General features: G+C 71.0%; 53 protein-coding genes (1 of these 53 cut by a window edge). 32 read left to right on the top strand and 21 right to left on the bottom strand.

Features of this window, described 5'->3' with window-relative positions; translation table 11 throughout:
• A protein-coding gene (gene mdoH / locus B9O00_RS08635) for a glucans biosynthesis glucosyltransferase MdoH (protein ID WP_085122073.1) crosses the window boundary here: on the top strand, positions 1-1,585 show its 3' portion. It extends 473 nt beyond the left edge of the window; the window shows 1,585 of its 2,058 coding nt (coding positions 474-2,058); its start codon lies off the left edge, out of view; its stop codon occupies positions 1,583-1,585.
• Here mdoH and B9O00_RS08630 read toward each other — a convergent pair.
• Positions 1,530-2,354: a creatininase family protein gene (locus B9O00_RS08630; protein WP_218822830.1), complete on the bottom strand. Its 825-nt coding sequence runs from the start codon at positions 2,352-2,354 to the stop codon at positions 1,530-1,532. The genes mdoH and B9O00_RS08630 overlap by 56 nt on opposite strands.
• A gap of 21 nt (positions 2,355-2,375) precedes the next feature.
• On the opposite strand from B9O00_RS08630, the gene B9O00_RS08625 reads away from it, so the two are divergent.
• The 3 genes from B9O00_RS08625 to B9O00_RS08615 are packed head-to-tail and all read left to right on the top strand — an operon-like array spanning position 2,376 to position 4,491.
• Entirely contained in the window at positions 2,376-3,170 is a 795-nt protein-coding gene (locus B9O00_RS08625; RefSeq protein ID WP_085122072.1) for a CDP-alcohol phosphatidyltransferase family protein, read from the top strand.
• Positions 3,167-3,775, top strand: a complete 609-nt coding sequence (locus B9O00_RS08620) for a YceI family protein (protein ID WP_085122071.1) — start codon at positions 3,167-3,169, stop codon at positions 3,773-3,775. The genes B9O00_RS08625 and B9O00_RS08620 overlap by 4 nt, the downstream gene beginning before the upstream one ends.
• A 32-nt stretch (positions 3,776-3,807) precedes the next feature.
• The gene (locus B9O00_RS08615) at positions 3,808-4,491 is read left to right on the top strand and encodes a RibD family protein (protein WP_085122070.1); all 684 of its coding nucleotides are present in this window, start codon (positions 3,808-3,810) and stop codon (positions 4,489-4,491) included.
• A gap of 34 nt (positions 4,492-4,525) precedes the next feature.
• On the opposite strand, the gene B9O00_RS08610 is transcribed toward B9O00_RS08615, so the two are convergent.
• The 4 genes from B9O00_RS08610 to B9O00_RS08595 are packed head-to-tail and all read right to left on the bottom strand — an operon-like array spanning position 4,526 to position 7,816.
• Complete coding sequence (locus B9O00_RS08610; protein WP_085122069.1) at positions 4,526-5,314, bottom strand: class I SAM-dependent methyltransferase; 789 nt, start codon at positions 5,312-5,314, stop codon at positions 4,526-4,528.
• Complete coding sequence (locus B9O00_RS08605) at positions 5,307-6,413, bottom strand: glycosyltransferase family 4 protein (protein ID WP_085122068.1); 1,107 nt, start codon at positions 6,411-6,413, stop codon at positions 5,307-5,309. The genes B9O00_RS08610 and B9O00_RS08605 overlap by 8 nt, the downstream gene beginning before the upstream one ends.
• The gene (locus B9O00_RS08600) at positions 6,410-6,814 is read right to left on the bottom strand and encodes a 6-pyruvoyl trahydropterin synthase family protein (protein WP_085122067.1); all 405 of its coding nucleotides are present in this window, start codon (positions 6,812-6,814) and stop codon (positions 6,410-6,412) included. The genes B9O00_RS08605 and B9O00_RS08600 overlap by 4 nt, the downstream gene beginning before the upstream one ends.
• A gap of 15 nt (positions 6,815-6,829) precedes the next feature.
• Entirely contained in the window at positions 6,830-7,816 is a 987-nt protein-coding gene (locus B9O00_RS08595) for a zinc-dependent alcohol dehydrogenase (RefSeq protein WP_085122066.1), read from the bottom strand.
• 185 nt (positions 7,817-8,001) lie between these two features.
• Here B9O00_RS08595 and B9O00_RS08590 point away from each other — a divergent pair, with 185 nt between their 5' ends.
• From B9O00_RS08590 to B9O00_RS08515, 16 genes are all read left to right on the top strand, one after another.
• Entirely contained in the window at positions 8,002-9,276 is a 1,275-nt protein-coding gene (locus B9O00_RS08590; RefSeq protein WP_085122065.1) for an MFS transporter, read from the top strand.
• A gap of 18 nt (positions 9,277-9,294) precedes the next feature.
• Positions 9,295-10,224: a DMT family transporter gene (locus B9O00_RS08585; protein WP_218822831.1), complete on the top strand. Its 930-nt coding sequence runs from the start codon at positions 9,295-9,297 to the stop codon at positions 10,222-10,224.
• A 348-nt stretch (positions 10,225-10,572) separates the two neighbouring features.
• Entirely contained in the window at positions 10,573-11,271 is a 699-nt protein-coding gene (ccmA, locus tag B9O00_RS08580) for a heme ABC exporter ATP-binding protein CcmA (RefSeq protein ID WP_085122064.1), read from the top strand.
• 22 nt (positions 11,272-11,293) lie between these two features.
• Entirely contained in the window at positions 11,294-11,959 is a 666-nt protein-coding gene (ccmB, locus tag B9O00_RS08575; protein WP_085122063.1) for a heme exporter protein CcmB, read from the top strand.
• A gap of 133 nt (positions 11,960-12,092) precedes the next feature.
• Positions 12,093-12,815 carry a heme ABC transporter permease gene (locus B9O00_RS08570; protein ID WP_085122062.1) on the top strand — a complete coding sequence of 241 codons (723 nt, stop codon included), beginning with the start codon at positions 12,093-12,095 and terminating at the stop codon, positions 12,813-12,815.
• Positions 12,816-12,819: 4 nt separating this feature from the next.
• On the top strand, positions 12,820-13,023 hold the full coding sequence (ccmD, locus tag B9O00_RS08565; protein WP_085122061.1) for a heme exporter protein CcmD: 204 nt from the start codon (positions 12,820-12,822) through the stop codon (positions 13,021-13,023).
• Complete coding sequence (gene ccmE / locus B9O00_RS08560; protein WP_085122060.1) at positions 13,020-13,502, top strand: cytochrome c maturation protein CcmE; 483 nt, start codon at positions 13,020-13,022, stop codon at positions 13,500-13,502. Before ccmD ends, ccmE begins: the two co-directional genes overlap by 4 nt.
• Entirely contained in the window at positions 13,499-15,502 is a 2,004-nt protein-coding gene (locus B9O00_RS08555; RefSeq protein ID WP_085122059.1) for a heme lyase CcmF/NrfE family subunit, read from the top strand. The genes ccmE and B9O00_RS08555 overlap by 4 nt, the downstream gene beginning before the upstream one ends.
• A gap of 5 nt (positions 15,503-15,507) precedes the next feature.
• A complete protein-coding gene (locus B9O00_RS08550) occupies positions 15,508-16,053 on the top strand; it encodes a DsbE family thiol:disulfide interchange protein (RefSeq protein WP_085122058.1) in 546 nt (181 codons plus the stop codon).
• Entirely contained in the window at positions 16,050-16,598 is a 549-nt protein-coding gene (locus B9O00_RS08545; RefSeq protein WP_085122057.1) for a cytochrome c-type biogenesis protein, read from the top strand. Before B9O00_RS08550 ends, B9O00_RS08545 begins: the two co-directional genes overlap by 4 nt.
• Positions 16,595-17,779 carry a c-type cytochrome biogenesis protein CcmI gene (gene ccmI / locus B9O00_RS08540; RefSeq protein ID WP_085122056.1) on the top strand — a complete coding sequence of 395 codons (1,185 nt, stop codon included), beginning with the start codon at positions 16,595-16,597 and terminating at the stop codon, positions 17,777-17,779. Before B9O00_RS08545 ends, ccmI begins: the two co-directional genes overlap by 4 nt.
• 11 nt (positions 17,780-17,790) lie before the next feature.
• The gene (locus B9O00_RS08535; protein WP_085122055.1) at positions 17,791-18,585 is read left to right on the top strand and encodes a lysine/arginine/ornithine ABC transporter substrate-binding protein; all 795 of its coding nucleotides are present in this window, start codon (positions 17,791-17,793) and stop codon (positions 18,583-18,585) included.
• A gap of 225 nt (positions 18,586-18,810) precedes the next feature.
• On the top strand, positions 18,811-19,587 hold the full coding sequence (locus B9O00_RS08530; RefSeq protein ID WP_085122054.1) for an ABC transporter ATP-binding protein: 777 nt from the start codon (positions 18,811-18,813) through the stop codon (positions 19,585-19,587).
• Between the two features lie 17 nt (positions 19,588-19,604).
• A complete protein-coding gene (locus tag B9O00_RS08525) occupies positions 19,605-20,399 on the top strand; it encodes an ABC transporter substrate-binding protein (RefSeq protein ID WP_085122053.1) in 795 nt (264 codons plus the stop codon).
• Between the two features lie 64 nt (positions 20,400-20,463).
• Positions 20,464-21,147 carry an ABC transporter permease gene (locus tag B9O00_RS08520; protein WP_085122052.1) on the top strand — a complete coding sequence of 228 codons (684 nt, stop codon included), beginning with the start codon at positions 20,464-20,466 and terminating at the stop codon, positions 21,145-21,147.
• A gap of 3 nt (positions 21,148-21,150) precedes the next feature.
• Positions 21,151-21,942: an ABC transporter permease gene (locus B9O00_RS08515; RefSeq protein WP_235017075.1), complete on the top strand. Its 792-nt coding sequence runs from the start codon at positions 21,151-21,153 to the stop codon at positions 21,940-21,942.
• Positions 21,943-21,960: 18 nt separating this feature from the next.
• Here B9O00_RS08515 and B9O00_RS08510 read toward each other — a convergent pair whose 3' ends face one another.
• From B9O00_RS08510 to B9O00_RS08465, 10 genes are all read right to left on the bottom strand, one after another.
• On the bottom strand, positions 21,961-22,692 hold the full coding sequence (locus B9O00_RS08510) for a DUF1223 domain-containing protein (RefSeq protein WP_089229646.1): 732 nt from the start codon (positions 22,690-22,692) through the stop codon (positions 21,961-21,963).
• A gap of 77 nt (positions 22,693-22,769) precedes the next feature.
• Complete coding sequence (locus B9O00_RS08505; protein ID WP_085122051.1) at positions 22,770-23,714, bottom strand: transglutaminase family protein; 945 nt, start codon at positions 23,712-23,714, stop codon at positions 22,770-22,772.
• Between the two features lie 234 nt (positions 23,715-23,948).
• Positions 23,949-26,705 (bottom strand): aconitate hydratase AcnA, encoded by a 2,757-nt coding sequence (gene acnA, locus B9O00_RS08500; protein WP_085122050.1) that lies wholly within the window; start codon positions 26,703-26,705, stop codon positions 23,949-23,951.
• Between the two features lie 224 nt (positions 26,706-26,929).
• Positions 26,930-27,781, bottom strand: a complete 852-nt coding sequence (locus B9O00_RS08495) for a hypothetical protein (RefSeq protein WP_085122049.1) — start codon at positions 27,779-27,781, stop codon at positions 26,930-26,932.
• A gap of 98 nt (positions 27,782-27,879) precedes the next feature.
• Positions 27,880-28,722 (bottom strand): hypothetical protein, encoded by an 843-nt coding sequence (locus B9O00_RS08490; RefSeq protein WP_085122048.1) that lies wholly within the window; start codon positions 28,720-28,722, stop codon positions 27,880-27,882.
• 92 nt (positions 28,723-28,814) lie between these two features.
• The gene (locus B9O00_RS08485) at positions 28,815-29,660 is read right to left on the bottom strand and encodes a hypothetical protein (protein WP_085122047.1); all 846 of its coding nucleotides are present in this window, start codon (positions 29,658-29,660) and stop codon (positions 28,815-28,817) included.
• A 19-nt stretch (positions 29,661-29,679) separates the two neighbouring features.
• Positions 29,680-30,555 (bottom strand): hypothetical protein, encoded by an 876-nt coding sequence (locus B9O00_RS08480; protein ID WP_085122046.1) that lies wholly within the window; start codon positions 30,553-30,555, stop codon positions 29,680-29,682.
• Positions 30,556-30,633: 78 nt separating this feature from the next.
• Complete coding sequence (locus B9O00_RS08475) at positions 30,634-31,482, bottom strand: hypothetical protein (RefSeq protein ID WP_085122045.1); 849 nt, start codon at positions 31,480-31,482, stop codon at positions 30,634-30,636.
• Positions 31,483-31,503: 21 nt separating this feature from the next.
• Entirely contained in the window at positions 31,504-32,217 is a 714-nt protein-coding gene (locus B9O00_RS08470; RefSeq protein ID WP_085122044.1) for an NUDIX hydrolase, read from the bottom strand.
• Between the two features lie 107 nt (positions 32,218-32,324).
• Positions 32,325-33,089 (bottom strand): alpha/beta fold hydrolase, encoded by a 765-nt coding sequence (locus B9O00_RS08465; RefSeq protein WP_159460147.1) that lies wholly within the window; start codon positions 33,087-33,089, stop codon positions 32,325-32,327.
• A 244-nt stretch (positions 33,090-33,333) separates the two neighbouring features.
• Here B9O00_RS08465 and B9O00_RS08460 point away from each other — a divergent pair, with 244 nt between their 5' ends.
• From B9O00_RS08460 to B9O00_RS08425, 8 genes are all read left to right on the top strand, one after another.
• Positions 33,334-35,304 (top strand): AMP-binding protein, encoded by a 1,971-nt coding sequence (locus B9O00_RS08460; RefSeq protein WP_322111181.1) that lies wholly within the window; start codon positions 33,334-33,336, stop codon positions 35,302-35,304.
• A gap of 37 nt (positions 35,305-35,341) precedes the next feature.
• Complete coding sequence (locus B9O00_RS08455; RefSeq protein WP_085122396.1) at positions 35,342-36,133, top strand: ABC transporter ATP-binding protein; 792 nt, start codon at positions 35,342-35,344, stop codon at positions 36,131-36,133.
• 16 nt (positions 36,134-36,149) lie between these two features.
• Positions 36,150-37,166, top strand: a complete 1,017-nt coding sequence (locus B9O00_RS08450; protein WP_085122041.1) for a branched-chain amino acid ABC transporter permease — start codon at positions 36,150-36,152, stop codon at positions 37,164-37,166.
• Positions 37,167-37,170: 4 nt separating this feature from the next.
• A complete protein-coding gene (locus B9O00_RS08445; protein ID WP_085122040.1) occupies positions 37,171-38,247 on the top strand; it encodes a branched-chain amino acid ABC transporter permease in 1,077 nt (358 codons plus the stop codon).
• 116 nt (positions 38,248-38,363) lie between these two features.
• Complete coding sequence (locus B9O00_RS08440; protein ID WP_085122039.1) at positions 38,364-39,665, top strand: ABC transporter substrate-binding protein; 1,302 nt, start codon at positions 38,364-38,366, stop codon at positions 39,663-39,665.
• 136 nt (positions 39,666-39,801) lie between these two features.
• The gene (locus B9O00_RS08435; protein ID WP_235017074.1) at positions 39,802-40,650 is read left to right on the top strand and encodes an ABC transporter ATP-binding protein; all 849 of its coding nucleotides are present in this window, start codon (positions 39,802-39,804) and stop codon (positions 40,648-40,650) included.
• Between the two features lie 17 nt (positions 40,651-40,667).
• Positions 40,668-41,912, top strand: a complete 1,245-nt coding sequence (locus B9O00_RS08430) for a phenylacetate--CoA ligase family protein (RefSeq protein ID WP_085122038.1) — start codon at positions 40,668-40,670, stop codon at positions 41,910-41,912.
• 1 nt (position 41,913) lies between these two features.
• Entirely contained in the window at positions 41,914-42,681 is a 768-nt protein-coding gene (locus tag B9O00_RS08425) for an SAM-dependent methyltransferase (protein ID WP_159460146.1), read from the top strand.
• Between the two features lie 386 nt (positions 42,682-43,067).
• Here the strand turns inward: B9O00_RS08425 and B9O00_RS08420 are convergent, their stop codons facing one another.
• Complete coding sequence (locus B9O00_RS08420) at positions 43,068-46,022, bottom strand: FAD-binding and (Fe-S)-binding domain-containing protein (protein ID WP_089229653.1); 2,955 nt, start codon at positions 46,020-46,022, stop codon at positions 43,068-43,070.
• A gap of 419 nt (positions 46,023-46,441) precedes the next feature.
• On the opposite strand from B9O00_RS08420, the gene B9O00_RS08415 reads away from it, so the two are divergent.
• Positions 46,442-47,146 carry a hypothetical protein gene (locus tag B9O00_RS08415; protein WP_085122035.1) on the top strand — a complete coding sequence of 235 codons (705 nt, stop codon included), beginning with the start codon at positions 46,442-46,444 and terminating at the stop codon, positions 47,144-47,146.
• A 102-nt stretch (positions 47,147-47,248) separates the two neighbouring features.
• Here the strand turns inward: B9O00_RS08415 and B9O00_RS34135 are convergent, their stop codons facing one another.
• From B9O00_RS34135 to B9O00_RS08395, 4 genes are all read right to left on the bottom strand, one after another.
• Entirely contained in the window at positions 47,249-47,617 is a 369-nt protein-coding gene (locus B9O00_RS34135; protein ID WP_200808439.1) for an FAD-binding protein, read from the bottom strand.
• A gap of 158 nt (positions 47,618-47,775) precedes the next feature.
• Positions 47,776-49,494, bottom strand: a complete 1,719-nt coding sequence (locus tag B9O00_RS08405) for a Na/Pi cotransporter family protein (RefSeq protein ID WP_085122033.1) — start codon at positions 49,492-49,494, stop codon at positions 47,776-47,778.
• 16 nt (positions 49,495-49,510) lie between these two features.
• The gene (locus B9O00_RS08400; RefSeq protein ID WP_085122032.1) at positions 49,511-49,972 is read right to left on the bottom strand and encodes a universal stress protein; all 462 of its coding nucleotides are present in this window, start codon (positions 49,970-49,972) and stop codon (positions 49,511-49,513) included.
• Positions 49,969-51,543 carry an inorganic phosphate transporter gene (locus B9O00_RS08395; protein ID WP_085122031.1) on the bottom strand — a complete coding sequence of 525 codons (1,575 nt, stop codon included), beginning with the start codon at positions 51,541-51,543 and terminating at the stop codon, positions 49,969-49,971. Before B9O00_RS08395 ends, B9O00_RS08400 begins: the two co-directional genes overlap by 4 nt.
• A gap of 225 nt (positions 51,544-51,768) precedes the next feature.
• On the opposite strand from B9O00_RS08395, the gene B9O00_RS08390 reads away from it, so the two are divergent.
• Complete coding sequence (locus B9O00_RS08390) at positions 51,769-52,605, top strand: polyphosphate kinase 2 family protein (protein ID WP_085122030.1); 837 nt, start codon at positions 51,769-51,771, stop codon at positions 52,603-52,605.
• Between the two features lie 176 nt (positions 52,606-52,781).
• Here the strand turns inward: B9O00_RS08390 and B9O00_RS08385 are convergent, their stop codons facing one another.
• On the bottom strand, positions 52,782-53,978 hold the full coding sequence (locus tag B9O00_RS08385) for an aminotransferase class V-fold PLP-dependent enzyme (RefSeq protein ID WP_085122029.1): 1,197 nt from the start codon (positions 53,976-53,978) through the stop codon (positions 52,782-52,784).
• Between the two features lie 203 nt (positions 53,979-54,181).
• Here B9O00_RS08385 and B9O00_RS08380 point away from each other — a divergent pair, with 203 nt between their 5' ends.
• Together B9O00_RS08380 and B9O00_RS08375 are read left to right on the top strand one after the other, a co-directional pair.
• Entirely contained in the window at positions 54,182-55,615 is a 1,434-nt protein-coding gene (locus B9O00_RS08380) for a helix-turn-helix domain-containing protein (RefSeq protein ID WP_085122028.1), read from the top strand.
• A gap of 82 nt (positions 55,616-55,697) precedes the next feature.
• Positions 55,698-55,996: transposase (locus B9O00_RS08375; RefSeq protein ID WP_143596182.1), on the top strand; the 299-nt coding region annotated here is incomplete at its 3' end.

Raw genomic sequence — 55,996 nt, 5'->3', positions numbered from 1 at the left:
CCGCGTCCAGCTGTTCTACCGGCGCCGCGCCGTCAACCGCGAGCGCAAGAGCGGCAACCTCTCCGACTTCGTGACCCGCTGGGGCGGCGGCTACGACTTCATGCTGGTGCTCGACGCCGACAGCCTGATGGCGGCCGAGACCATGGTCGAGATGGTCCGGCGCATGGCGGCCAATCCCGATGCCGCGCTGATCCAGGTGCCGCCGCGCTCGATCGGCCGCAGGTCGCTCTTCGCCCGCTTCCAGCAGTTCTCCGGCGCCCTGGTCGGCCGCACCGCGGCCCAGGGCCAGGCCTTCTGGCAGCTCGGCGAGGGCAACTACTGGGGCCACAACGCGATCCTGCGCGTCGCCGCCTTCGCCGGCAGCTGCGGCCTGCCGCAGCTGCCCGGCCCGCGACCCTTCGGCGGCGCGATCCTGAGCCACGACTTCGTCGAGGCGGCGCTGCTGCGCCGCGCCGGCTGGAAGGTCTGGATGTGCCCGGAGCTGGGCGGCAGCTGGGAAGAGCCGCCGCCGAGCCTGCTCGACTTCGCGGTGCGCGACCGCCGCTGGTGCCAGGGCAACATCCAGCATGCCGCGGTGGTGCCGGCCGAGGGGCTGCACCTGCTCAGCCGGGTCCACCTGGTGATGGGCATCCTGTCCTACCTGGCCGCGCCGCTCTGGCTGCTGTTCCTGGCCGGCGGCCTGCTGCTCGGCTTCCAGCAGGCGCTGGCGACGCCGGAGTACTTCGTGCCCGGCGATCCTTTCCCGGTCTGGCCGGCCTCGGTCGCCGCCGATGCGCTCCGGCTGTTCGGGCTCAGCCTGGTGCTGCTGTTCATTCCCAAGATCATCGCCTGGATCGAGGCGATGCTGGACGGCGGCCTGGCCCGCCGGCTCGGCGGCCGCTTCCACCTGACCCTGTCGCTGCTGCTGGAGTGCATCCTCGCGACGCTGCTGGCGCCGGCCATGATGCTGCTGCACAGCCGCTTCGTCATCGAGGTGCTGTCCGGCGCCGACAGCGGCTGGCGGCCGCAGCAGCGGGCCGAAGGCGACTTCCCGCTGGTCGCCGCGCTCAGGGCGCACGGCAGCGAGGTCGCGATCGGCCTGCTGCTGGGCGTCGCCGCCAGGCTGCTGCCCGGCACGCTCGGCTGGTGGTACCTGCCGCTGGCCGGCGGCCTGGTGCTGACGCCGCTGCTCAGCTGGGCGACCGCCAAGCGCTCGGTCGGTGCCTGGCTGGGCCGGCGCGGCCTGTTCCTGATCCCCGAGGAGGTCGAGCCGCCCTTCGTCGTCGTCCGCGCCCACGAGCTGGCGGCCGAGGAAGCCCCGCTGCCGCCGCGCGACCCGCTCGGCGCCGTCGCCGGGGACCGCGAGCTCTGGAGCCTGCACCGCTCGATCCTGCTGGCGGTCGGCGAGACCGCCCCGGACGGCGACGCGCTCGACGAGGCGCGGGACAAGTTCGCCCGCGGCGCGCCGCTGACCGGCAAGGAGCAGGCCCTGCTGCTCGCCGACCTCGAGACGGTCGAGAGGCTGAGGGCGCCGGCGGCCGGCCGGGCGCTCAGCGTTGTCTCAGATTCGACAGCGGAAAATCCGCGGTCTCCTGCACTAGCCTGACCAGGGCCTCGGCGGCGGCCGCGACCAGGCGCTCGCCGAGGTCGGCCGACGCGAGGCGCGGGTCGCCGCAGGCGCCGGTCTCGTGCAGGTCCTGGGTCATCCAGGCGAAGGGCGTCGGACCGACGGCGTTGAGGTGGCGGTAGGTCTCGGCCCAGTCGGCGCTGGCCGGGCGGAAGTCGGCGAAGCGCTCCCGGCGCACCAGGTCCGGGCGCAGGTGCAGCATCATCGAGGTCTCGACCGCGCCGCCGTGGATGCCGTGGCGCAGCTCCGTCTCGGGCAGGCTGCCGGCCGGCAGCACCTGCGCCGGCGGCGCCAGGCGCCACCAGTCGGCCTGGACGACCAGCAGGCCGCGCTCGATGCGCAGCCGGCGCGCGGCGAAGTCGACGACCTGCGGCTGGCCGCCGTGGCTGTTGAAGATCACCAGCTTGCGCAGGCCGGCACGCGCCAGCGAGCGGCCGATGTCGTGCCAGACGTGGGCGAGGCGCCCAGGCTCGATGGTCAGGGTGCCCGGGAAGCCCTGGTGCTCCTCGGAGCGGCCGTAGACCAGCTCGGGCAGGAAGCTTGCCGTCAGCTCCGGCGGCATTATCTCCATGGCCTGGCGGACGATGCCGCGGTTGATCTCGGCGTCGACCGAGAGCGGCAGGTGCGGGCCGTGCTGCTCGGTCGCCGAGACCGGCAGGACCAGCACCGTCCGTTCCGGGTCGAGCGCCGCCACCTCGGGCCAGGTCAGGTCGGCGAAGGTGCGGGCGATCGCGGGGGGCGTGGTCAAGGGGGCGTTTCCGACAGGTCGATGACAGAGCACAGCTATAGCAGCCCGGCCGCGGCCGGTCAGGCCCCGACGCCGCCGGTGCCGGCCGGGGCGCGGCGCAGCCTGCTGGCCAGCGGCCTGCTGTCCCTGATCACCGGCGGCCTGCTGCTGACCCTGCTCGGGTTCTGGTCGAGCCTGGCCCTCGACCTGCCGCCGGCGGCCGCGGGCCGGGCGCTGCTGCTCTACGGCTGCCTCTGCCTGCTGGTCCTGCTCGGCCTGCCGGGCCACCTGCCGCTGGCGCGCTTCGGCCCGGCCAACGGCATCACCCTGCTGCGCGGCATCGCGGCCTGCTGGCTGGCCGCGCTGATCGGCCAGGACCTGGCCACGCCGCTCGACGCGCTGCCCGCCGCGGTCGCCGCCTTCGCCCTGCTGCTCGACGCCTGTGACGGCTGGGCGGCGCGGCGCGGCGGCTGGGCCACCGCCTTCGGCGCCCGCTTCGACATGGAGTGCGACGCCTTCTTTCTGGCGGTGATCGCCGCGCTGGCGGTCGACCAGGGCCGGCTCGGTCCCTGGGTGCTGCTCGCCGGCGCCCTGCGCTACCTCTTCGTCGCCGCCGGCTGGCGCTGGTCCTGGCTGCGCGGGCCGCTGGCGCCGCGCTGGAGCCGCAAGGCCGCCTACGCGATCATGGCCGCGGTGCTGGTCGCGAGCCTGGTGCCGGACCTGCCCGGACCATTGGCCGGATCGGCGGCCGCCCTGGCCCTGGCGCTGCTGGCCGGCTCCTTCCTCCGCGACGTCCGGGCGCTCCGGCGCCGTGCTGCTGCGGGAGACGAGACATGACCCTCGAGAGACGCGTCGCCGCCGCCTTCTTCGCGGTCCTCCTGTCGCTCTGCCTCGGCCTGCTGCCGCCCGCCGCGGCGCGCGCCGAGCCGGCGCGCTACGTCACCGACCCGGATCACGCCGTGGTCGCCTTCCTGGTCTCGCACATCGGCTACGAGAAGGTGCTCGGCCGCTTCACCGGGGTGACGGGCAGCTACCTCTTCGACGAGGCGGCGCCGAGCCTCTCGGACCTCGAGGTGACGATCGCCGCGGCCAGCGTCGACACCCGCCACCGGGACCGCGACGGCCACCTGCGCAGCGGGGACTTCCTGGCCGCCGAGGCGCACCCGGACATCCGCTTCGTGATGACCTCGGCCGAGCCGACCGGCGCGCGCACCGGCCTGGTGACCGGCGACCTGACGCTGCGCGGCGTGACCCGTCCGGTGACGCTCGAGGTCACCTGGAACAAGACCGGCGCCTATCCCTTCGGCAACAGCTACGTGACCGGCATCTCGGCGCGCACGCGCTTCAAGCGCAGCGACTTCGGCATGACTTACGGCGTCGCCGACGGCCTGGTCGGCGACGAGGTCGAGGTGATCATCGAGGTCGAGGCGATCCGCCAGTAGCCCGCCCGGGGCCGGCGCGGCTATTAAGGGCCATGACCGACCTTCTGCCGCCGGCCGACGAGGGCCTCTACGAGCCGCTGCTGCGGCCCGCCTGGCGGCTCGGCCACCTGGGCCAGAGCCTGGACGGCTTCATCGGCACGGCGGGCGGCCGGGGCGACGTGATCAACGGCGCCGAGAACCTGGACCATCTGCACCGCCTGCGCGCCCTGGCCGACGCGGTGGTCGTCGGGGCCGGCACGGTCGCGGCCGACGATCCGCAGCTGACCGTGCGGCGCGTGCCGGGGCGGAATCCGGTGCGGGTCGTCATCGATCCGCGCGGCGCCCTGGAGCCCGGCCACCGCCTGTTCCAGGACGGCGCCGCGCCGACCCTGCAGGCCAGCCTGGCGCCAGGCCGGGCGCCGGGGCTGGCCGAGCGGCTGACCGTCGCCGAGCGGGAGGGGACCCTGTCGCTGGCCGACCTGGTCGAGCAGCTGGCCGCGCGCGGGCTCGCGCGGATCTTCGTCGAGGGCGGCGGCGTGACGGTCTCGCGCTTCCTCGCCGCCGGCCAGCTCGACCGCCTGCAGCTCTGCGTCGCGCCCCTGCTGCTGGGCGGCGGCAAGCGCGGCCTCGGCCTGCCGCCGGCCGGCCGGATGGCCGAGGCCTGGCGTGCGCCCTGCCGCTGCTGGCGGATGGGTCCGGACGTGCTGTTCGACTTCGACCTGGCCGCGCAGGGATAGGCCGGGCGCCCACGCGGCCATCGGGCGGCCGCCGTCACAGCGGCAGGGCGAGCAGGTCCCGGTGCCCGACGCGCAGCCGCAGGCGGCCGTCCCTCAGATCGCCAAGATGGCTGTCGAGCCAATCCTTTAAAGCCGTTTCCTCGACTTCTTCGCGAACCAGGTCCGCGGCCGCGACGCCGCGCAGCCAAGCCTCGACCAGGGCGCCGTCCTCGGGGTCGAGGATCCAGTCGCTGGCGGCGCCGGCGACCTGCAGGCCGGCCTCGCGCAGCACCCGCTCGGCGACCGCCGGGGCGGTGGGACCGAGGGCCGGGCCCAGGCCCTTCGGGCGCTGCAGGTCGCGGACGAAGGTCTCGAACACCGGGCCGTCGGCCGCGTGCCGGGGGGCGAGGTCGATGCGGCCGTCGACGCTGAGGGCGAAGTGGAAGGCGGCGCCGGCGTGCCGGCGGATCAGCCGTTCCAGCCAGCGCTCGGAGACCAGGTCGAGCAGCGCCGAGGCGGTGACCAGGTCGGCGCTCGGCCAGTCGAAGCCGTCGAGCTCGCCGAGCTGCGTCGCGACCTCGGCGGACCAGCCCTCGCCGGAGGCCCGCCGCGGCAGGCGTTCGAGCAGGGCGGCGTCGTGGTCGAAGGCGGTCCAGCGCTGGCCGATACCGAGGGAGGGGGCGAGGGCGCGCAGGTTGGCGCCGCTGCCGCAGCCGAGGTCGAGCACCCGGAGCCCGCCGCGCTCGGGCACCCAGGTCGCGAGCAGGCGCCTGAGGCCGCGATCCCGGCTGCGCGCGTCGACCGGCTCGCGCAGCGACAGCCAGTCTGCGCTGAAGTCACCCATGGCGGAGGAGGCGCGCGGCGACCTCGGGGGGTGCCGCGAGCGCGCTCTCGAAGCGCTCGGCGGCGGCCGGCCAGTCCGGCAGCAGGTCGCGGGCGCGCCGTGCCGCCGCGGCCAGCGAGCGGCGCTGCGACCGGCTTTCCAGCAGGTCGGCGAGGCGCGCGGTCAAGGGCTCGCGCTCGCCGGCCGGCACCGTTGCGACGCTGTCGGGCGGCAGCTCGCCGACGATCGCCGCGCGCGCGCTGCACAGCACCGGCAGGCCGCGCGCCAGGGCCTCGGCGATCGCCATGCCGTAGCCCTCGAGCCGGGAGGGCTGCAGGTAGAGGTCGGCCGAGGCGTAGAGCCCGGCGAGCGCGCCGGGCTCGAGCTCGCCGGGGAACGCGACCCGCCCGGCGAGCCCGAGGGCGGTCGCCCGGGCTTCCACGCCGGCCGCGAAGCCGGGGTCGCGGGCGGCGCCCGCCAGGGTCAGCCGCCAGGGCAGCCCGGCGAGCGGCGCCAGGGCCTCGATCAGCAGGTCCTGGCCCTTGCGCGGGATCAGCGAGCCGACGCAGAGCAGGTGCGGGCAGCGGCCGTCGCCGCCGAGCGCCAGCGGCGCCGGGGTGGTGCCCGGCGGCACCACCCGCAGCCGCTCGGCGGGCACGGCGTAGTCACGGCCGAGCGTCTCCGCGGTCGCACCGGAGGTCGTGACGACCCGCTGGGCCGCGGTCAGGGCGCTGCGCTCGCTGTCGCGCAGGGCGCGGACCTGCTCCGGCGCCAGTCCGCTCTCCGCCGCCAGGGGATGATGGACCAGCAGGGTCAGCGGCAGGCGCCCGCCCAGCGCCGCCATCGCCTCCGGCAGCACCCCGGCGGCGAGGCCGTCGACGACCAGGGGGCGGCCGTCGGGCAGGGTCGCGAGGCGCGCCTCGGCCTCGGCGCGCCGAGGCTCCGACGGGAAGGGGAAGCCGTCCGGCAGCTCGACGAGCTCGACGGCCCGGCCGCGCCGGCGCAGGCCCTCGACGATCCACCGGTCGTAGAGGAAGCCGCCGGTCAGCGTGCCCAGGCGCCCCGGCACGGCGAAGGCCAGGGGCATCCCCTCGGTCTCGGCCGGCCCGGACCGGCTCATGCCGGCAGCGCCGCCTCGTAGGCGGCCCAGGCGACGTGGGATTCGGCGAGCGTCACCTTGAGGCCGGTCAGGCCGGTGGCGGCGGGCCCGAGGCCGCCCTCCGCGATGCGCGCGGCGAGCTGCCGCCAGACCCAGTTCGCCAGGAACTCGGTGGTGGTGTTGCGTCCGCGGAAGGCCTCGAGCGCATCGAGGTTGCGGTAGTTGATCTCGGCGAGCACGGCCTTCAGGGCCTCGGCGGCCTTGCCGATGTCGACGACCAGGCCGTCGGCGTCGAGCTCGGCGCGGCGGAACTCGGCGTCGACCACGTAGGTCGCGCCGTGCAGGGCCTGGGCCGGGCCGAAGATCGCGCCCTCGAAGCTGTGGGCGATCATGACGTGGTCGCGAACGGTCAGCGAGAACACCGGCGTCGGGCTCCTTCAGTCGTCGTAGCGGATGCGCACGCAGAGCGCGTCGCCGTCGGGGCCGAGCAGGCCGGGCAGGGCGTCCGGCAGCTCGGCGAAGCGGATCTCGTGCGAGAACAGGCGGTCCAGCGCCGGCTCGGTCAAGAGCGAAAGCGCCAGGGTCAGGCGGTCGCGCCGGCTGCGGCGCGCGCGCCGGGCCGTCGCGACCTCGCCGACCTGCGAGGACAGCAGAGTCAGGCGCCGGGAATGGAAGTCCTCGCCGAGCGGCAGCGGCACCGCGCGGTCGCCGTACCAGGACAGCTCGACCACGGTCGCCTCGAAGCCGGCCAGCGCCAGGGCCGTCGCGGCGCCCGCCGGGCTGCCCGAGCAGTGGAAGGCCAGGTCGCAGTCGCCGCCGGTCGCGTCCGCGGCCCCTGCCGGTTCGGCGAAGCCGACGCCGAGCGCGCCGGCGACGGCGCGGCGCGCCGGATTGCTGTCGACCAGGGTGACCTGCGCGCCCGGCAGGCGGCCGCACAGCCAGGCGACCAGGCAGCCGAGCAGGCCGCCGCCGACCACGGCGATGCGGTCGCCGACGCGCGGGGCGGCGTCCCAGAGGGCGTTGACCGCGGTCTCCAGGTTGGCGGCCAGCACCGCGCGCTCGGGCGGCACGCCCTCGGGCAGCGGCAGCAGGGCGTCGGCCGGCACGCGGTAGCGCTCCTCGTGCGGGTGCAGGCAGAAGACGCTGCGTCCCCGCAGCGCCGCTGGCCCGTCCTCGACCGTGCCGACCGAGACGTAGCCGTACTTGACCGGGAAGGGGAAGTCGCCCTGCTGGAAGGGCGCGCGCATCCGCCCGGCCTGGCTGGCCGGGACGCGCCCCGCGAAGACCAGCGCCTCGGTGCCGCGGCTGAGCGCGCCCCAGCGCGCCCGCACCAGGGCCGTGCCGGCCTGCGCCGCCGCCGGGGCGCTGTCGCGCAGTTCGGCGCTGCCCGGGGAGCCGTACCAGAGGGCGCGGGAGAGGGTCATGGCGGGGAGGCTAGGGCGGTGGCGGCCGAGCGCAACCGTTTTCCGCCGGCCCCCCGCCCCGGCGCCGGCAGGGCTGTCATGCCTTGCCGTGCGCCCCGGGTCTCCATAGTGTCGCGCCGAACCTGCCGGCAGCCGGGAGCAACCCGGCGCGGCGAGCCCTAGGGACAGTTGCGGACTCCCTGTCGATGAGCCTGTCTTCCGAAGCCGGCGTCGGTCCGTCGCGGCAGCTCGGCCTGCTGCGCGTCGTGCTGACCGTCTGCCTGCCCTTCGCCGCGGCCTATTTCGTCTCCTACCTGTTCCGCTCGGTGAACGCCGTGATCTCGGGCCGCCTGACCGGCGAGCTGCACCTGACGGCCAGCGACCTCGGCCTGCTGACCGCCGCCTACTTCCTGGCCTTCGCCTGCTTCCAGCTGCCGCTCGGCGTGCTGCTCGACCGCTTCGGGCCGCGCCGCGTCCAGGCGGTGCTGCTGGTCATCGCCGCGGCGGGCGCCCTGGTCTTCTCGCTGGGCGAGGACCTCGACCTTCTGATCGCCGGGCGCGCGCTGATCGGCCTGGGTGTCGCCGGCTGCCTGATGGCCGCCTTCAAGGCCGTGTCGCTGTGGTTCCCCCAGGAGCGCTGGCCGCTGCTCAACGGCTGCATGCTCGGCATGGGCGGGCTCGGCGCCGTCGCCGCGACCGCGCCGGTCGAGGCGGCCCTGACGCTAACCGACTGGCGCGGCCTGTTCGCCGGCCTCGCCGGGCTGACCCTGGCCATCGCCGCCCTGATCTTCCTGGTCGTGCCCGAGCGCCACGACCAGCCGAGGGCGGGCGGCCTGCGCGACCAGCTCGCCGGCCTCAGGGCGATCTTCGCCAGCCGCGTCTACTGGGCGATCATGCCGATGACCGTGACCGGCATCTCGGCCGCCATGTCGATCCAGACGCTCTGGGCCGGGCCCTGGCTGCGCGACGTCGCCGGGCTCGACCAGGATGCCATCGCCGAGCGGCTGCTGGTCAACTCGCTGACCCTGACCGCCGGCTTCGTGTTCGGCGGCCTGCTGGCGGACCGGCTGCGCAAGCTCGGGATCGGCCTCGGCAGCCTGCTGGTCGGCGGCCTGGTGATCTTCGGGCTGATCCAGGCGGTCTTCGTGCTGCGCCTCGACGTCCAGGCGCTCTGGCCCTGGGCGCTGTTCGGCCTCTTCTCCAATCTCGGCACGGTCTACGCCTACCCGCTGCTCGCCCGCAGCTTCCCGCTGGCCTACGCCGGGCGGGCCAACACGGCGATGAACGTCGCCAGCTTCTTCTCGGTGTTCGGCGTGCAGTACGCGATCGGCGGCCTGCTCGACCTGCTGGCGCCCTCGGCCGGCGGCGCCTACCCGCCGCAGGCCTACTCGATGGCCTTCGGGCTGTTCCTCGGCCTGCAGGCGCTGGCGCTCGCCTGGTACTTCCTGTTCCGGCCGCGCGGCTCGGCGCGGCTCGGCTAGGCGGGCAGGGCAGCGGGCGTGCGCAGGCTGCTCGCCGGGGAGCTGACCCGGGGACCCCAGGGCGAGCGCATCGCCCAGGGCCTGCTGCTGGTCGCGCCGGCGCTCTTCGCCACCAACATGCTGGTGGCGCGCGCCGCCGCCGACTTCATCCCGCCGGTCGCGCTTGCCTTCTGGCGCTGGTTCCTGGTCTTCCTGATGATGCTGCCGCTGGCCGGGCCGTCGCTCTGGCGGCAGCGCGAGGTGCTGCGCGCCGAGTGGCCGGTGCTGACGCTGCTCGGCGCGCTCGGCATGGGCGTCTGCGGCGCCTTCGTCTACATCGGGGCGCACAGCACGACCGCGACCAACATCGGCCTGATCTACGCCAACTCGCCGGTGCTGATCGTGCTGCTGGCCGCCGTCTGCTTCGGCGAGCGGCTGCGCCCGGTCCAGCTGCTCGGCGCCGGCCTCGCCTTTGCCGGCATGCTGGTGCTGGTCGCCAAGGGCGATCCCGGCGTGCTGCTCGACCTGCGCTTCGTCGCCGGCGACCTCTGGATCGCCGCCGCGACCCTCGGCTGGTCGGTCTATTCGGTGGTGCTGCGCTACGTGCCGAGCCGGCTCGACGGCATGACGCGCTTCACGGCGATCTGCCTGTTCGGCGTCGCCGTCCTGCTGCCGTTCCACCTCTGGGAGGCCGTGACGCTCGGGCCGCCGACGCTCGACCTCAGGACCGTCGGCTTCGTGCTGCTGCTCGCCGTCGTCGCCGGCTTCGCGGCCTACCAGGTCTACGGCCTGATCCTGCAGACCCTCGGCGCGGCGCGGACCGGGCTGCTGCTCTACCTGATGCCGCTCTACAACGCCGGGCTCGCGGTGCTGCTGCTCGGCGAGCGGCTGCACGGCTATCACCTGGCGGGCGCCGCCCTGGTCATTCCGGGCCTCCTGCTGGCCAACGCCGCGACACGACGCCGCTGACCCCGGGGCGGCCGGGGGCGGGGCCAGGAACCGGGCGGGGAGCGGGTGGGGGGCGGGGGCGGGGCCGTCCGGGCCGCCACAATCTTGCCTTGATTGAGGCGCGCGGCGGCCATGATCGCTCTCAAGATTATTTCCACGGAGACTTCCCCTCTCTGTCCGAGGTTTTCCAGTCGGCCTCTCATGCCCCCCAATGAGACTGGACAAGACGGCCGCCGGTTCCGACCCCCGGCGGCCGTCGTCGTTCCGGGGCCTGCCTTCGTTCCGGGCCGGCCGGTCGCGGCAGCGAAATGCCCGGAACGGCAGCGACTCTCTCGACAGCCCCGGTCGGTCTGCTATAGCCCCTGCCGCATGGGCGGGATCGCGGCAGGCGGAACGGCAGGGGAGGGGACGGCGGCGGGCGCGCCGCTGGCGGCCGAGGCGCTGGCCTGCCGGCGCGGCGAGCGCCTGCTCTTCGAGAAGCTGGACTTCGTTCTGCCGCCGGGCGGGCTGCTGCTGCTCACCGGGCCGAACGGCAGCGGCAAGTCGAGCCTGCTGCGCCTGCTCGCCGGCCTGCTGCGGCCGGCCGCCGGCCGCCTGACCTCGGGTGGCCAGCCGGTCTTCGAGGAGCTCGGCGCCTACCAGGCCCGGCTGCACTTCCTCGGCCATCAGGAGGCCGCGAAGCCGGTGCTGAGCGGCCGCGAGAACCTCGAGTTCTGGTGCCGCCTGCGCGGCGCCGGCACTGCCCGCATCGACGCCGCCCTCGCGGCCTTCGAGCTCGAGGAGCTGGCGGCGCAGCCGATGCGGCTCTATTCCGCCGGCCAGAAACGCCGGCTGGCGCTCGCCCGCCTGCTCGCCGCGCCGGCGCCGCTCTGGCTGCTCGACGAGCCGAGCGTCGGCCTCGACAGCCGCTCGGTCGCGCGCCTCGTCGCCGAGATCGAGGCGCACCGGGGCCGCGGCGGCCAGGTCGTGCTGGCGACCCACGTCGACCTCGGCCTCGCCGCGCCGCAGAGCCTCGGCCTCGCCGAGCATGCCCCGGCGCCGCTCGAGCTGGCGGAGTGGCACTGGTGACGGGGCCCGGGAGCGGAGGTCGATGAGCGGTCTCTGGGCCCTGATCCGGCGCGACCTGCGGCTGGCGCTGCGCCAGCGCGGCGACCTGCTGACCGCGGTGCTGTTCTTCCTGCTGACCGCCGCGCTCTTCCCCTTCGGCATCGGCCCGGAGCCGAACCTGCTGCTGCGCATCGCCCCGGGCATCCTCTGGGTCACCGCGCTGCTCGCCGTGCTGCTGTCGCTGGAGCGGCTGTTCCTCGCCGACTGGGAGGACGGCTCGCTCGACCTGCTGCTGCTGGCGCCGCAGCCGCTCGAGGCCATGGTGCTGGCCAAGGTCCTGGTGCACTGGCTGACCAGCGGTCTGCCGATCCTGCTTTCGGCGCCGCTGGCGGCGCTGCTCTACGGCCTGCCGGCGCACGCGCTGCCGGTCCTGCTGCTGGCTCTGGCGCTCGGCACGCCGAGCCTCAGCCTGCTCGGCGCGACGGCCGCGGCCCTGACCCTCGGCGCCCGGCGCGGCGGCGTGCTGCTGCCGCTGCTGACGATGCCGCTCTACATCCCGGTGCTGGTGTTCGGCGTCGCGGCGGTCGATGCCAGCCTTGCGGGCTTCAGCGTTCGCCCCCATCTGCTGCTGCTCGGTGCCCTGCTGCTGGTCAGCCTGCCGGTCGCCGCCCTTTCCGGGGCGGCCGCCTTGAGGCAGACTGCGGAGTAGGAGAACGACGAATGAGACCGGCGACTGACGGAGATCAAGGCCGGCAGCGACTTCCTGTCGCTTGATTGCGCTTCCTGGAGCGGACAGAACACCCGACGTGAGCGAAATTGCCCGTAGCCCCGGCGGTGCCTGGTTGCACCGCTTCGCCAGCCCGGCGCGCTTCCTGCGCCTCGCCGGTGCCGTCCAGCCGTGGCTGGCCGGCGGCACCCTGGTCCTGATGGCCCTCGGCCTCTATCTGGCGCTCTTCGATTCGCCGCCGGACTACCAGCAGGGCGAGAGCGTCCGGATCATGTACATCCACGTGCCGGCGGCCTGGATGGCGCTCTTCGTCTATGCCTGCATCGCGGTCGCCAGCGCCTCGCTGCTGGTCTGGCGCCACCCGCTGGCCGGCCTGTTCGCCAAGGCCAGCGCGCCGATCGGCGCCGGCTTCACCTTCCTGGCGCTGGTCACCGGCTCGCTGTGGGGCAAGCCGATGTGGGGCACCTGGTGGGTCTGGGACGCGCGCCTGACCTCGGTGCTGATCCTGTTCTTCCTCTATCTCGGCCTGATCGCCCTGACCAACGCCTTCGAGAGCCCGGAGCGCGGCCAGCGCGCCAGCGCCGTGCTGGCCCTGGTCGGCAGCGTCAACCTGCCGATCATCAAGTTCTCGGTCGACTGGTGGAACACGCTGCACCAGCCGGCCAGCATCACGCGCATGGGCACGCCGGCGATCGATCCCTCGATGCTCTGGCCGCTCTTTTCGATGGCAATCGCCTTCACACTCTACTACTTCTGGGTCGTGATCGTCCGTGTCCGGGGCGAGCTGATCGAGGCGCGCCTGCGCGCCCTCACCCGCCTGCAGACGGAAGGGCGCTGAGCGGATGGGTTCGCTCGATGATTTTCTCGCGATGGGTGGCTATGCGGTCTACGTCTGGCCGGCCTACCTGCTGGCGGCCATCGTGCTGATCGGCCTGTTCGCGGTCTCGCGCGCCGAGCTGCGCAGGCGCGAGCGGCACCTGCAGGCGCTCGAGCGGAGCCGCGGCGCCGCCGGCCACCGGCGCCGGCGCGGCGGAGACGCGCGATGACCCGCAAGCGCCGCCGCCTGATCATCCTGCTGCTCGCCATGCTGTCGCTCGGCACGGCGACCGCCCTGGTGCTGTCCGCCTTCAACGACAACCTGGTGTTCTTCTATTCGCCGAGCCAGCTGATGAAGGCCGGGCTGCCGTCCGACCGGCTGGTGCGGATCGGCGGGCTCGTGGTCGACGGCTCGGTCCAGAAGGGCCCGGGCAGCCGGGTCGCCTTCTCGGTCACCGACACCAACGAGAAGGTGCCGGTGGTCTACGACGGCATCCTGCCCGACCTGTTCCGCGAGGGGCAGGGCGTGGTGGTCCAGGGCCGGATGCAGCCCGACGGCAGCTTCAAGGCCGTCGAGGTGCTGGCCAAGCACGACGAGAAGTACATGCCGCCCGAGGTCGCCGAGGCCCTGAAGCAGTCCGGCGAGTGGCGCCGCCAGGGTGGCGAGGCCGGCGCGGCCGCTGGCCAAAAGGAGAGCACGACCCAATGACTCCGGAGCTCGGCCTCTTCGCCCTGATCCTGGCCCTGGCCGTGGCGCTGGTGCAGGGCAGCGTGCCGGTGATCGGCGCGGCCCGCGGCAAGCCGGGCTGGATGGCCGTCGCCGAGCCGGCTGCGATCGCCCAGTTCGTCTGCGTCGCCGTCGCCTTCGGCACGCTGATCTGGGCCTACGTGGTCAGCGACTTCACGGTCGCGACCGTCGCCGCGAACTCGAACTCGACGATCCCGCTGCTCTACAAGATCACCGGCGCCTGGGGGAACCACGAGGGCTCGATGGTCCTCTGGGTGCAGATCCTGACGCTGTTCGGCGCCGCGGTCGCCCTCTTCGGGCGCAACCTGCCGCCCAGCCTGCGGGCCCGCACGCTCGGCGTGCAGGCCTGGATCTCGATCGGCTTCCTGTCCTTCACGATCCTGACCTCGAATCCCTTCGCCCGGGTCTTCCCGCCGCCGGCCGACGGCAACGACCTCAACCCGCTGCTCCAGGACCCCGGCCTCGCCTTCCACCCGCCGATGCTCTACACGGGCTACGTCGGCTTCTCGATCGTCTTCGCCTTCGCCGTCGCGGCGCTGCTCGAGGGCCGGGTCGACGCCGCCTGGGCCCGCTGGGTCCGGCCCTGGACCCTGGCCGCCTGGTGCTTCCTGACCGCCGGCATCGCGCTCGGCAGCTGGTGGGCCTACTACGAGCTCGGCTGGGGCGGCTGGTGGTTCTGGGACCCGGTCGAGAACATCTCCTTCATGCCCTGGCTGGTCGGCACGGCGCTGCTGCACTCGGCGATCGTCGTCGAGAAGCGCAACGCCCTGAAGGCCTGGACCATCCTGCTGGCGATCCTGACCTTCTCGCTCAGCCTGATCGGCACCTTCGTGGTCCGCTCGGGCCTGATCACCTCGGTGCACTCCTTCGCCGTCGATCCGAGCCGCGGCCTCTACATCCTGCTGCTGCTCGCCGTCGCGATCGGCGGCTCGCTGCTGCTCTTCGCGATCCGCGCGCCGGTGCTCAAGCCCGGCGGCCTGTTCGCGCCGGTCAGCCGCGAGGGCGGGCTGGTGCTGAACAACCTGCTGCTCGCCACGGCAGCGGCGACGGTCTTCATCGGCACGCTCTATCCGCTGTTCCTCGAGGCGCTGGGCGGCGGCCGGGTCTCGGTCGGCCCGCCGTTCTACAACCTGACCTTCGTGCCGCTGATGATGCCGCTGGTGCTGGTCATGGGCGCCGGCCTGCTGCTGCCCTGGAAGCGTGCCGACCTGGCCGGGCTGCTCGGCCGGCTCAAGGTCGCGCTGGCGCTCGCCGTCGCCGCCGCCCTGGTCGCGCTCTGGCTCTACGACGGCACGCCGATCATGCCGATTCTCTGGACCGGGCTGATCGTCTGGCTGGTCGCCGGTACCCTGACCGAATGGGCCGAGCGGGTCCGGCTGTTCCGCGCACCGCTCGCCGAGAGCTGGCGTCGCGCCCGGCTGCTGCCGCGCAGCGCCTACGGCGCGACCGTCGCGCACCTCGGCCTCGCCATCGCCATCGCCGGCATGGTCGGCGCCGGCAGCTTCAAGCAGGAGTCGGTCGAGGCGCTGAGCCCGGGCCAGTCGATCGACCTGGCCGGCTACCACTATCTGTTCAAGGACGTCGAGCGGGTGCAGGGGCCGAACTGGGTGGCCGACCAGGGAACCTTCGAGGTGACCCGGCCAGGGCCGAACGGGGCCGAGCTGGTGACGACGCTGCAGCCGCAGCGGCGCTTCTATCCGGTGACCAGGCGCAACACCACCGAGGCGGCGATCCACACGACCGGCTTCGCCGACCTCTACGCGGTGATCGGCGACCCGGCCGAGAACAAGGCCGGTGCCTGGGTCGTGCGCATCTACCAGGAGCCGATGGTGCCCTGGCTCTGGGTCGGCGCCCTGACCATGATGCTGGGCGGCCTGCTGTCGCTCTCCGACCGTCGCCTCAGGGTCGGCGCGCCGCGCCGAGCGGTCCGCGCGCCGGCCCTCGTCCAGCCCGCGGAGTAGCTCCCATGGCCCTGCGTGTGCTGCTCGGCGCGCTGCCGCTCGCCATCTTCCTCGCGGCTGCCGCCTTCTTCCTCTGGGGGCTCAACCCGCAGCGCGACCCGAGCGAGATTCCCTCGATGCTGATCGGCAAGGAGGCGCCGGCCTTCGAGCTGGGGCCGATTCCCGGGGCCGACCGGCCGGGCCTCGCGACCGCCGACCTGAAGGGCCACGGCGTCACCCTGGTCAACATCTTCGCCTCCTGGTGCATCCCCTGCCGCGCCGAGCACGGCGTGCTGAGCAAGCTGGCCGGCGACGGCGTGCGGCTGGTCGGCATCGACTACAAGGACAAGCCGGCGGACGTGCTGAAGTACCTCGGCGAGCTCGGCAATCCCTACGAGCGGCTCGGCGCCGACACGGCCGGGCGGGCCGGCATCGACTGGGGCATCTCCGGTGTGCCGGAAACCTTCGTGGTCGACGACAAGGGGCGGGTGGTCTACCGCCACGTCGGCCCGATCGCCCCGAACCAGGTCGACGACGAGATCCTGCCGGCCCTCGAGCAGGCGGCGAAATGAGGCGTGGCCTGGCCCTGCTGCTGGCCGCGGCCCTGCTGGCGCCGGCCCTGCTAGCCCCCGTTGCCGCCTGGGCGGTGCTGCCGAGCGAGAAGCTCGCCGACCCGGCGCTGGAGGCGCGGGCCCGGGCGATCTCCGAGGAGATCCGCTGCGTCGTCTGCCAGAACGAGTCGGTCGACGCCTCGGACGCCGACATCGCCCACGACCTGCGCGTGCTGATCCGCGAGCGGCTGAAGGCCGGCGACAGCGACCAGCAGGTCAAGGACTACCTGGTTGCGCGCTACGGCGACTACGTGCTGCTCAAGCCGCCCTTCGCGAGCTACACCCTGGTGCTCTGGCTCGGTCCGGTCGCGGTGCTGCTGCTCGGCGGCCTGGGCGCCGCGGTCTTCCTGCGCAGCCAGCGCCGGCGCGGCGGCCCGGCCGCCGTCGCACCGCTCAGCCCCGAGGAGGTCGCGCGGGTCGCGGAGCTCACCGGGCGGCAGGGGGAGGCGCCGGAGGGCGGCGTCGCCCACGGCGGCGCGGCCCAGGGGGGCGGGGCGGCACGATGACGACCTTCTTCCTGATCGCGGCGGCGCTGCTCGCGCTGCTGGCCACCGCGGCCCTGGTCTGGCCGCTGCTGTGGCGTGCCCGGGCTGCGCTGCCGCGCAGCGACTACGACCTCACGGTCTATCGCGACCAGCTGGCCGAGATCGAGCGCGACCATCAGCGCGGCGTGCTCGACGCCGCCGAGGCCGAGGCCTCGCGGCTCGAGGTGCAGCGCCGCCTCCTGGCCGCCGACCGCCGCGGCGCCGGCGAGGCCGCCGGGGCGGCGGCGGGTGCGGCCGCGGCCCGGCGCCGGGACTGGTTCCTGCCGCTGGTCGTCGGCCTGCTGGTGCCCGGCCTGTCGCTCGGCGGCTACCTGCTGCTCGGCCGGCCGGACGTGCCGTCGGTCGACTTCGCCCAGCAGCAGGCGGCCGTGTCGGACATGGCCGGCCTGGCGAAGCAGCTGCGCGACCGCCTCGCCGGCGAGCCGGACAACACGCAGGGCTGGGAGCTGCTCGGCCGTACCTATCTGGAGCTCGACCGGCCGGCCGACGCGGCCGAGGCCTTCCGCACGGCCCTGGCCCACGGCGCCGACCGGGGCCGGCTCAATTCGGAGCTCGGCGAGGCGCTGGTCGCCGCCGGCCAGGGCCGCGTCGGCAAGGAGGCGCGGGCCGCCTTCGCGCAGGCCCTGCAGGCCGACTCCCGGGATCCGCGGGCGCGCTACTACGCGGGCCTGGCCATGGTCCAGGACGGCCGCGGCGAGGAGGGGCTGAAGCTCTGGAAGGAGCTGGCGGCCAGCAGCCCGCCCGGCGCCCCCTGGCTGCCGTCGCTCAACCAGTCGATCGCCAGCCTCTCGGCCCAGCTCGGCCAGGCGCCGGTCGCCGGCGGCGCGCCGGGCACCGCCCCGGGCCCCGGCATGCCGGGGCCGAGCCAGCAGGACGTCGAGGCCGCCGGCAAGCTCAGCGACGCCGATCGCGCCGCCTTCATCCGCTCGATGGTCGAGCGCCTGGCGACGCGCCTGAAGGAGGAGCCAGGCGACATCGACGGCTGGCTGCGCCTGGCGCGCGCGCGCCAGGTCCTGGGCGAGACCGACCAGGCCGTCGAGGCGCTGCGCAGCGCCCAGAAGCAGCTGGCTGGCCGGCCGGCCGGCGACGCCCAGCGCCAGAGCGTCGAGCAGGCGCTGAAGGCGCTCGGCCAGCAGCCTTGAGAACGGTGACGATGCGCCGGCTCCTGACCGTCCTGGCCGCTCTGACCTGCCTGGCCGCCTCCGGCGCCCACGCCGAGGGCCGCAAGGTGCGGATCGGCACCGAGGGCGCCTATCCGCCGTTCAACTACATCGACGCCTCGGGCCGGCTGAAGGGCTTCGACATCGACATCGCCCGGGCGCTCTGCGAGGCCGCGGACTTCGACTGCAGCTTCGTGATCCAGGACTGGGACGGCATGATCCCAGGCCTGCTGGCCAAGAAGTACGACGCGATCATCGCCTCGATGTCGATCACCGACAAACGCAAGCAGATCGTCGCGTTCACCGACAGCTACTACAACACGCCCGCCAAGTTCGTGAAGCCGAAGGCCCTGAAGCTCGAGATCCCCAGGGACCTGAAGGCGATGGACGAGGCGCTGGCGGGTCTGAGGATCGGCGTCCAGCGGGCCTCCAGCCACGAGGCCTTCGTGCGCGGCGAGCTGCCCGCTGCCGAGGCGGTGACCTATCCGACGCTGGAGGAGGCGGAGCTGGATCTGGTCAACGGCCGCCTCGACCTGGTGGTCGCCGATTCCGTGGTGCTGCAGGAGGGCTTCCTGAAGACGCCGGCCGGGCAGGGCTTCGCGTTCGTCGGGCCGAACATCTCGATCCCGAAGTACCACGGCTACGGTGCCGGCATCGCGCTGCGCAAGGGCGACGACGCGCTGCGCGAGGCCTTCAACGCGGCGATCCGGAAGATCCGCGCCGACGGCACCTACCAGAAGATCAACGCCAGGTACTTCGATTTCGACGTCTTCGACGCCGACAACTAGGCGGGGGACGGCTCTCCGCCGGGGCGAGGCGGCCGCCAGGCGGTTGCCCGCCTTGCGCGAACCGCCCGCCGTCGCCACGGCATCGGGGGCTTTTCGCTTGGCAGGTTCGCGACCTTCCGACTAACGTTCGGTCGCGTCACGGTCACAGAACCGAAAGAATCGCCTCAAGGCGATCACGAGGACGCGCTGGTGCAGCGGGGAGCGGCCGGGAACATCGGAGGGGGAATGGCAGACGGCGCTCCAGCGCTCGTCGTCGATGAGGTGCACAAGTCCTTCGGCCCACTGGAGGTGCTGAAGGGCGTGTCCCTGACCGCGCACGACGGCGACGTCATCGTCATGATCGGCTCGTCGGGCTCGGGCAAGAGCACCTTCCTGCGCTGCATCAACCTGCTCGAGATCCCGGACTCCGGCACGATCACCCTGCGCGGCGAGACGATCCACATGATCGAGACGCGCCACGGCGGCCGGCCGGAGAGCTGGAAGCAGGTCGACCGCCTGCGCACCCGGCTCGGCATGGTGTTCCAGCAGTTCAACCTCTGGAGCCACATGACCGTGCTGGAGAACGTCATCGAGGCGCCGGTCCACGTGCTGAAGCGGCCGAGGGCCGAGGCCGTCGAGCTGGCCATGGGCCTGCTCGAGAAGGTCGGCATCGCCGACAAGCGGGACCACTATCCCTCGCACCTCTCGGGCGGCCAGCAGCAGCGCGCGGCGATCGCCCGGGCGCTGGCCATGGAGCCGGAGGTGATGCTGTTCGACGAGCCGACCTCGGCGCTCGACCCGGAGCTGGTCGGCGAGGTGCTGCGCGTCATCCGGCAGCTTGCCGAGGAAGGCCGGACCATGATTATCGTGACCCACGAAATGGGCTTCGCACGCGAGGTCGCGAGCGACGTCCTGTTCCTGCACCAGGGACGGATCGAGGAGCAGGGGCCGCCGGCCCAGGTCTTCGGCAACCCGGCATCGGAACGCTGCCGGCAGTTCCTGGCGTCCAACCGCGAGGTCTGAACAGGGAGTACAGAACAATGCGTAAGCTGGTTTTCGCGCTGGCCGCCGTGGCTGCGCTGGGGCTCGTGGGCGGTGCCGCCCACGCGGAGATGAAGAAGGTGCGGATCGGCACGGAGGGCGCCTACCCGCCGTTCAACTACATCGACCAGGCCGGCAAGCTGCAGGGCTTCGACATCGAGATCGCCAAGGCGCTCTGCGCCGCCGCGAAGTTCGACTGTGAGTTCGTCGTGCAGGACTGGGACGGCATCATCCCCGGCCTGATCGCCAAGAAGTACGACGCGATCGTCGCCTCCATGTCGATCACCGCCAAGCGCAAGGAGGTCGTCGACTTCACCGACAAGTACTACAACACGCCGGCGAAGTTCGTGAAGGCGAAGTCCCTGAAGCTGGAGATCCCCGACGACGTCGCCGCGGCCGACAAGAAGCTGGCCGGCATGCGGGTCGGCGTGCAGCGCGCGACGATCCACGAGAACTACCTGCGCGCCAAGTTCCCGGACGTCGAGATCGTGCCCTACGCGACCCAGGACGAAGCCAACCTCGACCTCAGCAACGGCCGCGTCGACCTGGTGATGGCCGACTCGGTGGCGCTCAGCGAGGGCTTCCTGAAGACCCCGGCCGGCAAGGACTTCGAGTTCGTCGGTCCCGACTACAACGATCCGAAGTACCACGGCGACGGCGCCGGCATCGCGGTCCGCAAGGGCGACGACGAGCTGCGCCTGGCCCTCAACAAGGCGATCGCCGAGATCCGGGCCAACGGCACCTACAAGAAGATCAACGACAAGTGGTTCGACTTCGACGTCTACGGCAAGTGATCTGACCAGGAGGACCGGAGGGCGCGCCAGGGGTCGCGCCCTCCGCCTCGGGGGCCGCTGAACGATGCTGCAGGGCTGGGGCGACGAGATTCTCCGTGGGCTGGGCATGACCCTGCTCGTGGGCTTCTGCGCCCTGGGCGTCGCCCTGGTCATGGGCCTGCTCGGCTCCTGGGCCAAGCTGTCGCGCTCGGCCTTCGCACGCGGCCTCGCGACGCTCTACACGACGGTCGTGCGCGGCGTGCCCGAGCTGCTGATGATCCTGATCGTCTACTACGGCACGCCGACGCTGATCCAGAACATCGCCGAGCACTTCGGCCACGACATCCGGGTCGACTTCAATCCCTTCGTCGCCGGCGTCACGACCATCGGCATGATCTATGGCGCCTTCGCCACCGAGGTCTTCCGCGGCGCCTTCCTGGCGCTCGACAAGGGCCAGCTCGAGGCGGCGCGCGCCTGCGGCATGGGCCGCGCCCTGGCGTTCCGCCGGATCATGCTGCCCCAGGTCTGGCGCTTCGCGCTGCCGGGTCTCGGCAACCTCTGGCTGGTGCTGATCAAGGCGACCGCGCTGATCTCGGTGATCCAGCTGACCGAGCTGCTGCGCTGGTCCGACATCGCGGCGCGCAACACGCGCCAGCCCTTCACCTTCTTCTTCGTCGCGGCCTGCCTCTACCTGCTGATCACGCTGGTCTCGCAGCTCGCGCTGCACCGCGCCGAGCGCTGGGCCAACCGCGGCATCCGGAGGGCCTGAGCGGTGATCGACTTCCAGGCGCTCGCCGAAGCCCTGCCGAAGAGCCCCGTCGACCTCGCGGTGATCGTCGAATCCCTGCCGCAGATGCTGCAGGGCATGCAGCTGACCGTGGAGCTGACGCTCATCTCGCTGGCGATCGGCTTCAGCTGCTCGATCGGCCTCGCCATGCTGCGGCTGAGCCGGCATCCGGTGCTCTGGATGCCGGTCTACGGCTTCGTCTTCTTCTTCCGCGGCACGCCGCTGCTGGTCCAGATCTTCCTGATCTACTACGGCAGCGGCCAGTTCCGCTTCCAGCTGATGGACCTCGGCCTCTGGGTCTATTTCCGCGACGCCTATTTCTGCGCGGTGCTGACCCTGACGCTCAACACCGCCGCCTACACGACCGAGATCCTGCGCGGGGCGATCCGGGCGGTGCCGCACGGCGAGATCGAGGCGGCGCGCGCCTGCGGCATGTCGGGCTCGCTGCTCTATCGCCGGATCATCCTGCCCAAGGCCTTCCGCTACGCCCTGCCGGCCTATTCCAACGAGGTCGTGTTCCTGTTCCAGGCGACTTCCCTGGTCTCGATCATCACCCTGATGGACCTGACCGGCGTCGCCCGCACCCTGGTCTCCAAGACCTTCGACGTCTACGAGATCTTCATCACCGCCGGGCTGCTCTACCTCGCCGTGACCTACGCCATCCTCGGCCTGTTCAGGCGGGTCGAGCACCGCTGGTCGGGCCACCTGCGCGACCGGCCGGACGAGGCCAAGCGACTGCGCGGCCCGCTGGCGGGCATCGCGACGCCGATGCTCTGAGAAAATGGAGGCCGGCCGCTACTGGGACGGCGGGGCCGGCTGGATGCGCGTCGCGCCGAGGATCGGGCCGTAGCCGTTGGCCTGGACCAGGATGGCGGCGCCGTGGTTCGGGCCGATCAGGCTGTTGCAGTCGACCGGGAACGACAGCGCCTTGCCCATCCAGTGGCCGAGCCGCTCGATCGAGCGCACGACGTTGTAGTAGCTGATCCGCCGGCCGGCGTTCTCGCCGCGCTGGATGTCCGTGGTCTGCTCGTGGTCGTAGGTGACCAGCCAGACGACGGCGCCGTCGGGCGGCGCCTCGCCGGCGCCGATCTGGATGGCGTCGTCGCCGACCACCGTGACGGTGACGCCCTTGGGGCCCTGCTCGGCCCGGTCGATCGCCGCCATCACGGCGTCGCGGCGCGAGCCGACCATCTCCTCCCGGCCATCGACGATCGTCTGCGGCGTATAGACCATGCGCGAGCCCATGGCCCGGGCGTAGGCGCGCTGCCGCTCGGTCATCTCGGCGCTCGCGAAGGGGTCCTTCCAGCCGATGTAGTCCCAGTAGTCGACGTGCAGCGACAGGGCCAGCACGTCGCCGCGCATCGCCAGCTCGCCGAGGATCGCGTCGGCCGGCGGGCAGGAGCTGCAGCCCTGGCTGGTGAACAGCTCCACGACCACCGGCCGCTCGGCTGCGGCGCGCCCCGGCGCGCCGGCCAGCAGCACGACGCCGAGCAGGGGCAGCAGCAGGAGCGGGCGCAGGGAGGTCATGCAAAAAGGGTAGGCAGCGCGACGGACACGCACGAGTCACGTTCAGGTGAGAGATCCGTCACCGCCGGTCGTTCCCGTCAGCCGGCCTCGAGCAGCGACAGCGCGAGCTGCCCGGGCACGGGGTCGCCCGGCGGGCCGCGCCGTACCTCGACCTCGACCGTCATCTCCAGATAGTCGTCCGGGCCGCCGTAGTAGGTGCCCTGCAAGGGCATCGCCTGGCTGGGATCGCGCGCCACCGCGACGCGGATCAGGTTGGCGCCGCCGGCCTTGCCGTTGGTCGGGTCGAACTCGACCCAGCCGGCGCCGGGCAGGTAGACCTGCACCCAGGCGTGGGTGTCGCCGGCGCCCTGGATGCGGCTGGCGGCGCCGGCCTGGTCGAGGGCGGGATCGTAGAGGTAGCCGCTGACGAAGCGCGCGGCGAAGCCGAGCGCCCGCGCCGCCTCCATCATGAAGAGGGCGTAGTCGCGGCAGGAGCCGCCGCCGTGCTCCAGCGTCTCGATCGGCGTCTGGGTGCCCAGGCCGTAGCGGCGCCGGTAGTCGAAGCGCTCGTGGATCGCGGCGTTCATGCGCAGCAGCAGGTCGAAGGTGCCGACCGGCCCGATGCCGTCGGCCTCCTGGACGAAGGCCTTGGCCCAGGCGTCGACCGCGCGGTCGGGATCGGGATAGTGGCGCTCGACCGTGCGCCCGAGGTCGGGGATCTCGTCGCTGGAATAGGAGAAGGGGTAGGTCTGCGCGTAGGGCTCGATGCCGAAATCCGGATCCTCGAGCCCGAAGTGGTCGATGACGATGCGGCTCTCGAAGCGCAGCTCCTCGGCCGGCTCCTCGAAGCTGGCGATGGCGATCGAGTTCGAGAAGACGTCGTGCAGCCAGCGCACCTGGGCTCTCGGCGAGATCGCCAGCGCGGTGTCGACCAGTCTCAGGTCGTGGCTGTCCCGCGGCCGGAACATCAGCCGATGTTCCCCGAAGGTCACCGGCCGGCGATAGCGATAGGACGTGAGATGGCGAACGGTCAGGATCGTCATGATCCCGTCAATCTAGCTGCTGGAGCGCTGAGACTAGATGAAATAGCAGAGTCGGCAGAAATATCGGGAGCCGGCCGTCACAAGCGCCCGTGACCGCTGCCGGCGCGACGGGGCGCCGAAGGGCGGGGATGGCGGGACGGGGGATGGCGGGCCGGGGGATGGCGGGCCGGGGGATGGCGGGCCGGGGCGGGGACGCGGCGGGGGCGGCGCCGGACGCCGCCCCCTGGCGTTCCACTAGGCCGCCTGCTTGCCGCCCTTGCGCAGGTTGCGCAGGACGTAGTGCAGGATGCCGCCGTGGCGGAAGTACTCGACCTCGTCGGCGGTGTCGATCCGGCACAGCAGGGCGATCTCCCGGGACGAGCCGTCCGGCCGGTTGATCCGGCAGGTCACCGCCATGCGCGGCTTGACGCCGTCCTCGATGCCCAGGATGTCGAAGGTCTCCTCGCCGGTCAGCTCAAGGCTCTGGCGGTTGTCCTCCTTGGTGAACTGCAGCGGCAGGACGCCCATGCCGACCAGGTTGGAGCGGTGGATGCGCTCGAAGGATTCGGCGATCACGGCGCGCACGCCGAGCAGGCGCGTGCCCTTGGCCGCCCAGTCGCGCGACGAGCCGGTGCCGTACTCCTTGCCGGCGACGACGACCAGCGGCACGCCCTCCTCGGCGTACTTCATGGCCGCGTCGTAGATCGGCATGGCCTCGCCCGAGGGCTGGTGCCGGGTGACGCCGCCCTCGATGCCCGGCACCATCTCGTTGCGGATGCGGATGTTGGCGAAGGTGCCCCGCATCATGACCTCATGGTTGCCGCGCCGGGCGCCGTAGGAGTTGAAGTCCTGCGGCCGGACCTGGTGCTCCAGCAGGTAGTTGCCCGCCGGGCTGTCCTTCTTGATCGAGCCGGCCGGCGAGATGTGGTCGGTGGTCACCGAATCGCCGAGCAGGGCCAGCGGGCGGGCGCCCTCGATCTTCTCGATCGCCGCCGGCTCCGGGTCGATGGCCTCGAAGAACGGCGGGTAGCGCACGTAGGTCGAGCCCTCGTCCCAGGCGTAGGTCATGCCGCCCGCGGTCTCGATCGAGCGCCATTCCTCCGGGCCCTCGAAGACGTTCGAGTAGCGGCTGCGGAACATCTCCGGCGTCAGCGCCTTCTGGATCGTCTCGGCGATCTCGCGGTTCGACGGCCAGATGTCCTTGAGGAAGACGTCCTTGCCGTCGCTGCCCTTGCCGAGCGGATCGTTCAGCAGGTCGACGCGCATCGAGCCGGCCAGCGCGTAGGCCACGACCAGCGGCGGCGAGGCCAGGTAGTTGCTCTTGACGTGCGGGTTGATGCGGCCCTCGAAGTTGCGGTTGCCCGACAGTACCGAGCAGACGTTCAGGTCACCCTTCTCGACCGCCGCGGCGATCGGGTCGGGCAGGGGGCCGGAGTTGCCGATGCAGGTTGTGCAGCCGTAGCCGACCAGGTCGAAGCCCAGCGTGTCCAGGTCGCCCTGCACGCCGGCCGCGGCCAGGTAGTCGGTGACGACCTGCGAGCCCGGCGCCAGCGAGGTCTTGACCCAGGGCTTGACCGTCAGGCCCTTGGCGACCGCGTTGCGCGCGACCAGGCCGGCGGCGACCATCACGCTGGGGTTCGAGGTGTTGGTGCAGGAGGTGATCGCCGCGATCACGACGTCGCCGTGGTTCAGCTTGTAGTTGGCGCCCTCGACCGCGACCGCATGGTCGAGGCCGTTGGCCTCCTTCTTCGGCGCGCCCGGGCTCTCGGCGTCGAGCTGGCCCTCGGCGCCGACCGGGTCGACGCCAAGCTGGCCGGCCAGCAGGGTCGTGAACTCGGCGGCGGCGCGGCTCAGCGGAACGCGGTCCTGCGGCCGCTTCGGACCGGCCAGGGCCGGCTCGACGACGCCGAGGTCGAGCTCGAGGCTGTCGGTGAAGCTCGGCTCGCCGCCCTGGTCGCGCCACAGGCCCTGGGCCTTGGCATAGGCCTCGACAAGCTTGACCTGGTGCGCGTCGCGGCCGCTGAAGGCGAGATAGCGCAGCGTCTCCTCGTCGATCGGGAAGAAGCCGCAGGTGGCGCCGTACTCCGGCGCCATGTTGGAGATCGTCGCGCGGTCGGCCAGGGTCAGGTGCTTGAGGCCCGGGCCGTAGAACTCGACGAACTTTCCGACGACGCCCTTCTTGCGCAGCATCTGGGTGACGCGCAGCACCAGGTCGGTCGCGGTCGAGCCCTCCTTGAGCTCGCCGGTCAGGCGGAAGCCGACGACCTCGGGGATCAGCATGGAGACCGGCTGGCCGAGCATCGCGGCCTCGGCCTCGATGCCGCCGACGCCCCAGCCGAGCACGGCCAGGCCGTTGACCATCGTGGTGTGGCTGTCGGTGCCGACCAGCGTGTCGGGATAAGCGACCTTGCGGCCCTCGACGTCCGCCGACCAGACGACCTTGGCGAGGTACTCCAGGTTGACCTGGTGGCAGATCCCGGTGCCCGGCGGCACGACGCGGAAGTTGTCGAAGGCGGTCTGGCCCCAGCGCAGGAAGGCGTAGCGCTCGCCGTTGCGCTCGAACTCCAGGTCGACGTTCTCCTTGAAGGAGTCGGGGGTGCCGAAGGCGTCGACCATGACCGAGTGGTCGATCACCAGGTCGACGGGATTGAGCGGGTTGATCAGGCGCGGATCGCCGCCGAGCTGCTCCATCGCCTCGCGCATCGCGGCGAGGTCGACGACGGCCGGGACGCCGGTGAAGTCCTGCATCAGCACGCGCGCCGGGCGGTAGGCGATCTCGCGGTCGCTCTTGCGCTCCTTGAGCCAGGCGCCCATCGCGTCGATATCCTCGACCGACACGGAGCGGCCGTCCTCGTGGCGCAGCAGGTTCTCGAGCAGGACCTTCAGCGAGACCGGCAGCCGGGCCAGGTCGCCGAGCCGCTCGGCTGCGGCCTCCAGGCTGAAATAGTCGTATTCCTTGCCGTCGACCGTCAGCGTGCGGCGGGTCTTCAGCGTGTCCTTTCCGAGCGTCACGGGTTTCTCCTTCTCGCTGGGCGGCGCGAAGGCGAAACGCGCCGCCGGTTGTCCGGGTCGCCGGGCAGATCCTTCGGACGCAAACGGCGCGTCACGGGAGGCTCAGCACGGCGGCCCCGCGACCGGTAGCGACCTTGTCCGCGGGATCTGTTGGATTGTAGGCGGCTATATACGCGCTTCGCCGCTCCTGGAAAAGGGGGCGAAACGCTCTTTCCCAGGACCGGTCAGGACAGGGGAATCGTGTAGTCGCCGTCGTCCCGATAGGGGCGCGGGAAGGGGCCGACGAAGGGAACGGAGCGCAGCTCGGCCCCATAGGTCGTGCTGTTCTGCTGCCTGGCACGGTCGATGACCTGCCGGGCGTAGTCGTTGCCCTGAGTCTTCACGTAGAGACCGTCCAGGGCGGCGTTCGCCGTGTGGCTGAGGTCCACGGTGTCAACCACAATCAGATAGCTGCCGTCGTCCCGGGACTTCGGGGTGACGCTCGCCATCTGGATCGCCGCCATGGCCGGCAGGGCCGCATAGATCCGGTTGTAGTTGGCGTCGTAGTAGTCGCCTGCCCAGTGGGTGACCCAATGGTTGGCCCAGAGATAGTAGCCGGGCAGCAGGTTCCGGGACGTCGTGCTGATGACGTTGTAGCCCAGTCCGAAGGCCCTGGCAGGATCGTGGACGGCCATGAAGCCGGCCTCGTTGGCGCCATTGTACTGCACGGTCTGCACGTTGCCTTGCGGGAGCTGGAAGCCGTAGGGCGCGGGGGCGTAGAACAGCAGCTCCAGGGCCGCCGAGACATAGCGGCACTCGCCGGCATCCTGCTCGAAATCGAGGACCGCGCCGCCGTTGGCGCCCTCGACGGAGGGCGCCCACTTCCATCCGTTCGCCCTCAGGACGCTGTAGAGGTAGCCGACCACCTCGTCGTCGTAGACGTAGTTGCCGTGATGGACGTATTGGGCCTGGCCGCGTGAGCGCTGCATGATCGTACCACCGAGGGTGTTGGGCCAGAGCGCCTGGACCGCCAAGCCGATGTTGACGGCGCCGAGGTTGGCGCGGTTCAGCTGGATCGTGCGGTAGATGTCGACCATCGTTCCTTCGGGCGTCGGCACCGGGTGGCCGCGGGCCCTTCCTTGACGCTCCGGCATCCGAGCCTGTGAAGGGTGCGCGCGCCCTGGCCGGACGCCGGTCAGTCGAGGTCGATCGCGTAGGTCTTGTTCGCGTCGTAGGGTTTGGGGAAGGGGCCGACATAGACGCCTGTCCGTAGCTCGAAGCCGAGCTTCTCGTTGAGCGTCACGGCCAACTGTTGAGTCTTGGCCGTGTATTCGCCGCCGACCGTCCTCACATAGAATCCGTCGAGCTCCTCTGGGCAGTCCTGGCCAGGGGCCGCCGTCACCAGGCTGATGTAGGAGGTTTCTCCCGCCTTCTTGTATTCGTCATGGTCGACATCGAGCAGCGACATGTCGGACAGCTTGCGGTAGATCCGATTGTAGTTCGCATCGTAGTAGTCGTCGCCCCACTCGGTGACCCAGTGGTTGGGCCAGAAAAGAAATCCTTCCAGGAGGGTCTTCGTCTTGGGGTCGATGATGTTGTAGCCGAGGCCGAAAGCCTTGGCCGGATCGTGCTGCGACAGGAAGCCGGATTGCTTGGCCCCTTCGTACTGCACCGTCTTGACGGCCTTCTCGGGGAGCTGGAAGCCATAGGGAGCCGGCGCGTAGAACAGGAGCTCAAGGGCGGCGGACACGTAGCGGCACTCACCGCCGGATAGCGCGAGGTCCAAGACCGCGCCGCCGTTCTTGCCGGGTTTGCTCGGCTGCCACTTCCAGCCGTTTTCGGCGAGGTAGCTGTGCAGGTAGCCGAGCACCTCGTCGTCGTAGACGTAGTTTCCGCCGTGGACGTCGGCCTGGACGCGCGAGCGCTTCATGATCGCCCCACCCAGCGTTTCCGGCCAGAGTGCCTGCGTCTTGTAGTCGAACTTGACCGTCGAGAGATCCGAGCGCTTCTGCTGAATGTCCTGGTAGATCTCGACCATTGCCCCTTCCAGCCGTCCGGCGATCGTCCCTGCGCCTTCTCTGGGACGATCCAGCGTCGGGGCTGTGACGGGCTCAGGCCGCGCTCTTCTGCTCAGTCGAGCTCGATCGTGTAGGGCAGCTCGAGGTCGTACGGCCGGGGGAAGGGGCCGACGAAGGGCCGGCTGCGGGCCTCGAAGCCGAGCGCCTCGTTCAGTTGCACGGCGCGCTGGACCAGGGCGTTGCCATAGTCGTTGCCGGAGGTCCGTACGTAGACGCCGTCGAGTGCGGCGCGGTTCGTGCCGCGGAGGTCCACAGTCGTCACGATCTCCTGGTAGCCCCGGTCCTCGAGGTTGCGCTCGGTCTTGGCGGCCATCTGGACCAGCGCCATCTCGGGCAGGGTACCGTAGCGCCGGTTGTAGTTGGCGTCGTAGAAGTCACCGTCCCACTCGGTGACCCAATGATTCGGCCAGAGGAAGCAGTGCTCCTGCAGCCGCCCCGTGTCCGGGCGGATGATGTTGTAACCGAGGCCGAAGGCCGTGGCCGGATCGTGCGCCGCCAGGAAGCCGGCGCCGTGGGCACCGGCGTACTGCACCGTCTCGACCTCGTCCTCCGGGATCTCGAAGCCGTAGGGTGCCGGTGCGTAGAACAGCAGCTCCAGGGCCGCCGAGACGTAGCGGCATTCGCCGAAGTTCCGCTCGAAGTCGAGCACCTCGCCGCCGTCGTCGCCGTCGTTCAGCGGGATCCACTCCCAGCCGCTGGCCGCGAGGAAGCTGTGCAGGTAGCCGACGACCTGGGTGTCGTAGACGTAGTCGGCGCCGTGCACGATGGCCTGGCCATGCGAGCGCTGCATGATCGTGCCGCCCAGGGTGTAGGGCCAGAGCGCGCGCCGGTTGTTGCCGATGTTCACGGCGTCCAGGTCGGCGCGGTTCAGCTGGATCGTTCGGTAGATATCCACCATCGCAGGATCCGCCGATGCGTTAGTCGATCTTGATCGAGTAGTCGGCGTCCTCCCGGTAGGGACGCGGAAAGGGACCGACGAAGGGGACGCTGCGCTGTTCGGCGCCGATCGCGCCGTTCAATCGCTTGCCCAGGGCGACGAGCTTCCTGAAGTAGGGGCCGTCGTTGGCGACCTTGACGTAGATGCCCTCCAGCGCCCTGACCTGGCTGGAGCGCGACGACAGGCTTCCGGTGTCGTTCACGAAGAGCGTGCAGTCCTCGCCGTCGATCGTCTGCGACTTGATGTCGATCGAGGCCATCTCGACCCGGGCCATGTCGGAGAGCCTGCGATAGGTCCGGTTGTAGTTGGCGTCGTAGAAGTCGCCGGCCCACTTCGTGACCATGTGGTTGCCCCAGAGGAAGAAGCCGGGAACGAGCTTCTGCGTGCCGGCGTCGATGATGTTGTAGCCCAGGCCGAAGGCACCGGCGGGATCGTGGTTGGCGATGAAGCCCGCGCCGTTTCTGCCGCCGTAGGGCGCCAGCTCGACGCTGCCTTGTGCGAGCTGGAAGCCGTAGGGGGCGGGCGCGTAGAACAGCAGCTCCAGGGCCGCGGAGACATAGCTGCATTCGCCCGCCGTCCGCTGGAGATCCAGCACGGCTCCGCCGTCCGCCCCCTCCACTTGCGGCGACCATTCCCAGCGGTTCGCCTTGAGGAAGGCGTGGAGCCAGGCGACGACCTCGCGGTCGTAGACGTAGTAGCCGCTGCCCCTGCTCCTGCGGTCAGCGGCCTTCCCGTAGGAGCGCTCCATGATCGCGCCGCCGAGGGTGCCGGGCCAGCGAGCGCGCCGGTCGTACCCGATGGTCAGTGCCCCCAGGTTCTGGCGGTTCTGCTGGATCGTCCGGTAGATCTTCACCATGGCGGTCCAGGCCTCCGGGCTGTGGTCCGGTTCTCCCGACCACGGACGTTTCGGCAGGGCGGGCCGTGACCGGTGGCCTCAGCCGAGGTCGAGCTGGTAGTTCGCTTCTGGATCGAACGGCTTGTCGAAGGGGCCGGCGAAGGGCAGGTCGTAGAGGTCGGCGCCAAGCTGCCGGTTCTCGCTCTGGGCGCGCTCGGCCAGGCGCGTGCCGTAGCCGCCGCCGGTGATCTGGACGTAGACGCCGTCGAGGGCCGCCGCGGGGCCGTTCGAGAGGTCGGCCGTCGTCACGGCGCGGGTGCGTATGGTGCCGGCCTCGTTCCAGCTGTCGTCGAAGCGCGCCATCTCGGCAAAGGCCATGTCGTCGATCTCGGCATAGCGCCGGTTGTAGCTGGGGTCGTAGAACTGGTCGTCGAAGGCCGTGACGACGTGGCTGCCCCAGAAATAGTAGCCTTGCCAGAGGTGCGTCGTGTTGCGGTTGACGATGTTGTAGCCGAGACCGAAGGCGCGCCGGTGATCGTGCCGCGTGACGAAGCCGCTGTTCGCGGCGCCCTTGTATTCGCGGGTGGTGACCTCGCTCTGGTCCTGCTCGAAGCCGTACGGCAGAGGGGCGTAGAGCAGCAGCTCCAGCGACATGGCCGGGAACCAGCAGCTGCCGGACTCCTGCTCGAAGTCGAGTACCGCGCCGCCGCTGCCGCCGTAGCCGCGGGGATTCCACTCCCAGCGGTTCGCGCGCAGGAAGCCGTTCAGGTAGGCCTGCACCTGGCTGGCGACGACGTAGTCGGTGTTCTGGTGGATCGCCTGGCCGAGCGAGCGGTTCATCACCGTGCCGCCGAGCGTGAAGGGCCAGGCCGCCTCCAGGTCCTCGTCGAAGTGGAGCTGCGAGAGGCCGTGTCGGTGCTGCTCGATGGTCTGGTAGATCTCGACCATGCCCCTGGCGATTCCCCGGACTCAGCTCTTCTCCGGCGAGCCGTCTACGAAGGTGGTTGGCATCTCGATCTGGGACGGTGTCTTGGGCGCCTTGCCGCCGGACTCGGGCTTGACGTCGAGCGGCTGGAGCGCGAGCCGGAACATCTCCGGGTCGTCGGCCGAGCGCTTGCTGATCTGGTTGGTCAGCGTGTCGATCTCGGTGTTGAACTGCCCGGGCACCTTGCCGCCGTAGTAGTTCTGGATCAGGTAGGACTGCCAGCCCTTCGGCGGCTTGGGCGTCGCGCCGAGCTGCTGCAAGGCCTTGCCGACCGGCGTGACGCTCACGGTCTGCAGCAGGCCCTCGCTCGGGGTGCCCGCGCCGATCGCCTTCGTCGCGGCATCGGCCATTGCGCCGAGCGAGGCCTCGGTCAGGAAGATCGCCAGCACGGCGAAGGCGGTGTAGTCGGCGGTCTTCAGGCTCATCACCTCCCGGTTGAAGGCGAGATAGAGCTGGCTGGTCGCGCTGTCCGAGAGGTCGATGCCGGTCTGCTCCCGGCCGGCCCGGATCGCCGTGTCGCTCGGCGACTCGCCGCTCGCGGCCTCGGCGCCGATCAGGCCCCACTGGCCGGCCCAGGCCGGGATCACGCCCTTGACGGTCTTGCCGTCGACCCGCTTCTGGATCAGCTGGCGCTCGGCGAGCAGGACCTGCCCGCCGGCGAGCGTGTAGCCGTAGGGCATCAGGAAGCTGTAGGCCATGACCGGCTCCGGCTGCGCTGCGAACGGGGTGCCGAGTTCCGGACGCTCCGGCAGGCCGCCTCGTGACGCCGGCGCTCGCAAATGGTCGGGGGCGACCCGGTCGCAGCCTAGACGACCAGCGGCCGCAGGAAGGCCTCGATCGCCTTCAGGGTCGCCTCGCGCGCCTCGTGGTGGGGGCTGTGGGCGCAGTCGGGCAGCAGCCGGGTCTCGCAGGGGCCGGCACAGCCGGCCGCGATCGCTTCCAGCTGCGCGGGGGTGCCGTACTGGTCGTCGGCCCCCTGCAGGGCGAGCACGGGACAGCGGATCGACGGCAGGCGGTCGAGCATCGTCCAGCCGTCGAAGGCGGGCCGCTGCCAGGTCTCGGCCCAGCCGCGGAACACCGACTCGGCCTTGGCGCCGTGGTGGCGCTCGAGGCCCTGGCGCAGGCCGCCCGCCGCCCAGGCGGCCTCGGCCTTGCGGATGCCGGCGCGCGAGACCGGCTCGAGGAACACGTGCGCGGCCTCGGAGACGAGGGCGAGCGGCCGCTCCGGAAAGGCGGCGGCGTAGAGCAGCGCGATCGTCGCGCCGTCGCTGTGGCCGATCAGGATCGGCCGCTCGACGCCCGATCCGGCCAGGACGGCGGGCAGGGCGATCTCGGCCTCGCGCTCCAGGAAGTCGTCGGGGCGCGGCAGGACCAGAGGGTCGGACCCGCCGAAGCCCCAGCGGTCGTAGACCAGGGCGGGCAGGGCGAGACGCCGTGCCAGCAGCGCCGGGACCTCGCGCCACTGGGCGATCGAGCCGAGCCCCTCGTGCAGGAAGACGAGCCAGGGGCCGCGCCGCGTCGCGCCCACCGGCAGCAGCCGGCGCACGGCCAGGTGATGGCCGTCCGCCACCACCTGCAGATCCTCTCTCGCCCCGGTGGTGGCGGCCGTTTCGTCAGTCTCGCGCAAGGCCATTACCGCTCTGTATCTCCGCTGCTGCGGCCGCTTCTTGCCGCTTTTCCGGGCAGGCCGGGCAGTGCTTGACGCCTCTCCGAATTGGACTTACTAACGGACCGTCCTCAGGGACCAAAGGAAAACGATAAGCGTCCGGCACAAGGCTCGGATGCGACAGGGATGTGCTGCGGGAGACGGGTGCGTGGCCAAGGACACGACGGCCCTCGATACCTTTCCGAAATTGCTGCTCCACCACATGCGCGAGCGTCCCGGCCGGCCGGCGATGCGCGAGAAGGATCTCGGCATCTGGCAGACCTGGACCTGGAAGCAGGCGGGCGAGCAGATCCGGGCCTATGCCTGCGGGCTGGCGGCGCTCGGCCTGAAGCGCGGCGATCGCATGGCGATCATCGGCGACAACCGGCCGCGGCTCTACTGGAGCTTCTGCGCGATCCAGAGCCTGGGCGCCGTGCCGGTGCCGCTCTACCAGGACTCGATCGCCGGCGAGATGGCCTTCGTCCTGGACCATGCGGGCGTGCGCTTCGCCATCGCCGAGGACCAGGAGCAGGTCGACAAGCTGCTCGAGATCAAGGAGCGGGTGCCGAGCCTGGAGACGGTCGTCTTCGACGACGACCGCGGCATGCGGCACTACGAGCAGTCCTTCCTCTACAGCTTCGACCGGGTGCTGGAGATCGGCCGCCACTACGACCGCGAGCACCCGCAGCTCTTCGAGGCGGAGATCGCCAAGGGCAAGGGCTCCGACGTCTCGATCTTCGCCTACACCTCGGGCACGACCGGCCAGCCCAAGGGCGTCGTGCTGAGCTACGACAACGTGCTGATCAGCGCGCGCAACGGCGCCGCCTTCGAGGGCCTGACCGAGAAGGAGGAGATGCTGGCCTACCTGCCGATGGCCTGGGTCGGCGACCACATCTTCTCCTATGCCCAGTCCTACGTCTGCGGCTTCTGCGTCTCCTGCCCGGAGTCGGGCGCGACGGTGATGCAGGACCTGCGCGAGCTCGGTCCCAGCTACTTCTTCGCGCCGCCGCGCATCTTCGAGAACATCCTGACCACCGTCATGGTGCGCATGGAGGACGCCAGCGCGCCCAAGCGCCGGATCTTCAAGTTCTTCATGAAGCATGCCGAGAGGTGCGGCGTGCACATCCTCAACGGCGCGAAGGTCGCGCTGCTCGACCGGCTGATCTACTGGCTCGGCGAGGTGCTGGTCTACGGGCCGCTCAAGAACACCCTCGGCTTCAGCCGGATCCGCCTAGCCTACACGGCCGGCGAGGCGATCGGGCCGGACATCTTCGACTTCTACCGCTCGATCGGCGTCAACCTGAAGCAGCTCTACGGCTCGACCGAGGCCAGCGTCTTCGTGACGATCCATCCGGACGGCGAGATCTACGCCGACACGGTCGGCAAGCCGGTCGACCAGGTCGAGATCAAGATCGCCGAGAACGGCGAGGTGCTGTTCCGCAGCCCGGGAGTCTTCGTCGAGTACTACCGGAACCCGGAGGCGACGGCCGAGGCCAAGGACGCCGAGGGCTGGATGCACACCGGCGACGCCGGGCTCATCGACGAGCGCGGCCACCTGAAGATCATCGACCGCGCCAAGGACGTCGGCCGGCTCAACGACGGCACGCTGTTCCCGCCGAAGTACATCGAGAACAAGCTGAAGTTCTTCCCGAACATCAAGGAGGCGGTCGCCTTCGGCAACGGCCGCGACGAGGTCTGCGCCTTCGTCAACATCGACCTGGCCGCGATGGCCAGCTGGGCCGAGCGCAACAACGTCGTCTACGGCAGCTACCAGGAGCTGTCCCAGGACCCGCGGGTCGCGGCGATCGTCAAGGAGCACGTCGAGCAGGCGAACCGCGATCTCGCGCGCGATCCCAAGCTCGGCAACGCGCAGATCCACCGCTTCCTGGTGCTCAACAAGGAGCTCGATCCCGACGATGGCGAGCTGACCCGCACCCGCAAGGTGCGCCGCCGGATCATCGCCGAGCGCTACGCGCCGCTGATCGAGGCGCTCTACTCCGGGCAGGAGACGGTGCACATCGAGCTCGAGGTCAGCTTCGAGGACGGCCGCAAGGGCCGCATCAAGGGCGATCTCAGGATCATCGACGCCGAGACCTATCCGGTTGCCGGCGCGGGCACACCGCGGCGGGCCGCGGCGTGAGCCGCGGCTGAGCGCAGGCAAGGGGGGCGCTTCGGCGATGGTCACCGCACCACGCGTGTTCAACGAGGTCCTGCTCGAGGTCAGGCGGATCTCGCTGTCGTTCGGCGGCGTCAAGGCGCTGACCGACATCTCCTTCGACATCCGCAAGGGCGAGATCCGCGCGATCATCGGGCCGAACGGCGCCGGCAAGACCTCGATGCTGAACGTCATCAACGGCTTCTATCACCCGCAGGAAGGCGAGGTGATCTTCAAGGGCGAGACGCGCCGCGCCATGCGCCCGCACAAGGCGGCCAAGCAGGGCATCGCGCGCACCTTCCAGAACGTCGCGCTGTTCAAGGGCATGTCGACCCTGGACAACATCATGACCGGGCGCCTGCTCAAGATGCGCTCGAACGTGCTGCTGCAGGCGCTCTACTGGGGTCCGAACGAGCGGGAGGAGATCGAGCACCGCGCCTTTTGCGAGGAGATCATCGACTTCCTGGAGATCCAGGCGATCCGCAAGACGCCGGTCGGCAAGCTGCCCTACGGCCTGCAGAAGCGGGTCGAGCTGGCCCGGGCCCTGGCCATGGAGCCGGAGCTGCTGCTGCTCGACGAGCCGATGGCCGGCATGAACGTCGAGGAGAAGGAGGACATGAGCCGCTTCATCCTCGACGTGAACGACCATTTCGGCACGACCATCGCGCTGATCGAGCACGACATGGGCGTGGTCATGGACCTGTCCGACCGGGTCGTCGTGCTCGACTACGGCCGCAAGCTGGCCGACGGCACGCCGGACGAGGTGCGCAGCAACCAGGAAGTCGTCGACGCCTACCTCGGCGTCGCCCATTGACCGGGATCCGGACGCGATGAAGCCCCTGCACATCCTCACCTGGCTGGTCGGCGCCCTGGTCACGATCTTCGCGATCGGCGGCCTGCACTGGGGCCTGGCCCAGATCGGCTGGATCAGCTTCTTCGACTGGTCCTTCTACTTCGAGGTCTCGGCGGCCGGCCTGCTGCAGGGCGTGATGTACTCGCTGGTCGCGCTCGGCTTCGTGCTGATCTTCAAGGCCTCGGGCATCTTCAACTTCGCCCAGGGCTCGCTGGTGCTGTTCGCGGCGCTGACCATGGTCGGCCTGATGGAGCTGTTCGAGCGCGACTTCGGCATCAGGCTGCACTGGGTCCTGGCCTTCATCCTGACGGTCGGCGTCATGGTCCTGGTGGCGATCGCCATCGAGCGGCTGGTGCTGCGGCCCCTGGTCAACCAGCCGCCGATCATCCTGTTCATGGCGACGATCGGGATCTTCTATTTCGTCGATGGCTTCGGCCAGGCGCTCTGGGGTTCCGACGTCAAGGTGCTCGACATCGGCATGCCGATCGCCTCGGCGGTCTCGCCGCTCGGCGTGCGCATGAACGTCTACGACCTGATCGCGGCGGGCGTCGGCGCGGCGCTGGTCGCCGGCCTGGGCGTGTTCTTCCAGTACACGCGCATCGGACGGGCGCTGCGTGCCGTCGCCGACGACCACCAGGCGGCGCTGTCCGTCGGCATCCCGCTCAAGACCATCTGGACCATTGTCTGGTCGGTCGCCGGCGTCGTCGCGCTGGTCGCCGGGATCATGTGGGGCGGCAAGGCCGGCGTGCAGTTCTCGCTCGCCCTGATCGCCCTCAAGGCGCTGCCGGTGCTGATCCTCGGCGGCTTCACCTCGATTCCGGGCGCCATCGTCGGCGGCCTGATCATCGGCTACGGCGAGCAGGTCGCGGAGAACTTCATCGGCCTGGAGATCGGCGGCGCGATCCAGGACTGGTTCGCCTACGTGCTGGCCCTCGTGTTCCTGCTGTTCCGGCCCCAGGGCCTGTTCGGCGAGCGCATCATCGAGCGGGTGTGACGCGATGCTCTACCGTGAGACCGGCCAGTTCAAGACGACCTACCGGGCCGACCAGGCGATCTTCCCGATCCTGCAGGACAAGATCGGCGTGCTGGCGATCCTGGCCTTCGCCGTCTTCGTCGTGCCCTTCGCCGCCGACAACTATCTGCTCGAGACCATCCTGGTGCCGGTGCTGGTCTTCTCGCTGGCGGCGATCGGGCTGAACATCCTGACCGGCTACTGCGGCCAGCTCAGCCTCGGCACCGGCGGCTTCATGGCCTGCGGCGCCTTCTTCTCCTACAAGCTGGCGACCGCCTTTCCCGACCTGAACCTGATCCTGGTGTTCCTGCTGGCGGGCCTCGGCACCTCCGTGGTCGGCGTGCTGTTCGGCCTGCCGAGCCTCAGGATCAAGGGCTTCTATCTCGCCGTCGCGACGCTCGCCGCGCAGTTCTTCCTGATCTGGGTGTTCAACAAGTTCGGCTGGTGGACCAACGACAGCCCCTCGGGCGTGATCTCGGCGCCGCCGCGCGAGGTGCTCGGCTTCGTGGTCACCAGCTCGGAAGCGCATCCGATCAGCAAGTACCTGTTCCTGGTCGTGCTGGTCGCGGTGCTGGCGCTGGTCGCCAAGAACCTGGTGCGCAGCCGGATCGGCCGGTCCTGGATGGCGATCCGCGACATGGACATCGCCGCCGAGATCATCGGCATCCGGCCGCTGGTCGCGAAGCTCTCGGCCTTCGCCGTCAGCTCCTTCTACATCGGCATCGCCGGCGGCCTCTGGGCCTTCATCTACACCGGCTCGGTCGAGGCGCTGGCCTTCCAGATCGACCGCTCGTTCCAGGTCCTCTTCATGGTCATCCTGGGCGGCCTCGGCTCGATCCTGGGCTCGTTCCTCGGCGCGATCTTCATCGTGCTGCTGCCGATCGCGCTGAACGTCACCATGCTGGCGATCGACCCGACCTTCTCGGTCGCCCTGGTCTCGGACATGGAGTTCATGCTGTTCGGCGCGCTGATCATCTTCTTCCTGATCGTCGAGCCGCACGGCCTGGCCCGGCTCTGGCAGATCGGCAAGGAGAAGCTGCGACTCTGGCCCTTCCCCTACTAGGCCGGCGGCGCGCCGCCGCTGCGGTTGGCGTCGGTCGGAGGAGGGTGGTACCGTAATCGGCGAAAGCGGACGCCGATGAACAAGCAGGTCCGCATCACTCTGGGAGGTACGACACGATGCGTTTGAAGACTCTCTGTCTGGCCGCCGCGGGGGCGGCGATGCTGACGGTGGCCGGGCTTCCCGCCCAGGCCGCCGAGCAGTATGTGCCCCTGCTGGTCTACAAGTCCGGCCCCTACGCGCCGAACGGCATCCCGATGGCCGCGGGCTGGGAGGACTACATCAAGCTGATCAACGCCCGCGACGGCGGCGTGAACGGCGTCAAGCTGGTCACCGACGAGTGCGACACCGGCTACAACAACGACCGCGGCGTCGAGTGCTACGAGCGCCTGAAGAAGCCGACGGCCGCGGCCTTCCAGCCGCTGTCGACCGGCATCACCTACGCACTGCTCGACCGTGTCGCCCAGGACAAGATCCCGCTCTACACCGGCGGCTACGGCCGCACCTCGGCCTCCTACGGTCCGGTCTTCCCCTATGTCTTCACCGCGCCGCTGACCTACTGGTCGGGCGCCGACATCATGGTGCAGTACGCCAAGGGGCAGGAGGGCGGCAGCCTGAAGGGCAAGAAGATCGCCCTGGTCTACCACGACTCGGCCTACGGCAAGGAGCCGATCCCGACGCTCGAGCGCCTGTCCAAGGAGGAGGGCTTCGAGTTCTACAAGTTCCCGGTCGCGCATCCGGGCCTCGAGCAGAAGTCGACCTGGCTGCAGATCGGCCGGCAGGTGAAGCCGGACTGGGTCTTCATGTGGGGCTGGGGCGTCATGAACTCGACCGCGGTCAAGGAAGCCGCGGCGGTCGGCTACCCGATGGACCACTTCATCGGCATCTGGTGGTCGGGCGCCGAGCCTGACGTCGTGCCCGCCGGCGCCGCCGCCAAGGGCTACAAGGCGCTGGGCCTGCACCTGCCGGGCACCGACATCCAGCTGCTGCAGGACGTGCTGAAGTACGTCTACAACGGCGACGAGGCCAAGGCGAAGGAGAACGCCTGGGGCACGGTGCTCTACAACCGCGGCCTGTTCCTGATGGCCATCGAGATCGAGGCGATCCGCCAGGCCCAGGAGATGCACGGCAAGGGCAAGGAGCTGACCGGCGAGCAGATCCGCGACGGCTTCGAGAACCTGAACCTGACCGAGGACAAGCTCGCGGCGATCGGCCTGAAGGACTTCACCAAGCCGATCCACATCACCTGCGAGGACCACGAGGGCGGCGGCCAGGCCTTCGTCCAGCAGTGGGACGGCGAGCAGTGGAAGAAGGTCTCCGACTGGTTCTCGCCGCACCGCGAGGCGCTGCGTGCTGCCTACAAGGAGGACGCGCTGGCCTACGCCAAGGAGAAGGGCATCACCCCGCGCACCTGCAAGTAGCCGCGAGGGCGCTGCCACGGGCTCGGAAGGCCCTCGCTCCAGAGCGGAGCGGGGGCCTTCCCCTACCGAGACCTGCCTGCCACGAGACCGGACCGGGACCCGACACGCGATGAGTGAAGCCGCCGTTCAGGAACGCATGGGCCAGGAACGCATGGGCATGGGGGCGGCCGCCGCCCTCGGCGCGCCGGCGCTGCTCAGCGTCAACAACATCGAGGTCATCTACGACCACGTCATCCTGGTCCTGAAGGGCGTCTCCCTGGAGATCCCGCAGGGCGGCATCGTCGCGCTGCTCGGCGCCAACGGCGCCGGCAAGACCACGACCCTGAAGGCGATCTCCAACCTGCTGCGCGCCGAGCGCGGCGACGTCACCAAGGGCTCGATCACCCTGGCCGGCGAGCGGGTCCAGCACCTGACGCCGAACGACCTGGTCCGGAAGGGCGTCATCCAGGTCATGGAAGGACGCCACTGCTTCGAGCACCTGACCGTCGAGGAGAACCTGCTGACCGGCGCCTACACGCGCAGCGAGGGCGCGGCGGCGATCCAGCAGGACCTGGAGATGGTCTACGAGTACTTCCCGCGCCTCAAGGTCAGGCGCAACAGCCAGGCCGGCTACACCTCGGGCGGCGAGCAGCAGATGACGGCGATCGGCCGGGCGCTGATGAGCCGGCCCAAGGTCGTCCTGCTCGACGAGCCCTCGATGGGCCTGGCCCCGCAGCTGGTCGAGCAGATCTTCGAGATCGTCAAGACGATCAACGAGCAGCAGGGCGTGTCGATCCTGCTCGCCGAGCAGAACACCAACGTCGCGCTGCGCTACGCCAAGTACGGCTACATCCTGGAGAGCGGCCGCGTCGTGATGGACGGGCCGGCCGACGCCCTGCGCCAGAACGAGGACGTCAAGGAGTTCTACCTCGGCCTCTCGGCGACCGGCCGCAAGTCCTACCGCGAGGTCAAGCACTACAAGCGCCGCAAGCGCTGGCTCGCCTGAGCGTGCGGGACCGGGCGATGAGCAGGCACTACGACGAGCTGGAGACGCGGTCGGGCGAGGCGCGCGAGGCCGACCTCTTCGAGCGGCTGCGCGGCCAGATCGCGCGGGCCAAGGCGACCGAGGGCTACCGCGCGCGGCTGGCCGAGCTCGATCCGGCCAGCGTGCGGGGCTGGGCCGACCTCGGCCGGCTGCCGGTCACCCGCAAGGCCGATCTGATCCGCCTGCAGAAGCAGCAGCCGCCGTTCGGCGGCTTCAACGCCCTGGCGCCCGGCGAGGCCGGCCGCATCTTCGTCTCGCCCGGCCCGATCTTCGAGCTGCAGGGGCGCGACAGCGACTACCGGCGCATGGCCCGCGGGCTCTTCGCCGCCGGCTTCCGGCCCGGCGAGCTGGTCCACAACTGCTTCGCCTATCACCTGACCCCCGGCGGCTGGATCATGGACGCCGGCGCCCAGGCCCTGGGCTGCGCGGTGATCGCCGCCGGCGTCGGCAACAGCGAGCAGCAGGCCGAGGCGATCGCCCACCTGCGCCCGCAGGGCTATGCCGGCACCCCCGACTTCCTGAAGGTGCTGCTCGACAAGGCCGCCGAGCTCGGCCTCGACTGCGGCTCGATCACCAAGGCCCTGGTCTCGGGCGGCGCGCTGTTCCCGAGCCTGCGCGCCGAGTACGCCGAGCGCGGCGTCGCGGTGAAGCAGTGCTACGCGACCGCCGAGCTCGGCCTCGTCGCCTACGAGGCCGAGGCCCCCGACGGCAGCATCGAGGGGCTGATCGTCGACGAGGGCTGCCTGCTCGAGATCGTCCGGCCGGGCACCGGCGACCCGGTGGCCGACGGCGAGGTCGGCGAGGTCGTCGTCACGACCTTCAACCCGGCCTATCCGCTGCTCCGCCTGGCGACCGGGGACCTCTCGGCGATCCTGCCCGGCACCAGCCCCTGCGGGCGCACCAACCGGCGCATCAAGGGCTGGATGGGCCGCGCCGACCAGACCACCAAGGTCAAGGGCATGTTCGTCCATCCCGAGCAGGTCGCCGAGGCGGTCAAGCGCTTCCCGGCCGTGGTCAAGGCGCGCCTCGTCGTCGAGCGCGAGGGCGAGCGCGACCGCATGGTCCTCAAGGTCGAGACCAGCGGCGCCGAGGATTCGCTGGGCGCGGCGCTGGCCGAGGCCCTGCAGGCGGCGACCAAGCTGAGGGGCGACGTCGAGCTGCTGGCGCCGGGCAGCCTGCCGAACGACGGCAAGGTCATCGACGATCAGCGCAAGTACGACTGACTTGGCGGGCGCTCCCGATCCCGGCTGGGCCGGCGCCTTCTTCGACGGCCTGACCCTCGACATCTGGCGCGCGGCGATCGACGAGGACCGCCTGTCGGCCGAGTGCGACTTCATCGCCGACGCCCTCGACCTCGATTCCGACGCGACCCTGCTCGACGTGCCCTGTGGCGAGGGACGCCACGCCGTCGAGCTCGCGAAGCGCGGCTACCGGCCGACCGGCCTCGATCTCTCCGAGATCTCGCTGGAGCGGGCACGCGCCGCCGCGGCGGTCGAGGAGGAGATCGAGGTTCCGCCGCGCTTCCTGCATCGGGACATGCGCGACCTCGAAGGCCTCGGGCCCTTCGCGGGGGCCTGCTGCCTGGGCAACGCCTTCGGCTACTTCGAGGCCGCTCAGTGCCGGCGCTTCCTCGCCGCCCTCGCCGGCACGCTCGCGCCGGGCGCCGGCTTCCTGCTGCACACGGGCATGGCGGCCGAATCGCTGCTGCCGAACTACGAGCCGGAGATCGAGGTCGAGGTCGGCGACTACCGCATGCGCTGCCTCAACGACTACGACCCCCTGGCCGGCCGGCTCGACACCCGCTACCGCCTGGTGCGCGGCGGCCGGGTCGAGGAGCGGCTCGGCCACCACTGGATCTTCACGGTGCGCGAGATCGGCGGGATGCTGGCGGACAGCGGCTTCACCGGCGTCGAGGCCTACGCCGAGATCGACGGCCGGCCCTTCGAGGTCGGTGATCCGCAGCTCTACCTGCTGGCGCGCAAGGCGGGGTAGGGGCGGTCGCTCCATCCGGGAGCGGCTATTCGCGGCTGCCACGTCCCTCGACAGGCTCGGGACGAAGCGAACTTCAGAGCGAGCGAGAGCGGATGCTTCGTCCCGAGCCTGTCGAGGGACGTGGGATCACCACGCCGACCGCTTTCTGGCTGCCTCGGGCCGGCTTTCACATTATCGCCGTGGTGCGAGCCTTTCGCAGCCACACTACCAGGGCAGATTAACCATCACCGGAGACTTCCCCTCCGATACCCGCCAGTCGGCCTCCATGCCCCCACGGAACGACTGGCCAGGCGGCGGCTGTCGGTCGCGATCCCGGCGGCCGCCGCCACCTCTTCCTCCTTCGGACCACGGCCGGCCGCGCTCTCGCGCGGCCGGCCGTGGTCGCGTCAGGCGAGGGCCTGTTCCAGCAGCCGGGCGGCGTGGATCGCCTGGCGGCCGCTGCCGTCGGCGATCTGGTGGCGGCAGGAGGTGCCGTCGGCGACCAGGGTCGTGTCGGCGTCGGCGGCGCGCACCGCCGGCAGCAGCGACAGCTCGGCCATGGCCCGGCTGACCTCGGCCGTCTCCTTGCGGTAGCCGAAGGCGCCGGCCATGCCGCAGCAGGAGGACTCGATGGTCGAGACCTCCAGCTCCGGCACCAGCCTCAGGACCTCCGAGACCTGGGAGAAGGCGGCGAAGGCCTTCTGGTGGCAGTGGCCGTGGATCAGCGCCTTGCGGCCGGGCAGGGGCTTGAGGTCGAGCGCCAGGGCGCCGGCCTTCTGCTCGGCGGCCAGGAACTCCTCGAACAGCAGGGCCTGGCCGGCCAGGGCCCGGCTGTCCGCGCCGGGCAGCAGGGCCAGGAACTCGTCGCGCAGGGTCAGGAGGCAGGCCGGCTCCAGCCCGACGATCGGCAGGCCGCGCGCGGCCAGCGGCAGCAGGGCGGCCAGGGTGCGTCGGGCCTCGGCGCGCGCCTCCTCCACGAGGCCGGCGGCCAGGAAGGTCCGGCCGCAGCACAGCGGGCGCCCCCGGTCGGCCGCCTTGGGCAGCACGACCCGGTAGCCGGCGGCGTCGAGCACGCGCTGGGCGGCGCGCGGCGTCTCGGGCTCGAACCAGCGCCCGAAGGTGTCGACGAAGAGCGCGACCTCGCGGCCGGTCGCCGTCGCGCCCTTCAAGGGCTGGTCGCGGAACGGCCGGTCGCTCCAGCGCGGCAGCGGGCGGTCGGCGGCGAGGCCGAGCAGGGCCTCGCCGAGGCGGGCGCCGCCCGGCAGGGCGTCGCGGGCGTTGGCCAGCCAGGGCAGGCGGCCGGCCAGCGGCGCGTAACGCGGCAGGAAGGCGATCGCCTTCTCGCCGAGCGGGATGCCCTCCTGCTTCGAGCGCTGGTACAGCACCTCGGTCTTCATGCGCGCCATGTCGACGCCGGTCGGGCACTCGCGCCGGCAGCCCTTGCAGCCGACGCAGAGCTTCATGGTCTCCAGCATCTCGTCGGAGGTCAGGGCGTCGGGGCCGAGCTGGCCGGAGGCGGCGAGGCGCAGGGCGTTGGCGCGGCCGCGGGTCAGGTCGCGCTCGTTGCGCGTGACCCGGAACGAGGGGCACATCACGGCGCCCTGGTCCTTCCGGCAGGCGCCGTTGTTGTTGCACATCTCGACGGCGCCCGAGAAGCCGCCCCAGGCCGACCAGTCGAGACCGGTCTCGAGCGGCAGCGGCGCGTAGCCCGGCTTGAAGCGGAACAGGCTGCGGTCGTCCATCTTCGAGGGATCGACGATCTTGCCCGGGTTGAGCCGGCCCTCGGGGTCGAGCCGCCGCTTGGCCTCGCCGAAGAAGCCGACCAGCTCCTCGCCGAACATCTCGCGGTGCGCCTCGCTGCGCACCAAGCCGTCGCCGTGCTCGCCGGAGTGCGAGCCCTTGTAGGCGCGCACCATCTCGAAGGCCTCCTCGGCGATCTCCCGCATCTTGCGGGCCTCGGCCTCGAGCTTGAGGTTGAGCACCGGACGGACGTGCAGCGTGCCGACCGAGGCGTGGGCGTACCAGGTGCCCTTGGTGCCGTGCCTGGCGAAGACCTCGTCGAGCCGCCGCGTGTACTCGGCGAGGTCCTCCAGCCGCACGGCGCAGTCCTCGACGAAGGAGACCGGCTTCCCGTCGCCCTTCATCGACATCATGATGTTGAGGCCCTGCTTGCGGACCTCCCAGATCGCCGTCTGGAAGCCGGGATCGACGGCCTCGACGACGGTGCCCGGCAGCCCCAGGTCGCCCATCAGCTCGACCAGCGCCGCGAGGCGCCGCAGGTTCTCGCCCTGGTCCGCCTCGGCGAACTCGACCAGCAGCAGAGAGTCCGGCTCGCCGCGCACGAACAGCTTCATGGTGTCGAGGAAGGCCGGGATCTCGCGCGCCAGCTCGATCATCGTGCGGTCGACCAGCTCGACCGCCGTCGGCCCCAGCTTGACGATGTGCTGCGCCGCGTCCATGGCCCGGTAGAATGTCGGGAAGTGGCAGACGCCGAGCACCTTGTTCCTGGGCAGCGGCGAGAGCCGGAGGCGCAGGCGCTCGAAGTAGGCGAGGGTGCCTTCCGAGCCGATCAGGAAGTGGCCGAGGTTGGCCGGATCGCCGGGCGCCCGCGCCATCTCGCCGCTCATCAGGGCGCGCTCCGGCGCCGGCAGCAGGGCGTCGAGGTTGTAGCCGCCGACCCGGCGCAGGACCTTGGGGAAGTGCTCCTCGATCGCCGGCTGCGCGCGCCGGCCGAGGTCGAGCAGGTCGGCGACCAGGTCGCGCTCGGCCGAGGGGCGGTTGGCGCCCTCCAGCGCCGGGTCGAGCGGGCCGAAGCGCATCGCCGTGCCGTCGGCCAGGATCGCCTCCACGGCCTCGACGTTGTCGCGCATCGTGCCGTAGCGCAGCGAGCGCGAGCCGCAGGAGTTGTTGCCGGCCATGCCGCCGATCGTGGCCCGGCTGGAGGTCGAGACGTCGACCGGGAACCACAGGCCGTGCGGCTTGAGCTGGCGGTTCAGCTTGTCGAGCACGATGCCCGGCTGCACCGTCGCCTGGCCGTTGGCGGCATCGAGCTCGACCAGGCCGTCGAGGTGCCTGGAGAGATCGAGCACCAGGCATTCGCCGACCGTCTGGCCGCACTGCGAGGTGCCGCCGCCGCGCGGCAGCACCGGCAGGCCCTCCTCGCGGGCGATGTCGAGGGCCCGGCGCACGTCGGCCTCGTGCCTGGGCACGACCACGCCGAGCGGCTCGATCTGGTAGACCGAGGCGTCGGTCGAATAGCGCCCGCGGTCGAAGGCGTCGAACAGCACCTCGCCCTCGAGGGCGTCGGCGAGGCGGCGGGCGAGGCGCGAATCGCCCGGCTGCGGGCGGGCAGGTCTGGTCATCGTCATATGCCCGATTATGCCCGCGCCGACGGGCGCGGCGGAACCCCCGGCACGGCATGGCAGACGGTATGCCGGGGGCGGAGCCCGGTCCGATCGCGGGTGGTCCGCTCATGGTCCGACGCGCTCGCCATGAAACAGAGGGGAGCCTGCGGCTCCCCGTCGCTTCACCCCGAGCTTGTCGAAGGGCGAAGCGAAAGCGGCACGGACGCCGCTACTCCATCACCAGCTTCACCTGCCGGGGCGCGACCTCGCGGTACCGGTCCGGGAGGTGGTGAGCAATCATACATTGTGATGGTGGTAGATTTTTTCTCGCATATTGGATATTCGATATCCCGATATGCGAGTGTTAGATGGATATCTAACCCGGAAAACGGGGCGGCGTCGATTGCCGTGCGACCGACCGGCAGGAGGAGAGTGGCATGAGCGTCCGGGAAATGGTGGTCGTCATGGCAGTGGTGATCCTGCCATCCGTGCTGTTCACGCTTGCGATCTACTATGCTCAGTCGAAGGCCTTCGGCGAAAAATATTGCGCTATTATCTATAGGGTATCGCTCTTCGGGCGGACGTCGTTCATTTCTGAGTACATGGTAATTCGGACGGTGATCGTCTTGTTGATGTGCGCGTGGCTCGATGTATTATTGCCGATAGAGTTCGTCGTCATGATCCTGCTGCCGGTGCTGGTCGGGATGGGGTTCGTCATCGTCCGGCAGGCCGACACCAAGACCGTGTCGGACGAGAGCGATGCGCTCGTCAGGCGTCTGACCGCGATGCAATCGGAGATCGGCGAGATCCGGGGCCATATCGACGGGCTGAGGCATCACATCCTGTCGAAGCAGCTCGAGCTGAACGAGAAGCAGAGGATTCGGGAGCAGCTCGACCTCTACATTCGGGACAAGACCTCCGAAGCCGAACAATGGGGGGCGCTCACGAACGAGCAGAAGGACCTGGTCATCAACGCGGCGATCCAAGGCTTGCGTCGGGGCTCCAAGAAGAGCGTGTTCCTCGGCTTCCTGGCAGCCTTCTTCATAAACCTGTCCGCGACCTTCACCTGGACGATCATGGGAAGCCCAGGCCGCGAAGCCCTCATCCAGGAGTTTCGCGATCTGCTCTGGTGGGGGAAATAGCTGCCCCAGGGCTGTCGGACTGGCCCGACGGCCGGACCGACGTGCCGGCCGCCGGCACCGGCGCTCACCCCCTCGCGGTTCCCGCGAGCCGAGCGGGAAGGCCTATTCCGCGGCCAGCCTGACCTGCTGGGCCGTGGCCTCGCGGTACCGGGCCTGGGCGGCGGCGACGCCGCTGCAAGCCTCGATCGCGGCGCTGGCGCCGAGCAGGGCCATCTCGGCCGAGGCCAGCGCCGCCAGGCACATGACCTCGTCGAGGTCGCCCAGGTGGCCGGTGCAGAAGACCTTGCCGGCGAGCAGGCCGGCGACCAGGTCGCGCTCGGCCGAGGGGCGGTTGGCGCCCTCCAGGGCCGGGTCGAGCGGGCCGAAGCGCATCGCCGTGCCGTCGGCCAGGATCGCCTCCACGGCCTCGACGTTGTCGCGCATCGTGCCGTAGCGCAGCGAGCGCGAGCCGCAGGAGTTGTTGCCGGCCATGCCGCCGATCGTGGCCCGGCTGGACCGTCGAGGTGCCTGGAGAGGTCGAGCACCAGGCATTCGCCGACCATCTGGCCGCACCGCGTGGCGCCGCCGCCTTTGCCCAACCCCGCCAGGGCAGGGGTGCCTTGCCCGCAGCGGCCGGCCGCCGCCGGCGCTCAGGCGGGCTGCGCCGCCTTGTCGGCGTGCGGGATCTGGCTGCGCGCGATGCGGCGGGCGATCTTGAAGACGCCGTCGAGGATCTCGAGCAGCTCGACCTCGCGGACGTAGCCCGTGACGGTGGCGCCCGGGCCGCCGGGGCCGTGCGGCCCGCGGGGCAGGGTGCGGAAGCGGTCGCGGCTGATCTCGTGGGCGATCTCCGTCACCTCGCGCTTCATGCCGCGCACCGAGGCGGCGGCCTCGACGTCCTCCTCGACGACCGCCCGCACGGCCTGGCGCAGCGCGCGCGCCACCTGGGCATGGTAGAGGCCGATCCGCTTGGCGGCGTCGGGCACGACGGAGCCCCGCTCGTCGATGCGCTTGCGCGCCGAGGTCACCATGTCCGTCGCGATGGTGTCGGCGACGTGCTCGAGGTCGTTGGCGACCTCGACCAGCTGCATCAGGTTGTCGGCCTGCTCCGAGGAGAGCGAGCCGAGCGAGATGCGGCCGAGATAGTCGAGCAGGGCCCGGTGCAGCCGGTCGACCGGCTTGTCGAGCGCCGCCAGGGCGGTCAGCGCGCTGCGCGAATCGCTCAGCACCGGCGGCAGCGCCCGGTCCAGCATGTCGGCGACGTAGTCGCCCATGCGGCCGAGCTCGAAGCGCGCGCTGTGCAGCGCCATCGCCGGCGTCGAGAGCAGGCTCTCGTCCAGGAACTTCGGCGCCAGCGGCTCCTCCGCCGAGAGCGGCCGGTCGGGCACGAGCCGCTCGACCAGCCGCGCGATCTGCGCGGTGAAGCCGACCAGCAGCAGGGTGTTGGCGACGTTGAAGATGGTGTGGGCGTTGGCGACCTGCCGGGGCAGGTCGGCGGCCGCGTGCCCGGCGCCGGCCGGGCCGGCGACGCCGGGCGAGACGCTGCGCGCCAGCTCGGCCAGCTCGGGGATGAAGCCGATCCAGATCAGCACGCCGACGACGTTGAAGAGGACGTGGACGACGGCGGCCCGGACCGCCTCGCGCGGCTTGCCGATGGCGGCGAGCCCGGCCGTCGCGCAGGTGCCGATGTTGGCGCCGAGGGTGACGGCGATCGCCGTCTCCAGGGTCATCAGGCCCTGGCCGGCCAGGACGATGACGAGGCCGGTCGTCGCGGCCGAGGACTGCACGACGGCGGTGAAGACGGCGCCGGCCAGCACGGCGGGCAGGGGCGAGTCGAGCGAGCCGAGGAAGGTGACGAAGGGCGGATAGAGCCGCAGCGGCGCCATCGCCGTGCTCATCACGCCCATGCCGTAGAAGACCAGGCCGGCGCCCAGCAGGATCCGGCCGTAGTCCTGCCGGTCCTCGTCCTTCGACAGGAAGGCGACCAGGAAGCCCAGCGTGACCAGCGGCAGCGCGAAGCGGGTCACGTTGAAGGCCAGGATCTGCGCGGTCACCGTGCTGCCGATGTTCGCGCCCATGATGATGCTGACGCTCTGCGCCATCGACAGCATGCCGGCCGAGATGAAGCCGACCAGGATGACCGTGGTCACGGAGGAGGAGTTGACGATGCCGGTGACCAGGGCGCCCACGGCGACGCCGGCGAGGCGGTTGCGGGTCACCTTGCCGAGCAGCGTCCGCATCCGGTCGCCTGCCGTGCGCTTCAGCGCGCCGGTCATCAGGTCGAGGCCGAAGAGGAAGAGGGCGAGCCCGCCGAGCAGCCCGCTCCAGAGCGCGAACTGGTCGAGCGTGGCCGCGCCGGCCCCGGTCATGTCGCGGCGCCCCCGGTCACGTCGCGGTCCCGTCGGCCTTGACCACCGTGACCGGCATCGGCGCCGTCTGCACGACGCGCTCGGCGACCGAGCCGAGCAGGATGTGCGACAGGCCGGTGCGCCCCCGGCTGCCGACCACCACCAGCTCGGCGCCGAGCTCCGCCGCGGTCTCGACGATGCGCCCCGGCGGCAGGCCCGGGACGAGCCGCGTCTCGATGGTCGCGAGGGCCGGCGTCTCGGGATGCTCGCCGCGCATCTTCGCCAGGAAGTCGGCCATCATCTCCTCGGCGACCGTGACCATCGGCCTCAGCCAGTCGCCCTCGAGCGTCCGGTAGAAGCCCGGGCTGGAGGCGGGGTCGTGGACGACGTGCAGCAGCACCGGCCGGGCGCCGGTCAGCTCGGCCTGCCGGCAGGCCCAGAGCAGCGCCGCCTCGGAGTCCGGCGAGAAGTCGACCGCGCAGAGGATCACGCCGGTCATGGCAGCATCGCCCCGCGGATCGTGAAGAAGAAGATCGCGCCCGCCACGGCCGTCGCGGGCAGGGTGATCACCCAGGCCGCGGCGATCCGGAGCAGGAGCGAGCGCTTGACCAGCTCGATGCGGTTGAGGCTCCTCAGCCCCTTCCTCTCCTTCTTGTAGAGGTGCGGCGGGCCCTTCTGCCGCTTGAGCTCGCGCAGCATCAGGCTCCGCTGCTCGACCGTCGCCGCCTCGAAGCGCGCCAGGAAGTCCTCGACCGCCGGCTCCTCGGCGTCGTGGTGGTGCGAGCGGATCTCCTCGATCATGCGCGCGTAGCTGACCTTCAGGTACTCGCGCAGGAAGCCGACGCCGAAGACGCCGCCGACGGCGATATGGGTCGAGCTGACCGGCAGGCCGAGCTGCGAGGCGAGGATCACCGTGAGCGCGGCCGACAGCGCGATGCAGAAGGCCCGCGTGCGGTCGAGCTCGGTGATCTCCGAGCCGACCGTGCGGATCAGCTTCGGACCGTAGAGCGCCAAGCCCAGGACGATGCCGCCGGCGCCGACCAGCATCACCCAGAGCGGGATCGGCGCGCTGGTCGCCGTGCCGCCCGAGCTGACCGCCTCGCTGATGCCGGCCAGCGGCCCGACGGCGTTGGCGACGTCGTTGCCGCCGTGCGCGAAGCTCAGCAGGGCGGCGGCGAAGACCAGCGGCACGGTGAACAGCTCGTTGACGCCGCCCTTGCTGTTCGGCAGCCGCGGCGCGGCCCGCGCGACGTGGCGGCGGACCGCGACGAGGACGAGCAGCGCGACGACCAGCCCGGCCGCCGCCGCCGCCGGGAAGCCGATCTTCCAGACGTGCGACAGCCCCTTCATCAGCAGGTAGGTGGTGAAGGACCAGGCCATGACCGCGACCAGCCAGGGCACCGTCCGCCGTGCCGCGGCGAGGATGTCCGCCTGGTAGGTGATGCGCCGCTTGATCAGGTAGAGGAAGGCCGCGGCGATGATGCCGCCCAAGACCGGCGACAGCACCCAGGAGGCGGCGATGCGGCCGACCTCGCTCCAGTCGGCGATGCCCCAGCCGCCGGCCGCGATGCCCGCCCCGAGGACGCCGCCGACGATGGCGTGGGTGGTCGAGACCGGCGCGCCGATCGCGGTCGCCAGGTTCAGCCAGAGCGCCGCGGCGAGCAGGGCGGCGATCATCAGCCAGACGAAGGTCGGGCCGTCCTTGATCAGCGCCGGGTCGATGATGCCGTTCTTGATCGTGCCGACGACGTCGCCGCCGGCGATCAGCGCGCCCGAGGCCTCGAAGATCGCGGCGATGACGATCGCGCCGGCCAGGGTGAGCGCCCGGGACCCGACCGCCGGGCCGACGTTGTTCGCGACGTCGTTGGCGCCGATGTTCAGCGCCATGTAGCCGCCGATCATGGCGGCCGCGGTGACCAGCGGAGCGTGCGCCCCGGCGAAGCCCTGCGACAGGCTGTAGAGCATGATCACGATGATGAAGAGCAGCGCCGTGCCGAAGCGGAACAGCTCGCCGCGGTTGACCAGCAGCGCCTCTTCGATCTTCCGGACGTTCGGAACGTCGTCGGTCATCAGCCGGCCCCTGGCCCTTCCCCTTGATCCCCGCCGGGCGGCGCCGCCCTGCGCCGGACTCCAGCAGCCGTCGTCGTGGCGCAGCCATGCGATATGTCAGTTCTGTGACAATCAGGCTACCATGCTGTTCGGCCGGGCGACGAAGACGGCAGCGGGGCGGAACCGCAGGAGGGGGCGCCGGATGGCACCGACGGGGCGGCAGAGGGCTCGCGGGGGACGGCGCCGATGAAGGAGGCCGGCAAGAGCGGGAAGCGCCCGCTCGACCGCCTCGACATGAGCCTCGCGCTCGACCGGAAGAGCTACGAGAAGAAGCTCCGGCGCCTGCAGGAGCGGCTGCGGCTGATCCAGCAGTCCTATCTTTTCTCGGGCAACTCCGCCGCGATCGTCTTCGAGGGCTGGGACGCCGCCGGCAAGGGCGGCACGATCCGGCGCATCTCCGAGGCCCTCGATCCGCGCAGCTTCAAGGTCTGGACGATCGGCGCACCGCGCCGCTACTACCTGGAGCGGCATTTCCTGGCCCGCTTCATGGAGCGCCTGCCGCCGAACGGCGCGATCTCGGCCTTCGACCGCTCCTGGTACGGCCGGGTGCTGGTCGAGCGGGTCGAGAACCTGACCCCGAAGTCGCGCTGGCAGGCCGCCTACCGCGAGATCAACGACTTCGAGCGCATGCTGGGCGACGACGGCACGCGCGTCGTCAAGCTGTTCTTCCACATCACGCCCGAGGAGCAGCTGAAGCGCTTCGAGAGACGGCTCACCGATCCCCTGAAGCGCTGGAAGCTGACCTACGAGGACTTTCGCAACCGGGGCCGCTGGCCGGACTACGAGGACGCGATCAACGAGATGATCGAGCGGACCTCGACCCGCCACGCGCCCTGGACGCTGGTCGCCGCCAACGACAAGAAGCACGCGCGCATCGCCGCGCTGGGCGAGATCGTCCGCTGCCTCGGGCGCGGCGTCGACCTCGCGCCGCCGACGCTCGACGAGCGCACCCTCGCCGCGGCCCGCGACGAGTTCGATCTGCCCGACAGCCTGCTCGACAGCCTCGCCGGGCGCACCGAGTAGCCGGGCCGGGCGCGGCATCGCGGACGGCGTTTCGGAAAGGCTGGCGGCACGGCTTTCGCTCCATGGTTCGACAGGCTCACCATGAAGCGAAGGGGAGCCCATGGCTCCCCGCGCCCCCCTTCGCTTCGTCCCGAGCCTGTCGAGGGGCGGAGCGAAGTCGGCACGAGCGCTTCGGCCTACTCCGCGGCCAGCCTGACCTGCTGGGCCGCGGCCTCGCGGTACCAGGCCTGGGCGGCGGCGACGCCGCTGCCGGCCTCGAGGTCGGCGCCGGCGTCGAGCAGGGCCATCTCGGCTGAGGCCAGCGCCGCCAGGCACATGACCTCGTTGAGGTCGCCCAGGTGGCCGATGCGGAAGACCTTGCCGGCGAGCGGGCCGAGGCCGCTGCCGAAGGAGGTGCGGTAGCGCTGGTAGCCCAGGCGGATCACCTCCCTGGCGTCGACCCCGGCGGGCACCCGCACGGCGCTGACCGTGTCGGAGTACCAGCGCGGATGGGCGGCGCAGAGCTCCAGGCCCCAGGCGGCGACGCCGCGGCGCACGCCCTCGGCGAGCCGCGCGTGGCGGGCGAAGACCTGGTCCAGCCCCTCCTCGAAGAGCAGCGCCAGCGAGGCCTTCAGGCCGTGGAACAGCTGGGTCGGCGGCGTGTAGGGGAAGAAGCCCTCGGCGTTCATCTTCGCCATGTCGGCGAAGTCGAAGTAGCAGCGCCGCAGGGTCGCGCCCTTCGAGGCCTCCAGCGCCTTGTCGCTGACCCCGATCAGGCTGAGGCCGGCCGGCAGCATGAAGCCCTTCTGCGAGCCGGCGACCGCCAGGTCGACGCCCCAGTCGTCCTGGCGGAAGTCGATCGAGCCGATCGAGCTGACGCCGTCGACGAACAGCAGGGCCGGGTGGCCGGCGGCGTCGAGCGCGGCGCGCACGCCGGCGACGTCGGAGGTGACGCCGGTCGCGGTCTCGTTGTGGGTCACGAAGACCGCCTTGATGGCGTGGCTGCGGTCGGCCTTCAGGCGCTGCTCGTAGGCCTCCAGCGGCACGCCCTCGCCCCAGGGCACCTCCAGGCACTCAACCTGCAGCCCGAGACTCGCGGCCATCTGCACCCAGAGCTGCGAGAACTGGCCGTAGGAGGCCATCAGCACCCGGTCGCCGGGGCTGAGGGTGTTGGTCATCGCCGCCTCCCAGGCGCCGCTGCCCGAGGAGGGGAACAGGAAGACCCGGCCGGCCTCCGCCTTGAAGACCTTCCTGACGCCCTCGAACAGCGGCTTCGTGAGCTCGCCGAAGTCGGCGGCCCGCATGTCCTGCATCGGCACGTTCATGGCTTGGCGGACCGCCTCGGGGATGTTGGTCGGCCCGGGGATGTAGAGATGGGTGATCCCGTTGCGCATCGCGTCCTCCTCCTTCGCTGCCCGGCGGCTCGGACGGCCGCCTTCGGGGCTGGGGCCGGGGCTGGCCCCGACCGGAACAGGGCCGGGGTAGCACCGGCGCGCCCCCGGCCGCCAACCGAAAGGGGTCGATGTGAAGGGCTTGTGATTTACCGAAACCGGATTAGTAATGTTGTAAGTTACAGCTTCTCGGAGGAGGCCGCGCCATGGCGCCGCGCAAGACCTTCGTCGGGCCGCGGCTGCGCCAGCTGCGCCGCGAGCGCCGGCAGACCCAGGCCGGGATGGCCGCCGCCCTGGGCGTCAGCCCGGCCTACGTCAACCTGCTGGAGAACAACCAGCGCAGCCTCTCGGTGCAGGTCCTGCTGCGCCTCTCCGAGACCTACGGCGTCGACTGGCGCGAGCTGGTCGAGGACGATTCCGCCAGCCTGCTGGCCGACCTGCGCAGCGCGCTGCAGGACCCGGTCTTCGACGCCGAGCGGCCGGACCTGCAGGAGCTGCGCGCCGCCCTCGACCACAGCCCCGGCCTGGCGCGCAGCCTGCTGGTCCTGCACAAGGCCTACCAGGCGCTCGGCGAGCGCCTGCTGTCGGTCGGGCGGGCCGGCGTCGGCGACCTCGACCGCCTGCTGACCGCCAGCCCTGAGACCGTGGTCCACGACCTGTTCCGCCGGCACCGCAACCACTTCCCGATCCTGGAGGAGGCGGCCGAGGCCTTCCGCGGCGGCGAAGAGATCGATACCGCGGCCTTCTACGGCTTCCTGAAGCGCCGCCTCGAGCAGCGCCTGGGCATCGAGGTCCGCTCGGTGCCGGTCGACGCGCTGCCGCACGCCCTGCGCCTCTACGACGAGGCCGGCGGCCGGCTGCTGCTGTCGGACGGCCTGGACTATCCGAACAAGGTCTTCCAGCTGATCCACGTCACCGGCCTGCTGGAGTACCGCGAGGCGATCGACGCGGTGATCGCCGGCGCCGACATCACCGGCGGGGGCATCACCGGCGCGCGCGAGCAGGCGCGCTGCCGGGTCGAGCTGGCCAACTACTTCGCCGCCGCGGTCGTCATGCCCTATGCCGCCTTCCTCGCCGAGGCGCGGGCGACCCGCTACGACCTCGACCTGCTGGCCGCGCGCTTCGGCGTGACCTACGAGCAGGTCTGCCACCGGGTCACGACCCTGCAGCGCGAGGGCGCCCAGGGCGTGCCCTTCTTCTTCCTGCGCGTCGACAAGGCCGGCAACGTCGGCAAGCGCTTCAACGCGACCTCCTTCCAGCTCGCCGAGTACGGCGGCGCCTGCCCGCGCTGGGACGTGCACCTCTCGTTCCGCACGCCGGGGCGGATCCTGGCGCAGTTCGTCGAGATGCCCGACGGCTCGCGCTACTTCACGGTCAACCGCACGGTCGACCGGCCGAGCCTGGGCCACCAGAGCCAGGACAACCGCCTGGCGGTCAGCCTGGGCTGCGCCATCGAGCACGCCGGGCAGCTGGTCTACGCCGCCCGCTACCAGCTCTCCGACCCCGACCTGGTGACCCCGATCGGCATCACCTGCCGCCTCTGCCCCCGCCAGAGCTGCACCCAGCGGGCCCACCAGCCGCTGCACCTGGAGCTGCCGATCGACGAGCGGCGGCGGGGGGCGACACGGTTCGAGAGTTAGGGGAGGGGGGCGGCTTTTGACCCTGGCTGTGTGAAAACGCGTCGGCTGCTACGATTCCTCGTCGGAGCCGACGGGGGCGGTGATGAAGCGCTTTGTCGAGGGTGTGGATCGCAATCAGTCGACACTGTTTCCGGAAAGCCTCGAAGATTGGGTGCACCAGGATAATCCGGTTCGGGTGATCGATGCTTTCGTGGGGGAGCTGGATCTCGCCGCGCTGGGCTTCTGCGGTGTCGATCCTGCGGCGACTGGACGGCCGAGCTATCATCCTGCGGTGCTGCTGAAGCTCTACGTCTACGGCTATCTCAACCGGGTCCAATCGAGCCGGCGCATCGAGCGTGAGGCCGGCTGCAATGTCGAAGTGATGTGGCTGACCGGGCGGCT

Origin of the sequence: Tistlia consotensis USBA 355 (assembly GCF_900177295.1) — a bacterium.
Taxonomy (GTDB): Bacteria; Pseudomonadota; Alphaproteobacteria; order Kiloniellales; family DSM-21159; genus Tistlia; species Tistlia consotensis.
The sequence above is the reverse complement of the archived record's forward strand: the minus strand, read 5'-3'. Positions and strand labels throughout refer to the sequence as shown.

Bases quoted from the DNA above. Each gene is read 5' to 3' on its own strand.
- B9O00_RS08415 (WP_085122035.1), top strand. From the start codon at position 46,442: ATGAGCGTCCGGGAAATGGTGGTCGTCATGGCAGTGGTGATCCTGCCA.
- B9O00_RS08450 (WP_085122041.1), top strand. From the start codon at position 36,150: ATGAAGCCCCTGCACATCCTCACCTGGCTGGTCGGCGCCCTGGTCACG.
- B9O00_RS08490 (WP_085122048.1), bottom strand. From the start codon at position 28,722: ATGGTCGAGATCTACCAGGACATTCAGCAGAAGCGCTCGGATCTCTCG.
- B9O00_RS08530 (WP_085122054.1), top strand. From the start codon at position 18,811: ATGGCAGACGGCGCTCCAGCGCTCGTCGTCGATGAGGTGCACAAGTCC.
- B9O00_RS08435 (WP_235017074.1), top strand. From the start codon at position 39,802: ATGGGCCAGGAACGCATGGGCATGGGGGCGGCCGCCGCCCTCGGCGCG.
- ccmE (WP_085122060.1), top strand. From the start codon at position 13,020: ATGACCCGCAAGCGCCGCCGCCTGATCATCCTGCTGCTCGCCATGCTG.
- ccmA (WP_085122064.1), top strand. From the start codon at position 10,573: ATGGGCGGGATCGCGGCAGGCGGAACGGCAGGGGAGGGGACGGCGGCG.
- B9O00_RS08525 (WP_085122053.1), top strand. From the start codon at position 19,605: ATGCGTAAGCTGGTTTTCGCGCTGGCCGCCGTGGCTGCGCTGGGGCTC.
- B9O00_RS08620 (WP_085122071.1), top strand. From the start codon at position 3,167: ATGACCCTCGAGAGACGCGTCGCCGCCGCCTTCTTCGCGGTCCTCCTG.
- B9O00_RS08520 (WP_085122052.1), top strand. From the start codon at position 20,464: ATGCTGCAGGGCTGGGGCGACGAGATTCTCCGTGGGCTGGGCATGACC.
- B9O00_RS08590 (WP_085122065.1), top strand. From the start codon at position 8,002: ATGAGCCTGTCTTCCGAAGCCGGCGTCGGTCCGTCGCGGCAGCTCGGC.
- B9O00_RS08545 (WP_085122057.1), top strand. From the start codon at position 16,050: ATGAGGCGTGGCCTGGCCCTGCTGCTGGCCGCGGCCCTGCTGGCGCCG.
- B9O00_RS08390 (WP_085122030.1), top strand. From the start codon at position 51,769: ATGAAGGAGGCCGGCAAGAGCGGGAAGCGCCCGCTCGACCGCCTCGAC.
- B9O00_RS08445 (WP_085122040.1), top strand. From the start codon at position 37,171: ATGCTCTACCGTGAGACCGGCCAGTTCAAGACGACCTACCGGGCCGAC.
- B9O00_RS08495 (WP_085122049.1), bottom strand. From the start codon at position 27,781: ATGGTCGACATCTACCGCACGATCCAGCTGAACCGCGCCAACCTCGGC.
- B9O00_RS08430 (WP_085122038.1), top strand. From the start codon at position 40,668: ATGAGCAGGCACTACGACGAGCTGGAGACGCGGTCGGGCGAGGCGCGC.
- B9O00_RS08405 (WP_085122033.1), bottom strand. From the start codon at position 49,494: ATGACCGGGGCCGGCGCGGCCACGCTCGACCAGTTCGCGCTCTGGAGC.
- B9O00_RS34135 (WP_200808439.1), bottom strand. From the start codon at position 47,617: ATGGCCGGCAACAACTCCTGCGGCTCGCGCTCGCTGCGCTACGGCACG.
- B9O00_RS08470 (WP_085122044.1), bottom strand. From the start codon at position 32,217: ATGGCCTACAGCTTCCTGATGCCCTACGGCTACACGCTCGCCGGCGGG.
- B9O00_RS08420 (WP_089229653.1), bottom strand. From the start codon at position 46,022: ATGACCAGACCTGCCCGCCCGCAGCCGGGCGATTCGCGCCTCGCCCGC.
- B9O00_RS08610 (WP_085122069.1), bottom strand. From the start codon at position 5,314: ATGGGTGACTTCAGCGCAGACTGGCTGTCGCTGCGCGAGCCGGTCGAC.
- ccmB (WP_085122063.1), top strand. From the start codon at position 11,294: ATGAGCGGTCTCTGGGCCCTGATCCGGCGCGACCTGCGGCTGGCGCTG.
- B9O00_RS08485 (WP_085122047.1), bottom strand. From the start codon at position 29,660: ATGGTGGATATCTACCGAACGATCCAGCTGAACCGCGCCGACCTGGAC.
- B9O00_RS08440 (WP_085122039.1), top strand. From the start codon at position 38,364: ATGCGTTTGAAGACTCTCTGTCTGGCCGCCGCGGGGGCGGCGATGCTG.
- B9O00_RS08555 (WP_085122059.1), top strand. From the start codon at position 13,499: ATGACTCCGGAGCTCGGCCTCTTCGCCCTGATCCTGGCCCTGGCCGTG.
- ccmI (WP_085122056.1), top strand. From the start codon at position 16,595: ATGACGACCTTCTTCCTGATCGCGGCGGCGCTGCTCGCGCTGCTGGCC.
- B9O00_RS08505 (WP_085122051.1), bottom strand. From the start codon at position 23,714: ATGACGATCCTGACCGTTCGCCATCTCACGTCCTATCGCTATCGCCGG.
- ccmD (WP_085122061.1), top strand. From the start codon at position 12,820: ATGGGTTCGCTCGATGATTTTCTCGCGATGGGTGGCTATGCGGTCTAC.
- B9O00_RS08625 (WP_085122072.1), top strand. From the start codon at position 2,376: ATGACAGAGCACAGCTATAGCAGCCCGGCCGCGGCCGGTCAGGCCCCG.
- B9O00_RS08535 (WP_085122055.1), top strand. From the start codon at position 17,791: ATGCGCCGGCTCCTGACCGTCCTGGCCGCTCTGACCTGCCTGGCCGCC.
- B9O00_RS08550 (WP_085122058.1), top strand. From the start codon at position 15,508: ATGGCCCTGCGTGTGCTGCTCGGCGCGCTGCCGCTCGCCATCTTCCTC.
- B9O00_RS08510 (WP_089229646.1), bottom strand. From the start codon at position 22,692: ATGACCTCCCTGCGCCCGCTCCTGCTGCTGCCCCTGCTCGGCGTCGTG.
- B9O00_RS08595 (WP_085122066.1), bottom strand. From the start codon at position 7,816: ATGACCCTCTCCCGCGCCCTCTGGTACGGCTCCCCGGGCAGCGCCGAA.
- B9O00_RS08380 (WP_085122028.1), top strand. From the start codon at position 54,182: ATGGCGCCGCGCAAGACCTTCGTCGGGCCGCGGCTGCGCCAGCTGCGC.
- B9O00_RS08395 (WP_085122031.1), bottom strand. From the start codon at position 51,543: ATGACCGACGACGTTCCGAACGTCCGGAAGATCGAAGAGGCGCTGCTG.
- B9O00_RS08605 (WP_085122068.1), bottom strand. From the start codon at position 6,413: ATGAGCCGGTCCGGGCCGGCCGAGACCGAGGGGATGCCCCTGGCCTTC.
- B9O00_RS08400 (WP_085122032.1), bottom strand. From the start codon at position 49,972: ATGACCGGCGTGATCCTCTGCGCGGTCGACTTCTCGCCGGACTCCGAG.
- B9O00_RS08475 (WP_085122045.1), bottom strand. From the start codon at position 31,482: ATGGTCGAGATCTACCAGACCATCGAGCAGCACCGACACGGCCTCTCG.
- B9O00_RS08385 (WP_085122029.1), bottom strand. From the start codon at position 53,978: ATGCGCAACGGGATCACCCATCTCTACATCCCCGGGCCGACCAACATC.
- B9O00_RS08615 (WP_085122070.1), top strand. From the start codon at position 3,808: ATGACCGACCTTCTGCCGCCGGCCGACGAGGGCCTCTACGAGCCGCTG.
- B9O00_RS08480 (WP_085122046.1), bottom strand. From the start codon at position 30,555: ATGGTGAAGATCTACCGGACGATCCAGCAGAACCGCCAGAACCTGGGG.
- B9O00_RS08455 (WP_085122396.1), top strand. From the start codon at position 35,342: ATGGTCACCGCACCACGCGTGTTCAACGAGGTCCTGCTCGAGGTCAGG.